General features: G+C 74.7%; 49 protein-coding genes and 4 pseudogenes (2 of these 53 running past the window's edge). 28 read left to right on the top strand and 25 right to left on the bottom strand.

Annotated features, from left to right (window positions below; genetic code table 11):
• Window positions 1-39, bottom strand: the start of a protein-coding gene (locus tag ACFY7H_RS11675; protein ID WP_388936681.1) for a trypsin-like serine peptidase. The gene continues 729 nt to the left of window position 1, outside the view; only the first 39 of its 768 coding nucleotides appear in the window; the start codon lies at window positions 37-39; its stop codon lies off the left edge, out of view.
• Between the two features lie 295 nt (window positions 40-334).
• Here ACFY7H_RS11675 and ACFY7H_RS11670 point away from each other — a divergent pair, with 295 nt between their 5' ends.
• Window positions 335-1624, top strand: a complete 1290-nt coding sequence (locus ACFY7H_RS11670) for an ATP-binding protein (RefSeq protein WP_388936679.1) — start codon at window positions 335-337, stop codon at window positions 1622-1624.
• A gap of 161 nt (window positions 1625-1785) precedes the next feature.
• Here ACFY7H_RS11670 and ACFY7H_RS11665 read toward each other — a convergent pair whose 3' ends face one another.
• The 5 genes from ACFY7H_RS11665 to ACFY7H_RS11645 form a co-directional block, all read right to left on the bottom strand.
• On the bottom strand, window positions 1786-2400 hold the full coding sequence (locus ACFY7H_RS11665; protein ID WP_388936676.1) for a hypothetical protein: 615 nt from the start codon (window positions 2398-2400) through the stop codon (window positions 1786-1788).
• A complete protein-coding gene (locus tag ACFY7H_RS11660) occupies window positions 2397-4019 on the bottom strand; it encodes a serine/threonine-protein kinase (protein ID WP_388936673.1) in 1623 nt (540 codons plus the stop codon). The genes ACFY7H_RS11665 and ACFY7H_RS11660 overlap by 4 nt, the downstream gene beginning before the upstream one ends.
• Window positions 4020-4164: 145 nt before the next feature.
• Window positions 4165-5421: a Tm-1-like ATP-binding domain-containing protein gene (locus tag ACFY7H_RS11655; protein ID WP_388936670.1), complete on the bottom strand. Its 1257-nt coding sequence runs from the start codon at window positions 5419-5421 to the stop codon at window positions 4165-4167.
• 48 nt (window positions 5422-5469) lie between these two features.
• Window positions 5470-5964 carry an NUDIX domain-containing protein gene (locus tag ACFY7H_RS11650; RefSeq protein WP_388936667.1) on the bottom strand — a complete coding sequence of 165 codons (495 nt, stop codon included), beginning with the start codon at window positions 5962-5964 and terminating at the stop codon, window positions 5470-5472.
• 57 nt (window positions 5965-6021) lie between these two features.
• Complete coding sequence (locus ACFY7H_RS11645; RefSeq protein WP_388936664.1) at window positions 6022-7065, bottom strand: cation diffusion facilitator family transporter; 1044 nt, start codon at window positions 7063-7065, stop codon at window positions 6022-6024.
• Window positions 7066-7225: 160 nt separating this feature from the next.
• On the opposite strand from ACFY7H_RS11645, the gene ACFY7H_RS11640 reads away from it, so the two are divergent.
• Genes ACFY7H_RS11640 through ACFY7H_RS11630 form a run of 3 tightly spaced genes read left to right on the top strand, consistent with a single transcriptional unit; the run spans window position 7226 to window position 11174 of the window.
• Entirely contained in the window at window positions 7226-9586 is a 2361-nt protein-coding gene (locus ACFY7H_RS11640) for an FHA domain-containing protein (RefSeq protein WP_388936661.1), read from the top strand.
• An 8-nt stretch (window positions 9587-9594) separates the two neighbouring features.
• Window positions 9595-10215: a hypothetical protein gene (locus ACFY7H_RS11635; RefSeq protein WP_388936657.1), complete on the top strand. Its 621-nt coding sequence runs from the start codon at window positions 9595-9597 to the stop codon at window positions 10213-10215.
• Window positions 10215-11174 carry a serine/threonine-protein kinase gene (locus ACFY7H_RS11630; protein ID WP_388936655.1) on the top strand — a complete coding sequence of 320 codons (960 nt, stop codon included), beginning with the start codon at window positions 10215-10217 and terminating at the stop codon, window positions 11172-11174. Before ACFY7H_RS11635 ends, ACFY7H_RS11630 begins: the two co-directional genes overlap by 1 nt.
• A gap of 26 nt (window positions 11175-11200) precedes the next feature.
• Here the strand turns inward: ACFY7H_RS11630 and ACFY7H_RS11625 are convergent, their stop codons facing one another.
• Window positions 11201-12463 (bottom strand): streptophobe family protein, encoded by a 1263-nt coding sequence (locus ACFY7H_RS11625; protein WP_388936652.1) that lies wholly within the window; start codon window positions 12461-12463, stop codon window positions 11201-11203.
• A gap of 370 nt (window positions 12464-12833) precedes the next feature.
• Here ACFY7H_RS11625 and ACFY7H_RS11620 point away from each other — a divergent pair, with 370 nt between their 5' ends.
• Window positions 12834-13928, top strand: a complete 1095-nt coding sequence (locus ACFY7H_RS11620) for a DUF6777 domain-containing protein (RefSeq protein ID WP_388936649.1) — start codon at window positions 12834-12836, stop codon at window positions 13926-13928.
• Window positions 13929-14048: 120 nt separating this feature from the next.
• On the top strand, window positions 14049-16133 hold the full coding sequence (locus tag ACFY7H_RS11615; RefSeq protein ID WP_388936646.1) for a SpoIIE family protein phosphatase: 2085 nt from the start codon (window positions 14049-14051) through the stop codon (window positions 16131-16133).
• Between the two features lie 3 nt (window positions 16134-16136).
• Here ACFY7H_RS11615 and ACFY7H_RS11610 read toward each other — a convergent pair whose 3' ends face one another.
• From ACFY7H_RS11610 to modA, 3 genes are all read right to left on the bottom strand, one after another.
• Entirely contained in the window at window positions 16137-16868 is a 732-nt protein-coding gene (locus ACFY7H_RS11610; RefSeq protein WP_388936643.1) for a DUF4328 domain-containing protein, read from the bottom strand.
• Between the two features lie 290 nt (window positions 16869-17158).
• Window positions 17159-19087: an ABC transporter permease gene (locus tag ACFY7H_RS11605; protein ID WP_388936641.1), complete on the bottom strand. Its 1929-nt coding sequence runs from the start codon at window positions 19085-19087 to the stop codon at window positions 17159-17161.
• Between the two features lie 139 nt (window positions 19088-19226).
• Complete coding sequence (gene modA, locus ACFY7H_RS11600; RefSeq protein WP_388936639.1) at window positions 19227-20048, bottom strand: molybdate ABC transporter substrate-binding protein; 822 nt, start codon at window positions 20046-20048, stop codon at window positions 19227-19229.
• Between the two features lie 178 nt (window positions 20049-20226).
• On the opposite strand from modA, the gene ACFY7H_RS11595 reads away from it, so the two are divergent.
• Window positions 20227-20637 (top strand): RNA-binding S4 domain-containing protein, encoded by a 411-nt coding sequence (locus ACFY7H_RS11595; protein ID WP_388936637.1) that lies wholly within the window; start codon window positions 20227-20229, stop codon window positions 20635-20637.
• A 69-nt stretch (window positions 20638-20706) separates the two neighbouring features.
• Here the strand turns inward: ACFY7H_RS11595 and ACFY7H_RS11590 are convergent, their stop codons facing one another.
• From ACFY7H_RS11590 to ACFY7H_RS11570, 5 genes are all read right to left on the bottom strand, one after another.
• The gene (locus tag ACFY7H_RS11590; protein ID WP_388936635.1) at window positions 20707-21114 is read right to left on the bottom strand and encodes a PTS-dependent dihydroxyacetone kinase phosphotransferase subunit DhaM; all 408 of its coding nucleotides are present in this window, start codon (window positions 21112-21114) and stop codon (window positions 20707-20709) included.
• Window positions 21111-21719 carry a dihydroxyacetone kinase subunit DhaL gene (gene dhaL, locus ACFY7H_RS11585; RefSeq protein WP_388936632.1) on the bottom strand — a complete coding sequence of 203 codons (609 nt, stop codon included), beginning with the start codon at window positions 21717-21719 and terminating at the stop codon, window positions 21111-21113. Before dhaL ends, ACFY7H_RS11590 begins: the two co-directional genes overlap by 4 nt.
• Window positions 21720-21759: 40 nt before the next feature.
• Window positions 21760-22767 (bottom strand): dihydroxyacetone kinase subunit DhaK, encoded by a 1008-nt coding sequence (gene dhaK, locus ACFY7H_RS11580; protein WP_388936630.1) that lies wholly within the window; start codon window positions 22765-22767, stop codon window positions 21760-21762.
• A 300-nt stretch (window positions 22768-23067) separates the two neighbouring features.
• The gene (locus tag ACFY7H_RS11575; RefSeq protein ID WP_388936627.1) at window positions 23068-23631 is read right to left on the bottom strand and encodes a dihydrofolate reductase family protein; all 564 of its coding nucleotides are present in this window, start codon (window positions 23629-23631) and stop codon (window positions 23068-23070) included.
• Between the two features lie 124 nt (window positions 23632-23755).
• Complete coding sequence (locus ACFY7H_RS11570) at window positions 23756-24220, bottom strand: MarR family winged helix-turn-helix transcriptional regulator (RefSeq protein WP_388936624.1); 465 nt, start codon at window positions 24218-24220, stop codon at window positions 23756-23758.
• Between the two features lie 111 nt (window positions 24221-24331).
• On the opposite strand from ACFY7H_RS11570, the gene ACFY7H_RS11565 reads away from it, so the two are divergent.
• Window positions 24332-24889: a DoxX family membrane protein gene (locus ACFY7H_RS11565; RefSeq protein WP_388936622.1), complete on the top strand. Its 558-nt coding sequence runs from the start codon at window positions 24332-24334 to the stop codon at window positions 24887-24889.
• Window positions 24890-24944: 55 nt separating this feature from the next.
• The gene (locus tag ACFY7H_RS11560) at window positions 24945-26738 is read left to right on the top strand and encodes a glycoside hydrolase family 15 protein (RefSeq protein WP_388936620.1); all 1794 of its coding nucleotides are present in this window, start codon (window positions 24945-24947) and stop codon (window positions 26736-26738) included.
• Window positions 26739-26910: 172 nt separating this feature from the next.
• On the opposite strand, the gene ACFY7H_RS11555 is transcribed toward ACFY7H_RS11560, so the two are convergent.
• Both ACFY7H_RS11555 and ACFY7H_RS11550 read right to left on the bottom strand, forming a co-directional pair.
• Window positions 26911-29121: a SpoIIE family protein phosphatase gene (locus ACFY7H_RS11555; RefSeq protein ID WP_388937485.1), complete on the bottom strand. Its 2211-nt coding sequence runs from the start codon at window positions 29119-29121 to the stop codon at window positions 26911-26913.
• Window positions 29122-29167: 46 nt separating this feature from the next.
• Window positions 29168-30511: pseudogene (locus ACFY7H_RS11550) on the bottom strand (MFS transporter); the annotation flags it as partial.
• On the opposite strand from ACFY7H_RS11550, the pseudogene ACFY7H_RS11545 reads away from it, so the two are divergent.
• Window positions 30451-30789: pseudogene (locus ACFY7H_RS11545) on the top strand (LysR substrate-binding domain-containing protein); the annotation flags it as partial. The pseudogenes ACFY7H_RS11550 and ACFY7H_RS11545 sit on opposite strands and share 61 nt — an antisense overlap.
• Before the next feature lie 102 nt (window positions 30790-30891).
• Window positions 30892-31608 carry a class I SAM-dependent methyltransferase gene (locus ACFY7H_RS11540; RefSeq protein ID WP_388936617.1) on the top strand — a complete coding sequence of 239 codons (717 nt, stop codon included), beginning with the start codon at window positions 30892-30894 and terminating at the stop codon, window positions 31606-31608.
• Between the two features lie 116 nt (window positions 31609-31724).
• On the opposite strand, the gene ACFY7H_RS11535 is transcribed toward ACFY7H_RS11540, so the two are convergent.
• Window positions 31725-32636, bottom strand: a complete 912-nt coding sequence (locus ACFY7H_RS11535) for an alpha/beta hydrolase fold domain-containing protein (RefSeq protein ID WP_388936615.1) — start codon at window positions 32634-32636, stop codon at window positions 31725-31727.
• A gap of 227 nt (window positions 32637-32863) precedes the next feature.
• Between ACFY7H_RS11535 and tdh the strand changes: the two genes are divergently transcribed.
• The 4 genes from tdh to cpt all read left to right on the top strand — a co-directional run bounded on the left by tdh (window position 32864) and on the right by cpt (window position 36897).
• Window positions 32864-33892 (top strand): L-threonine 3-dehydrogenase, encoded by a 1029-nt coding sequence (gene tdh / locus ACFY7H_RS11530; protein ID WP_388936612.1) that lies wholly within the window; start codon window positions 32864-32866, stop codon window positions 33890-33892.
• Window positions 33893-34175: 283 nt separating this feature from the next.
• Window positions 34176-35384 (top strand): glycine C-acetyltransferase, encoded by a 1209-nt coding sequence (locus tag ACFY7H_RS11525; RefSeq protein WP_388936610.1) that lies wholly within the window; start codon window positions 34176-34178, stop codon window positions 35382-35384.
• A gap of 12 nt (window positions 35385-35396) precedes the next feature.
• Window positions 35397-36311 carry a LysR substrate-binding domain-containing protein gene (locus ACFY7H_RS11520; protein ID WP_388936607.1) on the top strand — a complete coding sequence of 305 codons (915 nt, stop codon included), beginning with the start codon at window positions 35397-35399 and terminating at the stop codon, window positions 36309-36311.
• A gap of 19 nt (window positions 36312-36330) precedes the next feature.
• Window positions 36331-36897, top strand: a complete 567-nt coding sequence (gene cpt, locus ACFY7H_RS11515; RefSeq protein WP_388936604.1) for a chloramphenicol phosphotransferase CPT — start codon at window positions 36331-36333, stop codon at window positions 36895-36897.
• 142 nt (window positions 36898-37039) lie between these two features.
• Here the strand turns inward: cpt and ACFY7H_RS11510 are convergent, their stop codons facing one another.
• The gene (locus ACFY7H_RS11510; RefSeq protein ID WP_388936602.1) at window positions 37040-37915 is read right to left on the bottom strand and encodes a LysR family transcriptional regulator; all 876 of its coding nucleotides are present in this window, start codon (window positions 37913-37915) and stop codon (window positions 37040-37042) included.
• 70 nt (window positions 37916-37985) lie between these two features.
• On the opposite strand from ACFY7H_RS11510, the gene ACFY7H_RS11505 reads away from it, so the two are divergent.
• Complete coding sequence (locus ACFY7H_RS11505) at window positions 37986-38354, top strand: nuclear transport factor 2 family protein (RefSeq protein ID WP_388936599.1); 369 nt, start codon at window positions 37986-37988, stop codon at window positions 38352-38354.
• 29 nt (window positions 38355-38383) lie between these two features.
• Here ACFY7H_RS11505 and ACFY7H_RS11500 read toward each other — a convergent pair whose 3' ends face one another.
• On the bottom strand, window positions 38384-39172 hold the full coding sequence (locus ACFY7H_RS11500; protein WP_388936596.1) for a DeoR/GlpR family DNA-binding transcription regulator: 789 nt from the start codon (window positions 39170-39172) through the stop codon (window positions 38384-38386).
• Window positions 39173-39378: 206 nt separating this feature from the next.
• Here ACFY7H_RS11500 and ACFY7H_RS11495 point away from each other — a divergent pair, with 206 nt between their 5' ends.
• Together ACFY7H_RS11495 and ACFY7H_RS11490 are read left to right on the top strand one after the other, a co-directional pair.
• Complete coding sequence (locus ACFY7H_RS11495; protein WP_388936594.1) at window positions 39379-40281, top strand: SIS domain-containing protein; 903 nt, start codon at window positions 39379-39381, stop codon at window positions 40279-40281.
• Window positions 40278-41120, top strand: coding sequence for a class II fructose-bisphosphate aldolase (locus ACFY7H_RS11490; protein ID WP_388936592.1), 843 nt, complete (start codon window positions 40278-40280; stop codon window positions 41118-41120). The genes ACFY7H_RS11495 and ACFY7H_RS11490 overlap by 4 nt, the downstream gene beginning before the upstream one ends.
• A gap of 86 nt (window positions 41121-41206) precedes the next feature.
• On the opposite strand, the gene ACFY7H_RS11485 is transcribed toward ACFY7H_RS11490, so the two are convergent.
• Window positions 41207-41707: a hypothetical protein gene (locus tag ACFY7H_RS11485; RefSeq protein WP_388936590.1), complete on the bottom strand. Its 501-nt coding sequence runs from the start codon at window positions 41705-41707 to the stop codon at window positions 41207-41209.
• 128 nt (window positions 41708-41835) lie between these two features.
• Here ACFY7H_RS11485 and ACFY7H_RS11480 point away from each other — a divergent pair, with 128 nt between their 5' ends.
• Window positions 41836-43026 (top strand): acyl-CoA dehydrogenase family protein, encoded by a 1191-nt coding sequence (locus ACFY7H_RS11480; RefSeq protein WP_388936587.1) that lies wholly within the window; start codon window positions 41836-41838, stop codon window positions 43024-43026.
• 67 nt (window positions 43027-43093) lie between these two features.
• Here ACFY7H_RS11480 and ACFY7H_RS11475 read toward each other — a convergent pair whose 3' ends face one another.
• The gene (locus ACFY7H_RS11475) at window positions 43094-44425 is read right to left on the bottom strand and encodes a phosphatase PAP2 family protein (RefSeq protein ID WP_388936583.1); all 1332 of its coding nucleotides are present in this window, start codon (window positions 44423-44425) and stop codon (window positions 43094-43096) included.
• 205 nt (window positions 44426-44630) lie between these two features.
• Here ACFY7H_RS11475 and ACFY7H_RS11470 point away from each other — a divergent pair, with 205 nt between their 5' ends.
• Window positions 44631-45461 (top strand): DUF2182 domain-containing protein, encoded by an 831-nt coding sequence (locus tag ACFY7H_RS11470; RefSeq protein ID WP_388936580.1) that lies wholly within the window; start codon window positions 44631-44633, stop codon window positions 45459-45461.
• 138 nt (window positions 45462-45599) lie between these two features.
• Window positions 45600-46271 carry a DUF1326 domain-containing protein gene (locus tag ACFY7H_RS11465; protein ID WP_388937484.1) on the top strand — a complete coding sequence of 224 codons (672 nt, stop codon included), beginning with the start codon at window positions 45600-45602 and terminating at the stop codon, window positions 46269-46271.
• Window positions 46272-46273: 2 nt separating this feature from the next.
• Here the strand turns inward: ACFY7H_RS11465 and lysA are convergent.
• Both lysA and ACFY7H_RS11455 read right to left on the bottom strand, forming a co-directional pair.
• Window positions 46274-47603 (bottom strand): annotated as a pseudogene (lysA, locus tag ACFY7H_RS11460) (diaminopimelate decarboxylase); the annotation flags it as partial.
• 13 nt (window positions 47604-47616) lie between these two features.
• On the bottom strand, window positions 47617-48042 hold the full coding sequence (locus ACFY7H_RS11455; RefSeq protein WP_388936578.1) for an SAV_915 family protein: 426 nt from the start codon (window positions 48040-48042) through the stop codon (window positions 47617-47619).
• A gap of 674 nt (window positions 48043-48716) precedes the next feature.
• On the opposite strand from ACFY7H_RS11455, the gene ACFY7H_RS11450 reads away from it, so the two are divergent.
• From ACFY7H_RS11450 to ACFY7H_RS11420, 7 genes and pseudogenes are all read left to right on the top strand, one after another.
• The gene (locus tag ACFY7H_RS11450) at window positions 48717-49517 is read left to right on the top strand and encodes a class II aldolase/adducin family protein (protein ID WP_388936575.1); all 801 of its coding nucleotides are present in this window, start codon (window positions 48717-48719) and stop codon (window positions 49515-49517) included.
• 94 nt (window positions 49518-49611) lie between these two features.
• Entirely contained in the window at window positions 49612-50613 is a 1002-nt protein-coding gene (locus ACFY7H_RS11445) for an ABC transporter permease (RefSeq protein WP_388936572.1), read from the top strand.
• A gap of 52 nt (window positions 50614-50665) precedes the next feature.
• On the top strand, window positions 50666-52210 hold the full coding sequence (locus ACFY7H_RS11440; protein WP_388936570.1) for an FAD/NAD(P)-binding protein: 1545 nt from the start codon (window positions 50666-50668) through the stop codon (window positions 52208-52210).
• On the top strand, window positions 52207-52650 hold the full coding sequence (locus ACFY7H_RS11435; RefSeq protein WP_388936568.1) for a tyrosinase family oxidase copper chaperone: 444 nt from the start codon (window positions 52207-52209) through the stop codon (window positions 52648-52650). Before ACFY7H_RS11440 ends, ACFY7H_RS11435 begins: the two co-directional genes overlap by 4 nt.
• A 28-nt stretch (window positions 52651-52678) precedes the next feature.
• Window positions 52679-53545 carry a tyrosinase family protein gene (locus ACFY7H_RS11430; protein WP_388936565.1) on the top strand — a complete coding sequence of 289 codons (867 nt, stop codon included), beginning with the start codon at window positions 52679-52681 and terminating at the stop codon, window positions 53543-53545.
• 56 nt (window positions 53546-53601) lie between these two features.
• Complete coding sequence (locus ACFY7H_RS11425) at window positions 53602-54054, top strand: MoaF N-terminal domain-containing protein (protein WP_388936563.1); 453 nt, start codon at window positions 53602-53604, stop codon at window positions 54052-54054.
• A gap of 71 nt (window positions 54055-54125) precedes the next feature.
• Window positions 54126-55418: pseudogene (locus ACFY7H_RS11420) on the top strand (amino acid permease); the annotation flags it as partial.
• A gap of 168 nt (window positions 55419-55586) precedes the next feature.
• Here ACFY7H_RS11420 and ACFY7H_RS11415 read toward each other — a convergent pair.
• Window positions 55587-55599, bottom strand: the end of a protein-coding gene (locus tag ACFY7H_RS11415) for a LuxR C-terminal-related transcriptional regulator (protein WP_388937482.1). The gene runs 194 nt beyond the window's last position; the window shows 13 of its 207 coding nt (coding positions 195-207); its start codon lies beyond the right edge, outside the window — the gene reads right to left on this strand; the stop codon is at window positions 55587-55589.

Genomic DNA, 55599 nt, shown 5'->3' with positions numbered 1-55599 from the left:
GGGGCGGCCGGCCGGTCGTGGGAGGGTGCCGGGGATCATGGTCCGAGCCTCCCCGGCGAACCTGTGCTTGGGGCCCGGTGGCCGCTGTGAATCCCCTGTGAATCCGGGCCACCGCCCGCAGCCGTATTCGGGCGCTCTCGCCCGCCCCTCGTGCGGCACGCATGTCGGAAGCCCCGAAGGCGGCGGCGTCCCGGGCGGGCCGTTTCGGCGGAAGATCCAGTCTATGGACGCCGCGGCGGACTTCCGGCCCGGCTGTTGTGCACCGCGGTGCGTGAACGCCGGGCCCGCCCGCCCCTAGCCTCGCCGCAGGAGCACGAACGAGGGGCGGTACCCGGTGAACTGGCTCATCCACGACTACCGCGAGAGCGATCTCGCGGCGGTGGTCCATCTCATAGACACCACGGCCGAACTGGGCCAGGAGTCCGTGTTCTCGCTCGCCGAGTGCATCAGCGCGCTGACCGACCGGCAGCCCTGCGTCGTCGCCGTCCACCAGGGCGTCCCGATCGGCGCCGCCCTGGCCTGCGTGACCGGCGAACGCGCCTGGGTGATGCGGATCGCGATCGCCGCCGGATGGCGCGGCCGGGGCCTCGCCAGCGCCCTCCTCGTCGAACTGGAGCGGCGCCTGATCGCCGCCCGCGTCGGCCGGATCGCCTACGTGCTGCCCGAGGAGGACCTGCTCGGCGAGGGCCTTCTCAACGCCGGCTACACCCGGCAGCCCGCCGTCGCCTACTTCGAGAAGACCGAGCCGCTGCACGGACCCGCGGCAGGCCTCCTCGACGACCTCGGCGGCCGCTTCCTGCCCAACGACCTGTGGGCCAAGGTCGCCGGCATGGAGAAGGAGAAGGAACTCATCGAGCGGCGCGTGGTGCTCCCGCTCGCCGAGCCGGAGCGGGCCGCCGCCCACGGGGTGCGGCCGCCGCGCGCGATCACCCTCTTCGGGCCGCCCGGCACCGGCAAGACCACCTTCGCCCGGGCCATCGCCTCCCGGCTGGGCTGGCCCTTCGTGGAACTGCTGCCCTCACGCCTCGCCGACGAGGGCAACCTCGCCGCCGCGCTGCGCGTCGCGTTCGCCCGGATCGCCGAGCTGGAGCGGGTCCTCGTCTTCATCGACGAGGTCGAGGAGATCGCGCCCGTCCGCACCGAGCCGGCCCAGCCGGGCGGCATCCACGGGGTGACGAACGAGCTGCTCAAGCTGATCCCCGGCTTCCGGGAGGGCGACGAGCGGCTGCTCGTCTGCGCGACGAACTCCATCCGCTCCCTCGACCCGGCCTTCCTGCGGCCCGGCCGCTTCGACTACCTGATCCCGATCGGCACCCCGGACGCCGGGGCGCGCGCCGCGATCTGGTCGCGCTACACGGCCGGACGGGCCGACGTGGACGTGGCGGCGCTGGTGGCGGCGACCGAGCTGTTCACCCCCGCCGACATCGAGCACGCCGCGCGGATCGCCGCGCAGGTGTCCTTCGAGCGGGACCTGGAGGCGGTGGGCGCGCGCGGTGCGGCGGCCGCACGGTTCGGCGCGACGACGGAGGACTACCTGGCGGCGGTGGCACAGTCCAGGCCGACGGTCACCCCCGCGATCACCGGGGAGTTCCAGGCCGACATCACCGCGCACGCGCGCTTCTGAGGACCGTCCGGACGGGGCATCCGTCCGGACCGGGAGCCGTCCGGCGCCGTCCCGCCGACCGCTTCCCACCGACTCCGTCCCCCGGTTGCGGCGGGGGACGGGAACGCGTAACGGCCCGCGGCGGCTCCCCGGAGCCGCCGCGGGCCGTTACGCGTTCCCCGCTACCGGGGGCACCGGTAGGTGAACTCGGCCGCCGCCGTCCTCCGCTCGGGCGAGAGCAGCTGGAGTTCGGCGCGCGCCGGGTAGCCGCCGGTTCCCCGGAAGGTCCACAGGAGGTGCAAGGTGGCCTCCTCGCGCCCGCCGGGCACCCGCTCCGTGAGCTCCTCCGACCGGGTGCCGTCGCTGCGGACCCAGCGGTAGGTGAGGGTTCCCGGGCGCCCATTGGTGCGTACGACGGCCACCACATCGGCGGTCGCGTCGCACCCGGGCCCCCGCGGGTCGGTGGCCACCGACAGGTCCCGTACCTCGACGGCCGGCCCGAACCGCTGCCAGCCCAGGTAGCCGAGCACCGCGGCGAGCACCACGGCGGCCAGGGTGTACCGGCGCCAGCCGCCGCCCGGCCGCGCGGCCGGCCGGGGCGCGGGGGGCCCGGGGTGGACGGGGAACGGCGGGGCCATCGCCGCCGTCACCCCCGGCCCGAACCGCAGTACGGAACCCTCGACCCGGTCGGGCGCGGCGTCCGCCGGGGGCGGCGGACCGCTGAACCAGTGGCTGCCGAGCACGGTGGCGCTGTACTCGTCCTCGTCGGGGCCCAGCGGGGCGCGCGGATCGCTCATCGTGGCGGCTCCTGGGTGGGCTCCTGGGTCTGGCAGCGGGCCAGCAGCTGGGAAGCGGAGGCCGAGCCGTTCCCCGCGGCGGGCCGGGTCGTGACCCGCACGCCGCCGTAGCAGCCGTGGCCCCGGCTGAAGGTGTGGGCCTGGACCACCTGGGCGAGGGAGCCGGCCCGCACGACGACGGTGTCGGTGCCGTCGGGAACGGAGTACGAACCCGGCTTGCCGCCCAGGAACCACTCCAGTACGACGGTGACCGGCCCGCTGCCCTGGGCCGCCACCGAGACGGTGGCCTCGCCCCGGTAGACCCCGGGCTTGAGCGTGACGTCGACCTCGGTCACCCTCAGCGTGGGGGAGGGCGTCGGGGTCGGCCAGTGGGTCACCGTCGGCTTGGGCGTGGGGCTCGGCGACGGGCTCGCACTCACCGGGTGCGACGGGGTGGGCGTCGGCGTCGGGGTCGGCGTGACACCGGCCGACGGGGACGCCGACGGCCACGCCGACGGCGACGCCGGGGCCGGGACGGACGGCCCGGGCGCGGGCGACGCGGACCCGGGCGGGGCCGGGCTCGTCGTGGCGAAGTCGCTGAGCGCCGAGGCCGCGGGCGGGGTGCCGCCGATCGCGTCCGTCGTGAGCACCAGCAGCGCGCCCAGCACCAGGGCCAGGCCCGTCGCCAGCCAGCCCCCGCGCCCGGGAGCCCAGCCGGCCCGGCCGACCGTGGTCGTCGCCACCGCCGTGGTGCCCGCCGCCGCGCCGGCCGCGGACGGGAACAGCAGCGGCAGCAGGGCCGCCAGTGCGGCGAGCCTGCGCTGACCGCGCTCCTCCCACTGGGGGCCGTAGGCCGCCACCGCCACCGCCTCCAGCTCCGCGACGAACGCCTCGGCGTTCTCCGGGCGCTGCTCCGGCCGCTTGGCCAGCCCCCGGCGGATGAGCGGGCGTACCGGCTCGGGGGCCTCGGTCTCCGGCACCGGGGCCTCGATGTGCTGGACGGCGAGCTCCGCGAAGCTCGCCCCGTCATACGGTTTGCGGCCGGTCAGCAGCTCGAAGAAGGTCGCGGTGGCCGCGTACACGTCGGCCGTCGGCGAGGCCGGCCGCCCCTGCCACTGCTCCGGGGCCATGTAGGCGGGGGTGCCCGCCACCCCCGGGGTGGTGTCCCGGCCCGCCGCGATGCCGAAGTCCACCAGCTTGGAGGAGCCGTCGGGTGCGACCAGGACGTTCTCCGGCTTGTAGTCGCGGTGCACGACACCGGCCCGGTGGGCCGCGGCCAGCCCGAGCAGGGAGCCCTTCAGCACCACCAGCGCGGCCTCGGCGTCCGCCGGCCCCGACTCCCGCATCACCGCGCGCAGGGAGATCCCGTCGACCAGCTCCATCACGATCGCCGCGCCGCCCGGTGCCTCCACGTACTCGTACAGGCCCACCACGTACGGCGACACGAGCCCGCCCAGCAGCCGGGCCTCCGCGCGGAATTCCCGTACGAAGGCCGGGTCCTCGCGCATCCGCTCGCTGAGGTACTTCACCGCGACCGCGGTGCCCGTGGCGTCGTGGAGCGCGAGCACGACCCGGCCGCTGCCGCCCGCGCCGAGCTCCCGGACCTCGGTATAGCCGGGTACCGTCCACCCGTTGCCCATCCTGCGCCCCCGTCCGTGGCGTCGCCGGCCGCCCGCGGCGGCCGGCCGGTCGTCGAACCGGGCCGGCCGCCGCGGTCTGTTCCCTCCGGAGGACGGCTTTCCGCCACGGCCGGTTCCCCACCCCGCCGCGTGTCCCGGAGCGTGGTCAGGCCGCCGCCGCCACCGCCCCGATCATGGCGTGCAGCCGGTCGGCCGCCGCCCGCCCGAAGGACGGGTCGTTGATGTGGGTGTCGTAGTCGTAGAGCCGGGCCGCGCTGCCCCGCAGCCCCTCGCGCAGCGCCGAGAACAGCGCCAGGTCGGCGCCCGGGTCGTGGTACGGGCCGCCCGGCGCGCCGAGCGTGGACAGCCCGCGCAGCGGGAGGCACACCGCGGTCGGCCCGGTCGCCGCGCGGAGTTTGCCGGCCACCCTCCGCCCCAGCTCGGCGCATTCCGACTCGGTCGTACGGATCACCGTGATCGACGGGTTGTGGACGCGGACCCGGCGGTAGCGCACCCGCTCGGGCAGGGTCTCCATCGGCCCGAACTTCACCATGTCCAGCGCCCCCAGGCTCACCACCTGCGGCACCCCGGCCCGCCCCGCCGCGCTGAGCCGGTCGGGGCCGGCGCTCAGGATGCCCCCGCACAGGTCGTCGGCGAGTTCGCTCAGGGTCAGGTCCAGCACCCCCGCGAACACCCCCTGCCCGGCGAGCGTCTCCAGGGTGCGGCCGCCCGCGCCGCTGACGTGGAAGACCAGGACCTCGTACCCCAGCTGCTCCAGCCGTTCCCGGGCCGCGTCCACCCCGGTCGTGGTCACCCCCGCCATGCTCGCGGCCACCAGCGGCCGCGAGCCGGCGCCCAGCCGGGCCGGCCGGCTGCGGTCCAGCACGGAACGTGCGAAACCCTTCGCCATCCCGGCCATCGCCTCCGCCGCATTGGCCAGCACCGGTTCCGAGACGCTGTTGATCCCGGCGATGTCCACCACGCTGTACATCATGGTGATGTCCGCGGAACCCACGTAGGGGGACACGTCCCCGGACGCCATCGACGAGACCATCATCTTCGGCACGCCCAGCGGCAGCGCCCGCATCGCCCGCGTAGCGATGGAGGTGCCCCCGCTGCCCCCGATCGCGAGCACGCCGTGCAGGCGGCCCTCGGCGTGCAGGCGTAACAGGGTCGCCTCGGCGCCCCGGGCCATCGTGGTCACGGCCGCGCCCCGGTCGGCGGCCGTGCGCAGGTCCGGCAGTTCCGTGCCCGCCGCCCGCGCCACCTCTTCGCGCGGCACGTCCGCGGTCACACGGGGCTCACCCATGATCCCCGTGTCCACCAGCACCACTTCGACGCCGGCGCGCAGCAGCCTCTCGCGCAGCCAGCCGTACTCGACACCCTTGGTGTCCAGGGTTCCCACCAGCACGACGTTCGTCATAAGTGCAATGTCCACGGAGGTGGCGTTTGTTGGCAAGTAAAGGTCAGGTCAATCTGACAAGAGCACCATGAGACGGTCGAGAAAAGGAATTTGACTGACAATCAGTTTGGTGCGTGCGAGCGGGGGCGCGAACCAGGCCACCCGGTCCAGCTCGGGGAACTCCCGCTCGACGCCCGAGTGCGGCGGCCACTCCATGGTGAAGGTGCCCGGCACTGTCAGCGCGGGGTCGAGGTCCGCCTCCACGGCCCAGATGGTCACGAGCTTCCCGCTGCTGAGCCGCACGTCGCCCAGCGGCAGGTACTCCCCCTCCGGCGGGGGCAGCCCCAGCTCCTCGGTGAACTCCCGGCGGGCCGCGTCCCGGGGCGTCTCGTCCGGCCCGTACTCGCCCTTCGGGATCGCCCAGCCCCCGTCGTCCCGCCCGGCCCAGAGCGGACCGCCCATATGGCCGAGCAGCACCTCCACCCCGATGCCGGTGGTCCGGCGGAACAGCAGCAGGCCCGCGCTCCGCCGGTACCTCTTCGCATCCGTCACGGGGCCATACATGCCCCGCCGGAGCCCCGCTCAGTGCTCGGCCGCCGCCGGCGTGGCGCGGGCCGGCCGTCAGTGCGCGTGCGGCCCCTCGCGGTGCACCGGGCCGTGGGCGTCCGCGCAGTGCGGGTCCGCGCCGCCCGGTGCCTCGCCCACCCGGCCGACCGACAGCAGGGCGTCCTGCACGTGGTCCACCTGCAAGGTGGTGTGGGTGATCCCGTACTCCTTCGCCAGCAGCAGCTCCAGCTCCCGCCGTACCGCGTGGCAGTCGCCCGCCGGCTCCACCAGCACGTGCGCGGACAGGGCCGCCTGCCCGGAGGTGATCGTCCAGATGTGCAGGTCGTGCACCTCGGTGACGGGCGCGTGGTGCACCAGGCGGTCGCCGACCGCGTCCGGGTCCACATGCGCCGGTGCGGCCTCCAGGAAGATCCGGCCGGAATCGCGGACCAGCCCGTAGCCCGCCTTGACCATCAGCACCACCACGACCAGCGTGGCGATCGCGTCGGCCTGCACGAAGCCGGTCGTGAGCACGATCAGACCGGACACGGCCGTGCCGATGAAGGCGAACAGGTCGTTCAGGATGTGCTGGTAGGCGCCCTCCACCGCGAGCGAGGACCGGTTCGCCCGCGAGATGCACCAGGCCGCGCCGATGTTCACCACGATCCCCGCCAGCGCCGTCACCAGCACCAGCCCGCCCTCCACCGGAGGCGGATCCGTCAGCCGCCGCACCGCCTCGTACGCCAGCCAGACCGCCAGCAGCAGCAGGGTCAGCCCGTTGGCCTGCGCCGAGAGTATCTCCGCGCGCTTGAGGCCGTACGTGAAGCCGCCCCGCGCCGGGCGTGCCGCCAGTCGCATCGCGATCAGCGCGAGGACGATCGAGACGGCGTCCGTCAGCATGTGCGCGGCATCGGAGATCAGGGCCAGGGAGTGGGCCATCACGCCGATGACCACCTCCACGGCCATGAAGCCGCCGATCAGCCCGAGGGCGATCGCCAGCCAGCGGCGGTCCGCGTCCGCGCCCACACCGTGGCTGTGCCCGGCGTGCCCGTGGTCCGCGTGCCCGTGTCCGGTGTGGTCCGCCCCGGTGTCCTCGTGCGCGTGGTCGTGCCGACTCATGGCTTCCCCCGTCTGTTCGGTTCCGACGCGTGAAGTGAAGCGCACCGCGGCGAGATCGGCAAAGGCTGCAACGGGGACCGTTGTCATTCCCCATAAGAACCCTCTGACCTGCGGTGATGTCTCTTCTGCCGGTTGCGCCGGTTCATGGGAAAATCTGTTCATGGTCCAGCGGCCCGGTGCGGCGACCGCGCCCGAACTCGTCCTGGAAACCGCCACGGGCTCCACCCCCATCAGCCCGGGCCGGACCTACCACGTCGGCCGGGACCCCCTCTGCGAGATCTGCCTCGAGGACGCCCGCGTCTCCTGGCGCCACGCCGTCCTGCGCCCCGAGGGGGACCACTGGACCGTCGAGGACGAGGGCAGCACCAACGGCACCTGGGCAGACGGCCACCGTGTCCACGAGCGGGCCGTCGGCCCCGGCAGCGAACTGCGGTTCGGGAGCGCGCAGGACGGCCCGCGCGCCGTCCTCACCACCCGTACGCCGCCCCTTGCCGCCGCCTCGCGCCCCTCCCGCGTCGCCGATCCGGCCATGACCGGAACCTTCCGCAGCCCCACCAGCATCCGGCCCCTGCCCGCCCGGACCACCGTCCGCATCGGCCGCGGCCCGGGCAACGACCTCGTCATCGACGACCTCGTCGTCTCCCGCCGGCACGCCGAACTGCGCGCCCTCGCCGACGGCACCTACGAGATCGCCGACCTCGGCAGCCACAACGGCACCTACCTCAACGGCGCCCCCGTCGGACGCGCCCCCCTCACCGAGGGCGACATCGTCGGCATCGGCCACTCCGCCTTCTGCCTCGTCGGCGACCAACTCCAGGAGTACACCGACACCGGCGAGGTCTCCCTCGACGTCCAAGACCTCGCCGTCGCCGTCGACCACGGCCGCAAGACCCTCCTCGACCACGTCTCCTTCCCGGTCGGCGTCACCTCGCTGCTCGCCGTCGTCGGCCCCAGCGGCGCCGGGAAGTCCACCCTCCTCGGCGCCCTCACCGGACTGCGCCCCGCCGACCACGGCACCGTCCTCTACGACGGCCGCGACCTCTACCGCGACTACGCCGAACTGCGCTCCCGCATCGGGCTCGTCCCCCAGGACGACATCCTGCACGCCCAGCTCACCGTCCGCCGCGCCCTCGCCTACGCCGCCGAACTGCGCTTCCCGCAGGACACCGCCAAGGCCGAACGGCTCGCCCGGGTCGACGAGGTCATCGACGGGCTCGGCCTGGAGCAGCGCGCCGACCAGCCCATCCACAGCCTCTCCGGCGGCCAGCGCAAACGCGTCTCCGTCGCCCTGGAACTGCTCACCAAGCCCTCCCTGCTCTTCCTCGACGAACCCACCTCCGGCCTCGACCCCGGCATGGACCGCTCCGTCATGCACATGCTGCGCGGCCTCGCCGACGACGGCCGCACCGTCATCGTGGTCACCCACAGCGTCCTCAGCCTCGACGTCTGCGACCGGCTCCTCGTCCTCGCCCCCGGCGGCCGCGTCGCCTGGTACGGACCGCCCGGGGAAACCCTCGGCTTCTTCGGCTTCGACCAGTGGCCCGAGGCCTTCGAGGCCTTCGAGAACCAGCGCGACCGCGACTGGGCGGGCGAGTACGAGGCCTCGCCCCAGTACCGCGCGTACGTGGCGGGCGCCCTCCGCCGCCCTCCGTCCCCGGACACCGGGGCGCCCGGCCCGGCCGGCTTCGCCGCCCCTGCGCCGAAGGCGCAGAGCCGGCGCTCCCAGCTCTCCACCCTGATCCGCCGGTACGCCACCGCGCTCAGCGCCGACCGCACCTTCCTCGCCATCATGATCGCGCTGCCGTTCGTGATGGGCGCCATGGCCCGCGCCCTGGCCGGCAGCGCCCTCACCCGGGAGACCGCGATCAACGCCCTGCTCATCCTGTGCGTCGGCGGCGTCCTGACCGGAGCCGCCAACGCGGTCCGCGAACTCGTCAAGGAACGCGTCATCTACCAGCGTGAACGCGCCGTCGGACTGTCCAGATCCGCCTACCTGCTGTCGAAGGTGGCGGTACTCGGCGCGATCACCGTGGCCCAGGCCGTCGTCCTGACGCTCGTCGGCCTGTTCGGCGTGCGGCTCGGACCGCCCGGCGCCACCGGGGTCTTCCTGCCGAGGCTCGCCGAGATCACCCTCGCCGTCGCCCTGCTCTCCTTCACCGCCATGATGCTCGGCCTCCTGGTCTCCGCCCTGGTCAGGAAGGAAGAGGTCACCATGCCGCTGCTGGTCCTCCTCGCCATCGTGCAGGTGGTCTTCTGCGGGGCGCTCCTCCAGCTCGACGGTGTGCCGGTGATCGGCCAGCTGGCCTGGCTGGTGCCCTCCCGCTGGGCGCTCGGCGCGATGGCCGGCACCATCGACCTCGGCGGGATCGTTCCGGGCACCCTCACCGACGACCCGCTCTTCGCCCCCTCCGCCGGGGTCTGGCTGCTGGACGTCGGCATGCTGGCCGTCCTGTCCCTGCTCTTCGGACTCCTGGTCGCACGGCTGCTGAGGCGGCACGAACCCGCCGTGATGCGGAAGTAGGCCCGGCGATGACCGACTCCCCGGAGCCCGGCGCCGGCTTCCGCCCCACGCACGTGGTCCCGCAGGACGGGCTGCCCGCCTGGGAGGCCCCGGACGTCTCCCGGCCCACCACCGCCCTTGACCCCTTCCTCCCCGTCCGGCTGCTGTCCCGGCACGGCGAATGGGGGGAGATCGAGTGCGCCAACGGCTGGACCGCCTGGGTCGACGGACGGCTGCTCGTCGCCGTGCCCCGGCCACCGCCGACCGCCGGCCGCTCCCTGGAGCGGACCGAGGACCCCGGACCGCTCCTCACCCGCACGGCCGACGCCCTGGAACGCTACCGGCGGGCCCTGCGGGAGACCGCCCCCGGCGCCACCGCCGGCGAGGGCTTCCGGCAGGCCGTGGAGGGCCTGCGCGCCGGGATCGTGATCGACGGCGAGTCCGTATGGGTGTACGAGGAGACGGCGGGACGGTGGGTGTACGCCGACGGGAGCCGACTGACCACCTACGCGGTCGTCTCGGAACCGAGTGCCCCGCCCGCGCCGGGGCCGGCGCGGCGGGAGACGGACACCGGGGAACGTGCCGGCGTACGCGAGGAACCGCACGAGCCCACGCGCGTCGCGGACCGGCCCGACGGAGGAGGCCTCTGATGGGGGACACCGCCTCACCCGTGGGACGGGCCTCGGAACTGACCGGCAGGCGGTTCGCCGGGTACCTCGTCGAGGACGAGATCGGGCGCGGCGGGATGGCGGTCGTCTACCGCGCCCGGGACCTGCGCCTGGACCGGACGGTCGCGCTGAAGCTGCTGGCCCCCCAGCTGGCCCTGAACGACACCTTCCGGCAGCGGTTCGCCCACGAGTCGAAGGTCGCGGCCGCCATCGACCACCCGCACATCGTGCCCGTCTTCGAGGCGGGCGAGACCGACGGCCTCCTCTACATCGCCATGCGCTACGTCGCCGGACAGGACCTGCGGGCCCTGCTGGACCGCACGGGCCCGCTGCCCGTCGAGACGGCGGCCCGGATCGCCGGCCAGGTGGCCTCAGCGCTCGACGCCGCGCACGCCCACGACCTGGTGCACCGGGACGTGAAGCCCGGCAACGTCCTGATCGCCGAGGGCACCGACAGCGAACACCCCGAGCACGCCTACCTCACCGACTTCGGCCTCACGAAAAGGTCCCTGTCGCTCACCGGCTTCACCAGCGTCGGACAGTTCGTCGGGACCCTGGACTACGTGGCGCCCGAGCAGATCGCCGGGAAGCCGGTCGACGGGCGCTGCGACGTGTACAGCCTCGGCTGCGTCGTCCACGAGATGCTGACCGGCGGCCCGCCGTTCCGGCGGGAGGACGACATGGCCCTGCTCTGGGCCCACCAGTACGATCCGCCGCCCCCGGCCCGCGAGCGCCGCCCGGAGCTGCCGGCCGCGGTGGACGAGGTGCTGGCCAAGGCCCTCGCGAAGTCGCCCGGTGAACGGTGGGGGACCTGCCTGGAGTTCACCGGCGCGCTGCGCCGGGCGGGTGCCGCAGCGCCCCGGGCGCACGGGCCGGGCCCGGACGGGGCCCCGCCGCCCCCGCCGCCGCGATGGGCGCTGCCCGTGTTCCGGGGCAGGTAGGACGGGGTGCGGGGACGGTTCCCGGTTCAGGGGACCCGGCCCGGGTGGCGCAGGGGGCGGGCCAGGAGGGCGCCGAGGAAGCCGGCCACCGCGCCCCACAGCAGGGCGAGGCCGGTCGTCCGCCACAGCAGGGCGGTGAGCTCCACGCTGCCGCCGAGCCCGGAGACGTCCCCGAGCCCCAGCAGGGACAGCCCCAACCGGGCCCGCACCCCGGCCAGCAGACACACCGTCAGCGTGGCCAGCGCCAGGGCCACCGCAAGGTGCAGCGCGTGCTGCCAGGGGCGGACCTCGGCGGGGGAGCGTACGGCGGCCAGGACGCCCGTGCCGAGCAGCGCGACGGCGGCCACCGCGACCAGCCACCACGCCCGCGGGTCCCGCTGCGCGAGCGAGGCCACATCGACGGTGGCCCCCCCGGGGCCGCGCAGCAGCTGGTCCAGCAGCTGCGGCACCGGCAGGCCGAAGGGCCCCTCGGCCGCCCCCTGCCAGGCACCGCCGAAGCCCACGGTCAGGGCGAGCCAGGCCAGGTTCGGCAGGCCGAGCAGGAGCACGGCCAGGGTGCGGGCCGCGTGCCCCTGGGTGGCGGCCACCACCAGGCCGGTACCGATGCCGAGGACCACGTACGCCAGCAGCAGCACGGCCGTCGCGTGCGCGGCCGGACGCACCGCCGTGTGGAAGCGCAGCAGCCCGGCCGGGAGCGCAGTACGGCGGGAGACCAGCAGGGCGATCAGCAGCAGGCCCAGGAACCACAGCAGCCCGAAGAAGAGGGTGGGCCCGAGCGGGGCCCGGAACCCCGCCGTCGGCGCGGAGTCGAGGAGCTCGCCGAACTCCCCGAGCGGGGAGTCACCGGGGGACAGCCCGAAGGTCCGGCGGGCCGGCAGCGCGAACAGGGCCAGCAGCGCCAGCCACAGCACCGCCGTCCGGCCCGCCCGGGCCGGCAGCTCACGGGGCCCGGCCACCGCGCGGTGGCGCAGCGGCCGCAGGAAGAGATACCCGGTGGTGAGCGCACCGGCCAGGCTCACCGAGAGCGGGAGCACGGACAGGGTCGCCTCGGCACCGGCCAGGAACCCGGCGTCCCCGGACACCTCGACGGTACCCCCGGCCGCCAGCACCACGACCGCGGCGACCACCCGCGGGAACGCCCCGCCCGGCAGGTCTCCGGCACCGGCGCAGGCCAGCCCGGCGGCGGCCACCGCGGTCATCACGGCGAAGCCCGCCACGACGGCGACCAGGGCGTCCCGCCAGGCGCGCGCGGAAAGCCGCGCCGGGGTCCTCGCGGAGGTACGGCTCACCCTGCAACGGTGGCACCCCCGGCTTGCGGGCACCAGCCGGACGGCACACACAATGGGCGGCAACAGTGCTGGAAATCCATGTATGCCGGTTGTTTCCGTATTCCGCCCTCAGATCTGATTCCTGACGTACCGGGATTCCGCTGCCAGGGAAGAGGAGCCCGTGACCACGCAACCCTCCGGCGAGCGGCCGCCCCAGCCGCACCGGCCGCCGACACCGCCGTCACAGCCGTCACCGCCGCCGTCACCCGGGCGGCCCACCGGGCCGCCGTCCGGTCCGCTTTCGGGCGGCGGCGGGGAACCCCCGCCTCCACCGCCCGCCCCGCCCGGCGGGCCCGGTGGGGAGCCGCCCCGGGCCCCCTGGTGGCGGTCGGTGCCCGGGCTGGCGACGGTGGCCGTGGCGCTCGCCGCCGTGGTCACCCTGGTGGTGGTACTCACCCGGCCCGGCGGTGGCGGGGGCGGCACCCCGCAGCAGGCCGAGGCCGAGGTGTTCCTCCAGCCGGCCGCCGCGGCCGGCCGGGACCCCTTCACCGAGTCCACGGCGGCCGAACGGGCGACCCCGCCGCCGCAGCCCCCGCCGCAGGACACCGCCACGCCGACGGGCCCCTCGGGCACCCGCAGCGTCAGCGGCTCCGCGCCGGGCCTCTACGGCGGCACCAAGGACGTCGCCAGCTGCGACGTGGAGAAGCAGATCACCGCGCTGACCGCGGAGCCCGCCAAGAACGCCGCCTTCGCCTCGGCCCTCGGCATCCCGGTGACGGCCGTCCCCGGCCACCTGCGCGCGCTCACCCCCGTGCAGCTGCGGACCGACACCCGGGTCACCAACCACGGCTACCGCGACGGCCGCGCCACCCCCTACCAGGCCGTGCTCCAGGCCGGGACGGCCGTGCTCGTCGACGACCGCGGCGTGCCGAGGGTGCGCTGCGCCTGCGGGAACCCGCTGGGACCGCCCGTGGCGCTGAAGGCCGATCCCAAGCGCTTCGGCCGGCCCTGGGCCTCGTACCGGCCGGCCCAGGTGGTGGTCATCGCGCCGTCGGTGACGGTGGTGCGGACGTTCGTCATCTACGACCACCACGACCGCCGCTGGCTGGAACGGCACCGCGGCGCGGACCGGCGGCCGGACAGGCCCGTCCCGCCGCCGGTCGGGCCGCCCGTCGTGTCCCCGCCGGCCGTCTCCCCGCCCGTCGTGTCGCCCCCGCTCCCCGTCACGCCCCCGCTCCCCGTCGCGCCGTCGGAACCCGTCCCACCGTCGGAACCCCCCTCCCCGGCGACCACACCGCCGCCCTCCCCTTCGGAACCCGCGACCGAAGCGGGCACCCCGACGGCCACCGGCACGGACGCCGCCACCCGGTCCACCCCGCCTCCGGGCACCACCGACCGGACGACGGCCCCGCCGCCCGCCACCCCCTCCTCGCCCGGCGCGCTCCCGCCGGACGCGGACGCGGGGGCCGCCTCGCCCCCCGCCTGAGGCCCACCGGCAGAGCGTGCCGAGGGCGCCGCGCCGGGCGCCGCCAGGGACCCGCCGGGGCAGGGCTCCTGACGGCGCGCAACGGCTGCCGCGCGAGGGGAACAGTGAGACCCTGGCTGCATGGACCAGCGGGGACGGACCCCGGAGGTCGACTGGCCCGCGCGGCCCGACCTGAGCCTCGCGCTCAACCGGATGGGCACCTTCGACTGGGACCTCGACAGCGGGCGCATGCACCTGGACACCACCGCCCTCGAGGTCCTCGGTCTGCGCCCGGAACAGTTCGACGGGACCCCCGCCGGGCTGCGCCGCCGTGTCGTCCCGGACGACCGGGCACGGCTGGACGGCCGCGTGGAGCAGGCGCTGGGGGACGGCCGCAGCCACTACGGCGCCTACTTCCGCACCCTGGGCGAGGACGGCTCGACGGCCTGGACCCATGTCCAGGGCCACATCCTGCGGGACCCGCACGGCCGCGCGTACCGGGTCATCGGGGTCCTCCGCGACGCCGCCGAGGACCCCGGTGAGCCCGGGGCCGCGGGCGAGCGCGACGAGGGCCGGCGCCGGATGACCGGGGTCGTCGAGCGGACCACCGCGATCCTCGCGCACGCCCGCACCGTCAACGACGTGACCGACGTCCTCAAGGACCCCGAGGCCCTCGGACACCTCGGTGCCGTCAGCGTCATGCTCGGCGTCGTCGACGGCGGCCGGATCCACCTGGTCGCGGAGGGCCAGCTGGGCTCGTACGTACCCGAGATCGAGTACACGCGCATCGACGCCGACTTCCCGATGAGCGAGGCCGTACGGACCCTGCAGCCGGTCTTCCTCGCCTCGCGGGAGGAGTTCCAGCGCCGTTACCCTCTGCTGTGGCCGTACATCGAGCCGCTGGCGGTGCGTAGCGGGGTGTACCTGCCGCTCATCGCCCAGGGCCGGCCGGTCGGCGCGCTCGGACTGCTGTACACCCGCGACGGGGACTTCAACGCGGAGGAACGGAACCTGCTGGTGGCGCTCGGCAGCGGGATCGCACAGGGGCTCCAGCGGGCCATGCTCTTCGAGCAGGAGCACGACCTCGCCGAGGGGCTCCAGCGGGCCATGCTGCCCCGGGTGATTCCGCAGGTGCCGGGCGCGCAGATCGCGGTGCGGTACCGGGCCGCCCGGATCGGGCGGGACATCGGCGGCGACTGGTACGACGTGGTCCCCCTCGGCGAAGGACGCGTCGGGGTGGCGATCGGGGACGTCGAGGGCCACGACACGGACGCGGCCGCCGTCATGGGCCAGCTGCGGATCGTGCTCCGCGCCTACGTCCTGGAGGGCCACACCCCCGGCACGGCGATGGCGCGGGCCTCGGCCTTCCTGCGCGACCTGGCGACGGAGCGCTTCGCCACCTGCACCTACGCCGAACTCGACCTGAACTCCGGGATGCTGCACATCGTGCGGGCCGGTCACCTCGATCCGGTCGTGCGGCGCGGGGACGGCAGCTGCCACCGGATCCGGGTGGCCGGCGGGCTGCCCCTCGGCCTGCCCCCGCGGGAGCAGCGGGGCAGCGGTACCGGATACCCCGTCACCACCGTCGAACTGCACCCCGGGGACACCCTGCTGCTGTGCACGGACGGCCTCGTCGAACGGCCCGGCGACGACTCCGAGACCGGGATGCGGGAATTGCTGGAGGCGGCCGAGCACGGCCCGGCCGACGTCGAGGAACTCGCCGACGTGCTCTGCGACCTCGTCGGGGACGCGGGCGGCGGGGACGACATGGCCCTGCTCCTGCTGCGCCGGCGCGGCGACCCCGCCCCGCGCGGTGGCGGTCCGCTCCACCAGCGCCTGGTGCCCGGGGACCCGGACGGCCCGGCGATGGCCCGGCACCTGATCCGGGCGGCCGCGGCCGCCTGGGGCGCCCGGGAGCGGGCCGACGAGGTCGAGCTGGCCGCGGACGAGCTGATGGTCAACGCCCTCGTCCACACCGACGGGGGCGGGCAGGTCTCCTTGCGGCTGACGGCCGCGGGCCGGATCCGGATCGAGGTCGAGGACCACAGCAGCGCCATGCCCCGCCGCCGCGAGGCCGACGACTGGGCGGTGTCGGGCCGCGGCCTGCTGCTGGTCGAACGGCTCGCGGACGACTGGGGAGTGGAGCCCCGGGGCGCCGGGAAGTGCGTCTGGTGCGAGTTCGCGGTCCCCGCACCCGGCCGGGCCGACGGCCCCGCGGACGGCTGAGCGTCAGACGGCGGTGTACGGGCCCTGCGCCGACTTCACGTTCTGCAAAGCGGTCAGCTTCCGGACGAACAGCACCGCGAGGACGGCCGCGGCGACCACGGTCAGGTCGGCGACGGTGCCGAACGCGGAGACGTCGCGCAGCTTCTCCGGGGACTCGGCGCGGACGTAGAGCACGCGGAAGACCCGTTCGAGGACCAGCGACACGGCCCACACGGTCCACCAGGAGGTCACCGGAACCGTGGACACGTGGCGGTACGAGCCGTCCGGCGCGAGCTGGACGCTCGCCTCCCAGGTCTGCTTGGCCACCCGGTACGGCAGGAAGAGGTTGCCGACCGGGACGAACCAGGAGCCGATGGCCCAGCCGCCCGCCAGGGTGAAGCCGTCGGGACGGAAGAGCTGGCCGTTGACGCGGACCCGGTAGAACCAGATGACGAACACCACGGCCGTGACGGACAGGAACAGCCCCTGGAGGCCTTCCGCGAGACCGGTCAGCAGGTCCGACCGGTCGAGCGAGTCGTCCGGGACCGAGGAGGGGTTCGCGGCGACGTCCCGCATCAGCGACCACGCGTACAGATTGGCGGCGGCCGAGTAGAGGTGGACCACGCCCGCGACGCCGAGCAGCAGCGTCAGCGCGGTCGAGAGGCCCTGCGGGGAGCGCAGCCGCTGGACCGCCGGCGGCGCGGCGGGGTAGGGCTGCCCCGGGTACGGGTGTCCCGGGTACGGCTGTCCGGGCACCGGCTGGCCGGCGTAGGGGGGACCGGTCGGCGCGGGGGCGGCCGGGTACGGGGCCGCACCGTACGGCGGCTGGGGTACGGGACCCTGCGGCGGGGGCGATCCGGGCGCGCTGAAGGACATGGTGAAGGACCCCCCACGGGACGTGCGAAGAATGCGGTGACGAACGGCGGCGAACGGCGGCGAACGAGGTACCGGCGGCGGCCGGCGCTCCGGTCCGGGCAGCGTTGAACATATTGTCAGGGCCGCGTCCGCCGTCCAAACGGTTCTCCTCCGGCCCCTCCCCGGCACGGTCAGAGGGGAACCAGCGTGACCTCCGTGGCCTTCACGCTCGTCCAGACCCGCACGCCGTCCGCCACGCCGAGTTCGGCGGCCGCCTCCGGGGTGATCTCCGCGACCAGGTCGGGCGCCTCGCCCGAGGAGACCAGCACGCGCAGCCGGCTGCCCGCCGAGGTGACCTCCCGTACGGTGCCCGGCCACACGTTGCGGGGGCTGCCGCCCGGGCGCTCCCGGTGCAGCGACACCGCCTCCGGGGCGATGATCGCCAGGGCCTGCGATCCCTCCGGCAGCGGCTCCGCCACCACCAGCCGGCCGCCGTCCACCAGTGCGAGCCCCTCGGCGGAGGCGGTGCCGGGCCAGGCGTTGCGGCCCAGCATCCGGGCCACCCACGGCGAGCGGGGATGCCGGGTGACCTCGGCGGGGGGCGCGTCCTGGAGGGTGCGCCCGTCGGCCAGTACGAGGACCCGGTCGGCCAGCGACACCGCCTCGACGGGGTCGTGCGTGACGATCAGGCAGACCCCGCCGAAGCCCGCCAGGTGCCTGCGCAGGGTGTGCCGCACGTGGGCCCGGGTCGTCTGGTCGAGGGCGGCCAGCGGCTCGTCGAGCAGCAGCAGCCGGGGCCGGGCGGCCAACGCCCGGGCCAGGGCCACCCGCTGGGCCTGCCCGCCCGACAGCTGGGCGGGCCGGCGCCGGGCCAGGTGGCCCACGCCGAGCCGGTCCAGCCACAGCTGCGCCTCGCGGCGGGCCTCGGCGCGCCCCACCCCGCGGGCCCGCAGCCCGTACGCGGTGTTGGCCAGGGCGTTCAGGTGCGGGAACAGCGCGCCGTCCTGCGGAACCCAGGCCACCTGCCGCCGGTGCGGGGGCAGTGCGGTGACGTCGGTGTCCCCGAGCCGGAGCGCGGCGCGGGCGCGCGGGGTCAGGCCGAGCAGGGCGCGCAGCAGGGTGGTCTTGCCGGCGCCGTTCTCGCCCACCACGGCGATGGTGGTGCCGGGTCCGGCGTCGAGGGTGAGCTCGTTGAAGCCGGTCACTTCGGCGTGCAGGGCCCAGCGGCCGTCGTCGGCCGGGGCGGGGGCGGGCGGCTCCTCGGCGGCGGCGGGAGCGCCGGCCGGGGGCGCGGGTGCTTCCGGGCCGCCCCCGCGGGCCCGTGCGGTCACGGGCATGCCGTTCCAGCGGCCGCGCAGGGCGATGAGCACGCCCATGGCGATGGCGAGCAGCAGCAGCGACACCGAGGTGGCGGCCTCCGGCTGGTCCTGGAGCAGCAGGTAGACCTGGAGCGGCAGGGTCTGGGTCGTGCCCGGCAGGTTGCCGGCGAAGGTGATGGTCGCCCCGAACTCGCCGAGTGCGCGAGCCCAAGTGAGGGCGGCGCCCGCGATCAGGCCGGGCGCCACCATGGGCATGGTCACCGTGAAGAACACCCGGACCGGTGAGGCGCCGAGGGAGGCGGCGGTCTCCTCGTAGCTCTGCTTCAGCCCGCCCAGTGCTCCCTCCAGGCTGATCACCAGGAACGGCATGGCGACGAAGGTCGCCGCGACGACCGCGCCGGAGGTGTGGAAGGGGAGCGTGACGCCGAAGGTGTCCTCCAGCCACGGCCCGAGGAGTCCGCGCCGTCCGAAGCCGAGCAGCAGCGCGACACCGCCGACGGTCGGCGGGAGCACCATCGGCAGCAGTACCAGGGAGCGGGCGAAGGCCTTGCCCCGGAACTCGACCCGGGCCAGCAGCCAGGCGAGCGGTACGCCGAGGACCAGCGAGAGGCCGAGCGCCCAGAAGGACACCAGCAGCGAGAGCTTCAGGGCCGTCACCACACCGGGGTGCCCGAGGTGGCCGCCGAGTTCGCCCCACCGCGTGTGCGTGAGGATGCCGACGAGCGGCAGCAGCAGGAACGCGACGGCGAGCAGCGCGGGGAGCGCCAGCGTCACGGGGGGCCGGGTGCGGAGTCTGCTCATGGGGTGAGGGCGGTTCCTGGTCGGGGCCGGGGAGGGATCCTACGGAGCGTACGGGCGCGGGCGCCGGACACGCCGCAAGGGCTGCCCCCGGGCCGGGCAGCCCTCCGAGGGGCCTGGCGTTGCAGCCCTCCGAGGGGGCCTAGGCCTTCTGGAAGCCCGCGTCCTGGAGGATCTTCTGCGCCTCGGGGCCGCTCAGCCAGGCCACGAACGCGGCGGCGGCTCCGGCGTTGCGGGACTGCTTGAGGGCGGCGGCGGGGTAGGAGGCGACGGCGTTCTGGGCGTCTGGGATGTCCACGGTGACGACCTTGTCGCCGGACTTGGCGGAGTCCGTCTTGTAGACGAGACCGGCGTCGGCCTCGCCCAGCTCGACCTTGCTCAGGACGGCGCGGACGTTGGGTTCCTGGGAGACGGGCCTCACCTCGATCTTCTGGGCGTCGAGGATCTGCTTGCCGTAGCGCCCGACCGGGACCTCGGGTGCTGCCAGGACGACCTTGATCCTGGAGTCGCCGAGGTCCTTGAGCTCGTCGATCCCGAAGGGGTTGCCCTTGCCGGCGGCGATGACGAGACGGTTCTTCGCGATGACCGTGGCGTCGCCGGTCTCGGCCCGGAGGGCGTCCATGGTCCTGGTGTCGGCGGTGACCAGCACGTCGGCCGGGGCGCCCTGCTTGACCTGGGCGGCGAGTTCCTGCGAACCGGCGAAGGAGATGTTCACCCTGGTGCCCGGGCGGGACTTCTCGTAGGCCTCCTTCGCCGTCCTGAAGGCGTCGGTGAGGGAGGAGGCCGCGAGGACGGTGAGGTGCGCGCCCTTCGCCCCGGCCGGGGAGGAGGGGGAGCCGGCGTCCGCCTCGTGGCCCGCGCCGCCGCCGTTCCCGCAGGCGGACAGCGGGACGAGCAGCGCGGCGGTGAGCGCGGCGGCGACCGTGCGGCGGATGTGGGGAGTGGCGGAGACGTGGGGCTGCATGTGCGTCAAGGTAGGCCGATCGGAGCGGCATGTGCAATTAGTTTGGCCGCATCTCCATGGCAGATGCCGTGACGCTTGTGGTATCCGCTGAAACCGTTCGGCTCCCGGGCCGCCGGATCGCTAGAGTCGGGACACGGCGGACGTGGCAGGCACGGCCGACGCAGGGACGGAGGCTCCGTTGACCGGTACGAGGACCACGGACGCGGGGGCGGCCCCGCTGGAGACGGGAACCGCGCGGGTGGACGCCTGGATCTGGTCGGTGCGGCTCACCAAGACCCGCTCCGTCGCGGCGACCGCCTGCCGGGCGGGCCACGTGAAGGTCAACGGCGAGCGGGCGAAGCCGGCGCAGCAGGTCCGGGCGGGCGACGAGGTCCGGCTCTTCCACGCGGGCCGGGAGAGGATCGTCGTGGTCCGGCGCCCCGTGACGAAACGGGTCGGCCCCCCGGTCGCCGCCGAGTGCTACGTGGACAACAGCCCGCCGCCGCCGACCCCGGTGGAGGCGGCGGTGGTCGGCATCCGCGACCGCGGCACGGGCCGCCCCACGAAGCGGGACCGCCGGGAGATCGAAAGCCTCCGCGGCCGCCCGTAGCCCGCGGCCGGCTGCCGGCTCCCCGGGCGCGCCCCGGGGAGCCGGGGTGCGCCCCTCCGGCCGGGGGGTTCAGGCCTTGCGGTACGCGTAGGCTTCTTCGGCCGCGGCCGCCACCGCCTCCAGGGCGGCGCCCGCCGAGGCGGCCACCAGGGCCGCCACCGCGCCCTCCAGGAACGGGGCGTCCACCAGACGGGACCCCGGCGGCAGCTCCCCGTCCTCCAGGAGCGCCTTCACCGTCAGCACCGAGCTGCCCAGGTCCGCGAGGAGCGCGACCCCGGCCCCCCGGTCCACCGCCGCCGCGGCCCGCGCGATGCGCTCCGCGCTCGTGCCCAGCCCGCCGTCGGAGGTGCCGCCCGCCGGGGCCACCGGAGCCAGTGCCCCGCCCGCCGCGAGGCCCCGTGCCAGCTCCGCCACCGACTCCGCGACCCCGGCGCTGTGCGACACCAGCACGATCCCGACCAGCTCCCCGGCGCTCACGCGGCCCCCTCCGCCGCGTCGGCCAGCGCGCCCAGCAGCAGGGCGGCCGAGGTGGCTCCCGGATCCTGGTGCCCGACGCTGCGCTCCCCGAGGTAGCTGGCGCGGCCCTTGCGGGCCAGTATCGGAACGGTCGCCCGGGCCCCGCCCTCCGCCGCTTCCCCGGCGGCACGGTACGACGTACCCAACGCCGCGACCCCAGGGAGCAGAGCGTCCAGCATCGTCTTGTCGCCCGGCGCCGCCCCGCCCAGCCGGGCCACGGCGTCCACTCCGGCGTCCAGGGCGCCGCGCAGCTCCTCGTCGGTGACTTCGGCGGCCTCCCCGAGCTCCTTGCCCGTGCGCCGCAGCAGCGTCCCGTACAGGGGTCCCGACGCGCCGCCGACCGTGGAGATCAGGGTGCGTCCGGCCAGCTGGAGCAGTGCCCCGGGCGCGGCCGCCGGGTCGGCCCCGGCCAGCGCCGCCCGTACGGCCGTGAAACCCCGCAGCAGGTTCGCCCCGTGGTCGGCGTCCCCGATCGGGGAGTCGAGCTCGGTCAGCCGGTCCGCCTCCCGCTCCACCGCCGTCGCGGCGGTCTCCATCCAGCGCCGGAAGAACTCCGCGTCACGCATCCCGTCTCCTCCACCGTCGTCCCGTACGTGCGCCACGCGCTCAGCAGCCCCAGCGCAGGGCGGCCGTCCGCACCGGCGCGTCCCACAGGCGCAGCGTCTCGTCGTCCGCCCGGCACACGGTCACCGAACAGCCTGCCATGTCCAGGGAAGTGACGTAGTTTCCGACGAGGGCCCGCGCCACCGGCACGCCCCGCGCCGTCAGCACCGCCGCCACCTCCGCGTGGAACCCGTACAGCTCCAGCAGCGGGGTCGCGCCCATCCCGTTGACCAGGAGCAGTACCGGTCCGCCCGCCGTGGGGCCCGTCTCCGCGAGATCGTCCAGAACGGCCCCCACGGCCACCTCCGCGATCTCCCGCGAGGTCATCGTCGCGCGCCGCTCCCGGCCGGGTTCACCGTGGATCCCCACACCCAACTCCAGCTCCCCGTCCGGCAGGTCGAAGGTCGGGCTGCCCTTCGCGGGGGTGGTGCAGGCGCTGAGCGCCACCCCGAAACTGCGGGACGAGTCGTTGACCCGCCGGGCGAGGGCGGCGACCGCCTCCAGAGGCGCGCCCTCCTCGGCGGCCGCCCCCGCGATCTTCTCCACGAAGAGGGTGGCGCCCGTGCCGCGCCGCCCGGCCGTGTACAGGCTGTCGGTCACGGCGACGTCGTCGTTGACGAGCACGCGCTCCACCCGCATGCCGTCCTCCTCCGCCAGTTCGGCGGCCATCCGGAAGTTCAGCACGTCCCCGGTGTAGTTCTTGACGATGAACAGCACCCCCTGACCGGCCTCGACGGCGCTCGCCGCGTACAGCATCTGGTCGGGAACGGGCGAGGTGAAAACGGCGCCGGCGCAGGCCGCCGAGAGCATCCCGGGACCGACGAAGCCGGCGTGCAGGGGTTCGTGCCCGGACCCGCCCCCGGACACCAGCCCGACCCGTCCGCCGGCCCGCGCGTCGCGCCGTACGACGACCTGGCGCTGCACGTCGACGTCGAGTTCGGGGTGCGCGGCGGCCATTCCGCGCAGCGCGTCGGAGACCACGGTGTCGGCGGAGTTGATGAGCATCTTCACGGAAACCTCCCGGTGTGGTGGAGTCCTGTCCTGTGACCCGCTGCCGACGGTAGGCCAGAGCACCCTGCGGGATCTCGGAAACCGCGCCGCGGTGCCGGGCGGGCGGCCTTCGACGACGGGCATGGCGTGAACCGGTCGGCCGCCGTCGGCGGACTGATCTACCGCGCGCGTGACAGATTGGAAGCAGTGCGCGGTAGTCCGACCGGCCACTGCGAGGGCATCCGAGGCGGCACCTTCGGAACGGGCGTCAGCGCGCGATCCCCCGTGGAGCCGGCGGCGGTCGCGTCGTGTGACGGGCGCTCAGCGCCTCGTCTCGTACCTGGTCAGGATCACGCCGCAGGGCAGCGTCCGCGTCTCCACCAGGTTCAGGTTCACCCAGCTGTCCAGCGCGGTGAAGAACGGCGTGCCGCCGCCCACCAGGACCGGCGCGGTGGCCAGCACGTACTCGTCGATCAGCCCGGCCCGCATGGCCGCCCCGGCGAGCGTCGCGCCGCCGATGTCCATCGGGCCGCCGTCCTCGGCCTTGAGCCGGGTGATCTCGGCGACCGCGTCGCCGGTGACCAGGCGGGTGTTCCAGTCGACCTCGTCGATCGTCGAGGAGAACACCACCTTCGGCATGTCCCGCCAGCGGCGCGCGAACTCGGTCTCCGCCGGGGTGGCGGTGGGCTGCCGGTCGCCGGTCGGCCAGTAGGAACTCATCGTCTGCCACAGCTTGCGCCCGTACAGCGTCAGGTCGGTCGCCCGCAACTGGTCGGACCAGAACCGGAACAGCTCGTCGCTCGGCGCGCTCCAGCCGATGTCGTCACCCGGGGCGGCGATGTAGCCGTCCAGGCTCAGGTTCATGCCGTAGATCAGTTTCCGCACGGCGCCAGCCTTCCACGAGCCGGCCGCGGGCTGACGGACCGGCGCGGCGCGGAAGGCTCATCGGTGCGTGATCCGAGCTCGCATGCGGGAGGGCGCTCCGCGCACCCCGGAGCCGGGCCGGGCGTCAGGCGCCCTGTTCGCGCAGGCGGCGGCTGACCTCTCCGAGCCCGTCGGCCAGGGCGTCCAGCTGCTCGGGGGTGAGGACGTCGACGAGGACCTCGCGCACGGTGGTGACATGGCCGGGGGCCGCCTCCTCCAGGCGGGCGCGGCCGGCGTCGGTGAGGACGGCGAAGATCCCGCGCACGTCGGAGGGGCAGCTGCGGCGGCGGACCAGGCCGGCCTTCTCCATCTGCCCGACCTGGTAGGTCAGGCCGCTCTTGGAGTTGATCAGCCCGTTCGCGAGCTCCGTCATGCGCAGCTCCTGGCCGGGTGCCGCCGCGAGCCGCACGAGGATCTCGTACTGGGGGTGGGAGAGCCCCGAGTCGTCCTTGAGCTGCTGGTCGAGACGCCGGTTCACCAGTGCCGAGGCGGCCAGGAAGCCCCTCCAGGCCCGCATCTCGCGTTCGTCCAGCCATCTCGTGTCAGCCATGGCGCCAGGGTACACGAGTTGTTCGAATTTGAATCAGTGGCTAGGCTCGGGTCCGCCGGTTCGAATTTGAACTAATTCCCCTCGGGCCGCGAACGACCGGAAGGACCCCCCATGACCAGCGCCTCCGCCACCCTGACGAAGACCCCGGCGGCCGCCCCCGCCGCGCCCGCGGCCGACACCTCCGCCCACGACGCCGGGCTGCTCCTGCTGCGCGTCGTGCTCGGCCTCGCCGTCGCCGCCCACGGAACCCAGAAGCTCTTCGGCTGGTTCGGCGGCGGCGGCATCGGCGGCACCGGCCGGTTCTTCACCGCCGTCGGCTACCCGGCGGGCGACGCCATGGCCGTCGTCGCCGGCCTGACCGAGACCCTCGGCGGTCTCGGACTCGCCCTCGGCCTGCTGACCCCCCTCGCCGGAGCGGCCGTCACCGGCACGATGATCAACGCCCTCGCCGTCCACGGCGCCGGCGCCTTCTTCGCCCCGAAGGGCATGGAGTACGAGCTCCTGCTCGCCGCCGCCGCGGCCGCCCTCACCCTCGCCGGCCCCGGCCGCCACGCCGTCGACCGCCTCCTGCCGGTGCCCGCGCTGCGCACCCACCGGCTGGCCCTCGGCGCCCGGGCGCTCGCCCTCGGCGTGGTCCTCGCCGTCGTCGCCGTGCTCATCCGTCACTGAAACACCCTTGCGGGCGGACTGATTGACCCCCCGCGTTTGCGGGAAAAGCGGATGAATGACACAACCCATCGAAGACTACGCACTCATCGGCGACCTGATGACCTGCGCACTGGTCGGCCGTGACGGGTCCATCGACTGGCTGTGCCTGCCCCACTTCGACTCCGCCGCCTGCTTCGCGGCCCTCCTCGGCGACAAGGAGAACGGCCACTGGCGCATCGCCCCGGCCGGCGCCGAGGAGGGCGAACGGTGCACGCGGCGGGCGTACATCGACGGCTCTCTGGTCCTCGAGTCCTACTGGGAGACCGACGAAGGCACCGTCAAGGTCGTCGACTTCATGCCGCAGCGCGACAGCGCGCCCGACGTCATGCGGATCGTCGAGGGGGTGTCCGGCCGGGTCACCGTCCGCAGCACCCTGCGGCTGCGCTTCGACTACGGCCACGTCGTGCCGTGGGTCCGGCGCAGCGAGGGCGACCGCGTCGCGATCGCCGGACCCGACTCGGCGTGGTTCCGCAGCGAGCCGCCCGTGCGGACCTGGGGCGAGGACCGCAGCACCCGCTCGGAATGCACCGTCGGCCCGGGGGAGAAGGTGGCCTTCGTGCTGACCTGGCACCCCTCGCACGAGCCGCGGCCCGAGACCGTCGACCCGTACGGGGCACTGGAGCACAGCCTGTCCGACTGGCGCGAGTGGGCCGCCCAGTGCCGCTACGAGGGGCCCTACCGGGAGGCCGTGACCCGCTCCCTGATCACCCTCAAGGCCCTCACGTTCGCCCCCACCGGCGGGATCGCCGCCGCCGCCACCACCTCACTGCCCGAGGAGATCGGCGGGGTCCGAAACTGGGACTACCGCTACTGCTGGCTGCGCGACGCCACCCTGACCCTGGGGGCCCTCCTGGCCACCGGTTTCCTCGACGAGGCCCGTGCCTGGCGGTCCTGGCTCCTGCGCGCCATCGCGGGCGACGCCGCCGACCTCCAGATCATGTACGGCATCTCCGGCGAGCGCCGCATCCCCGAGACCGAACTGCCCTGGCTGCGCGGCTACGAGGGCTCCGCGCCGGTCCGGGTCGGCAACGCCGCCGTGAACCAGCTCCAGCTGGACGTGTACGGAGAGGTCCTGGACGCCCTCCACCTGGCCCGCGCCTCCGGGCTGGCCTCGGAACGGCACGCCTGGAAGATCCAGCTGTACTTCCTCGACTTCCTGGAACGCAACTGGCGCCGGCCGGACGAGGGGCTGTGGGAGGTGCGCGGGCCGCGCCGCCACTTCACACACTCCAAGGTGATGGCCTGGGTCGCCGCCGACCGGGCCGTGCGGACCCTGGAGGGCGCCCCCCACCTGCCGGGCGACATCGAGCGCTGGCGGACCATGCGGGACGAGGTGCACCGCGACGTCTGCGAGAAGGGCTACGACCCCGAGCGGGGCACCTTCACCCAGTACTACGGTTCCCGCGAGCTGGACGCGGCCACACTGCTCATCCCCCGCGTCGGCTTCCTCCCGCCCGACGACCCCCGGGTGACCGGCACCATCGACGCGGTGTGGGCGGAACTGGGCAGCGGCGGCCTGGTCCGCCGCTACAGCACCGAAGGACTTCCGGTCGACGGCCTCCCGGGGGACGAGGGCGCCTTCCTGGCCTGCTCGTTCTGGATGGCCGACGCCCTGCACATGACCGGCCGGACCAAGGAGGCCCGCGAGCTCTTCGAGAGGCTGCTGGCGGTACGCAACGACGTGGGCCTGCTGGCCGAGGAGTACGACCCCCGCGCCGGCCGCCAGCTCGGCAACTTCCCGCAGGCGTTCAGCCACGTCGGCCTGGTGAACACCGCGATCACCCTGTCCGCCGGTGGATCCGCCGGCTGAACCCCGCCCGCGCCACCGGGGCCACCGGGGCCGCCGCGGATCGCGGCGGCCCCGGTGGCCGTACTCCGGGCGGGTGGGCCGGCCGCGCCTGTGGGTCTGGGCCGCATGCGCCCGCATCGTTCGGCGGGCTGAGCGGCGGGCGGGCCGATGCGCCCACCGCGGTGGGCCCCGCTCAGGCAGCTCCGGCGGGCGGCTCCGGCGCGGCGCCCGCACCTGGGAGCGGGGCCGGATCGCGGGAGGCGAGGAGGAGGGCGATGTCGTCCGGGCGGTCGGCGGTGCGGGCCGCCTCGGCGACCAGCCGGTCGGCCGTCTCCGTCAGCGGGGACGGCCGGGCCGTGGCCAGCGCCGCCCGCAGCCGCTCCACGCCGTCGTCGATGTCCGCGCCCGGCGTCTCCACCAGCCCGTCGGTGTACAGGGCAAGCACCGCGCCCGGCGCCAGTTCCAGCTCCGTCACCGGGTACCGCGCCCCGGGGTCGACGCCGAGCACCACCCCGCCCGCCAGGTCCAGCACCTCGGCCCGGCCGTCGGCGTGCCGCAGCAGCGGCTGCGGGTGCCCGGCACGGACGGCCAGGGCGTGGCCGGAGCCCGGGTCGAGCAGGACGTAGCAGCAGCTGGCGAACTGCCCCGGGTCCAGGTCCATCAGCAGCTGGTTGGTACCCCGCACCACCTGCTCCGGGTCATTGCCGCTGAGCGCGAAGGCCCGTACGGCGCTGCGCAGTTGGCCCATGGTGGCGGCGGCCGCCACCCCGTGGCCCTGGACGTCGCCGATGACCAGCGCCAGCCGGCCTTCGGCCGCCTCGATGACGTCGTACCAGTCGCCGCCGACCTCCATGCCGTCCGTCCCGGCCAGGTACCGGCCCACCGTGGTCACCTGGCCCCGCACCGGCAGCCGGTGCGGCAGCAGCGCCGCCTGGAGCCCCCGGGCCAGCGCCGCCTCGCTGTCGTAGCGCCGCGCCCGCTCCAGGGCCTGCGCGATCAGGCCCGCCAGCGCCGTGAGGACCGTACGTTCCTCCGGGCTGAAGCCGCGGCGCTGGTCGAAGCCCAGGATGCAGGAGCCGACCGGGCGGCCGGAGGCGATCAGCGGCAGGAAGGCCCGGGCCCCGATCTCGGCGTCCAGCGGGATCCCCGGATAGGCCTCCGCCAGGCGCTCCATCGACTCGAAGAACAGCGGCCGGCCCGAGGTCAGGGTCTCCACGCCGGGGAGCCGTTCGTGGAGCGAGACCCCGTCGAACCGGTTCAGGAACCCCTTGGGGAAACCGGTCTCCCAGGCGAGGTACAGGTGCCGTTCGTCGAGCACGTAGATCGCCAGCTGCCGGCCGCCGAACGCGGGCAGCAGCTCCTCGGTGACCACGGCCGACACCTGGCGCGCGGTGACCGCCTCGGTCAGCGCGATGGCCAGGGCCACCGGCCGGTAGAGGGAGGAGGCCCGGTCCGCCGGCGAACCGAGCCCGGCGCCGGGGCGGGTCACCGACCCGGGGGCGTAGGCGGGAGGGTCGGCGGCCTCCAGGGTGACCGTCACCCCCGACGGCCCCGGATACAGGCCCACGGACAGCCACTCCGCGTCCGGCCCGGGGGCAGGGCCGGTGCCGGTGCCGGCGCCAGGACCGGAGGTGCCGGTGCCGGGACGGGCGTCGCCGTCCGGCGGAGGGCCCCGCCGGGCCGTGAAGCGCACGGGCTCGCCCGAGATGAAAACCCCCCGCACGTGGTCCTCGTAGGCGGGGTGGCCGAGCCAGGGCAGCGCCTCCCACAGCAGGCGTCCCCGCAGCCGGGGCGCGTCCCGCCCGAGCAGCTCCCCGGCGGCGGTGTTGGCGAAGGCGATGCCGCCCTGCCGGTCCACGGACAGGACCGCCGTCTCCAGCCGGTCCAGGGCCTCCCGCGCCTCGTCCGCGGCGGCGGGTACGGGTACGCACAGCGGGTCGCCGTCCCAGCGGACCGCTTCCCCGGCGGCGTCCAGCGCGGCCAGTTCCTTCGCCAGCCCGGCGGCGGCCTCCCGCAGCCGCTCCCGGGCGCCGGCCCCCGGCTCCTCGCCGGGCGTCGCGGGCCGCAGCACCAGCAGCACCCCGAACCGCTCCCCACCGGCGGTGACCGGCTCGTAGAACGACCCGAACGGGAACGGCAGCCCGGCCATCAGCTGCGGGAAGCGCCGCATCGCGGCCTCCGCGTCCGGCAGGTGCACGGACTGCCCGGTGCGGTACGCCTCGGCGACCGGGTACGGCCGGTTCACCTGCATCCGCCACCAGGGCCGGAACAACCGCACGGGCAGCCCGGTGACCACGGCCATCCGCAGCAGCCCGTCCGTGTCCGAGCGCAGGTAGACACTGCCCGCGTACCCGCCGACGGCCCGCATCCCGCCGGCCGCCGCCCGTGCGAGCGCCCGGCCCATGGCGACGGAGGAGGGGCCGCCGCCGTCCGCTCTCGCCGTCACACAGTCAGGATGCGCCCTCGCCCCCGGCGGCTGCACCCGCGCGGCCCGGGCGCCCCCTGTCCGCGCCCCGGTATCCCCGTACCACCACCGCCGCGGCGACGACCAGTCCGGCGGCCACCGTCCGCAGCCCCACCCCCATGGCGTCGGTGAAGGCGGCCGCCTGCGCGGGATCCGCCGGGTCCCCGTGGAACCGCGAGGCCAGCACCGTCCCGACCACCGCCACGCCCAGCGCCGCGCCGATCTCCCGCGCGGCGGTGTTCAGCCCCGAGCCCAGCCCCGCCTGGTGCGCCGGCAGCTCCGAGACCACCGTCAGCGTCAGCGGGGGCGCGCACAGCCCGGTACCCACCGACAGCACCAGCAGGTAGCCCGCGTACGCGGCGTACGGGGTGCCCGCGCCGGCGGTCGACACCAGCAGCAGCCCGCCCGCGATCAGCAGCATCCCCGCCCCCACCGGCAGCCGAGGCCCCGTCCGCTCCGCGAGCCGCGCGCCGAACCGGGGCACCACCGCCATGCCGACGGTGAGCGGGACGATCGCCAGCCCTGCCAGGGCCGGCGAGAAGCCCTTGGCGTACTGGAGGTACTGGGCGTTGACGAAGAACAGGGCGAAGAGCCCGAAGAAGGCGGCGCCGATGCCCAGCGTCCCCGCGCGCAGCCCGCGCGAGGCGAAGACCCGCGGGTCCAGCAGGGGGCGGGCGGAGCGCAGCGCGTGCGCGGCGAAGGCGGCCAGCAGTATCGCCCCGCCCCCGAAGGAGCCCAGCACGCGGGCCGAGGACCAGCCGTACGAGGGGCCCTCGATGATGCCGTGGACCACCGCGAACAGCGCCCCCGCCAGGAGCAGGGCGCCGAGCGGGTCGACGGCCGCGTCCGCGCGCGAAGGGGTACGCGGCACCGTGCGGGCCACGGCGAGGGCGAGCAGCGCGCCCAGCGGGACGACGGCCCAGAACAGGGCCCGCCAGGTCAGGAACTCCCCGGCCAGACCGCCCGCCACGTTGCCCGCCAGGCCCCCGAGGCCGGCGGACAGCGTCCAGGTGGCGAGTACCCGCCCGCGCCGCTCGGGCGGGCTCAGCTGGACCAGTACGGACATGGTGGCGGGCATGATCAGCGCCGCTCCGGCCCCGCACAGCCCGCGTCCGGCGACCAGCGTGGCCGGGGCGGCGGCGAGCGCGCTGAGGGCACCGCCCGCAGCGAACAGGCCGAGGCCGGCCAGCAGGGCGCCCTTGCGGCCGTGGCGGTCGCCGAGCGCCCCGGCCGGGATCAGCAGCGCTGCGAAGACGATCACGTACGCGTCGACCGCCCACAGCAGCTGGGGAGCACCTGACCGTCTCGCGGCGCGGCAGGCTGGAGGGACCGGTGGACGCCGCCCTGGCCGAACGGGGGCTGTCCCGTCGGGTGGTGGGCGGCGTCGGCTCCTTCCCGGCCTCCCTCTTCGTGCTGCGGGACACCGACCTGATCGGCCTGATCGCCTCCCGCAGCGTCCCCCAGGCCGAGGCCCTCGGCCTCGTCACCTTCGAAGTCCCCCTGGAGCTCCCGCCGCTGCCCGTGGGGCTCGCCTGGCACCCCCGCCACGACGCCGACCCGGCGCACGTCTGGCTGCGCGCCTGCGCCCGCGAGCTGCTGCCCGGCTGACGGGGCGCTTCCGGGGCGGCGATGCGCCGAACGCCTCCCCCGAAGGGGGGACGCGACACCGCGCACGCCGTCAGCGGCGCCCCCTCCGGGGAGGCATCCGGCATGCGACCCCCGTACGACGACACGCACCCGGCACCCCGCGCCGCCTTCACGGCGGCCGACGCCTTCACCCTCCGCACCGCCCTCGACGCCCTCGGCGGGGTCCGCGACCTCGACACCCTCGACGTGGCCTGCGGGCACGGCGGCACCGCCGCCCTGCTGGCGAGCGGCGGCGCCCGGCGCACGGTCGGCGTGGACAGCTGCCCGGACCGGGTCCGCCGGGCCCGGGCGTCCGCACCCCCCTCCGCCGCCGTCGAGTACGTGGTCGCGGACGCCGCCGACATGCCGCAGCTCGGCCCCTTCGACCTCGCCACCGCCGTCTACCTGTTCAGCCACGCCCCCGACCGGGCCGCCCTGCACGCCATGTTCCGCGGCATCCGGGCCAATCTGCGCCCCGGCGGACGGCTGCTGACGCTCGTGCGCAACCCCGGCGCGTACCCGCGCGTGGACTGGTCCCCTTACGGGATGCGCATCCTCGACCGGGTGCCGGACGGGGACGCCCCACTGCTTAAGGCCCAGTTCCTGACGGAACCCCCGCAGCACTTCGAGTACCGCGAATGGGCGCACGCCGACTTCGCCGAAGCCGCCGTCGACGCGGGCTTCAGCACCGTCGGCTGGCAGCCCTCCCGCACCCCGCCCGCCGACGCCGCGCGCGACGAGGCGTACTGGACGGCGTACCGCGCCTGGCCGGTCAGCTCGCTCATGACGTGCACCGCCTGACCACCCGCGGCGCGCACCGCCCGGCCGCGGGCGGCGTCCCGGGCGGTGCGGCTCCGGTTGGTCCGGGTCCTGTCGTCACAGCGGCGCGGGCCAGGCGGGACTTTGACGACAGGGCCTCAGCCGCCGTCCGCGGTCTCCCCGATCAGCTCGACGATCCTGTCCCGGGCCGCCCGCCCCTCCGGGACCGGCAGCAGCGGGTACCCGTGCGGCAGGCCCGGCTCCTCGTGCCACTCCACCCGGACCCCGGCCGCCCCGGCCCGCCGCCGCAGCTCGTGGCTGTCGGTGGCCAGCACGTCCCGGGTGCTCGTGAACACCGTCAGAGGCGCCAGCCCTTCGAAGGAGCCGTACAGCGGGCTCACCCGGGGGTCGTCCACAGCGAGGGTCCCCGCGTACAGCCGTCCCGCCTCGGCCAGACCGGCCCTCGCCAGCACCGGATCGGCCGCCTCCACCGTCTCCTGGCCGGGGTGGCTCATGCTCAGGTCCAGCCAGGGCGAGATCAGCACGATCCGCGACGGCTGCGCACCGGTGCGCTCCCGAAGCCGCTGCGCGGCGGCCAGCGCCAGCCCGGCCCCGGCACAGTCCCCGATCAGCACCGTCCCGCCCGCGCCGCCGCTCTCGATCAGGCCGCTCAGCAGATCGGCGGCCACGGGGACGTTCCGGTCGGCGGTCCCGCGCGGGGCGAGCACGTACGCCGGTACGACCACCCGGGCGCGGGCCCGCGTCACCAGGCTCCGGATCAGCGACCAGTGCGGCCCGACCAGCTCACCGATGTACGCGCCGCCGTGCACGTACAGCACCTGGGCCACGGGCTCCTCCCCGCGCGGCGAGGCGTCGTACACCGGCCAGGCCCCGACGAAGGTCCGCGACAGTTCCGCCACCCGTCCCAGCGAGCGCGGGGGCAGATGCGAAGCGGGCCTGCGGGCCGCCTGTGCCACGGCCGCCCGCACCGCCTCGGCGGTCGTGAACCGTTTGCGCCGCCGCATCGCGACCAGTGCGGCCGAAAGCGCCCTGCTGCGCAGACTCGGCACGCCCCTCACCTCCCCTTTTCCCCGGTGAGGGACCATAGCGCGGCTTCCGCCCCCCGGTCCCCTCCCCGTCACGGGAGGAGCATAGGCGTGAAGCTGCGCTGTCGACCCGCTTAAGAAAGTCTCGATGGACTGATCACCGAGCCGATCGGCAGATTGGTCCCCGTCACTCACGCCCCCCGCGCACCAGCGGGAGCGGCGCTCCCTTCCGCATGCCTGGAGCCACCGCCATGAAGGCACTCGTCAAGCACAAGGCCGAGCCCGGGCTGTGGCTCATGGACGTCCCCGAGCCCGAGTACGGCCCCGGCGACGTGCTGATCAAGGTGCTGCGCACCGGCATCTGCGGAACCGACCTGCACATCCGTGCCTGGGACGGCTGGGCGCAGGGCGCGGTGAAGACCCCGCTGGTCCTCGGCCACGAGTTCGTCGGCGAGGTCGCGGCGGTCGGCGCGGACGTCCGCGACATCGAGACCGGCGCCCTGGTCAGCGGCGAGGGCCACCTGGTGTGCGGCAAGTGCCGCAACTGCCTGGCCGGCCGCCGCCACCTGTGCCGCTCCACGATCGGGCTCGGCGTCGGACGCGACGGGGCCTTCGCGGAGTACGTGGTGCTGCCCGCGCAGAACGTGTGGGTGCACCGGACCGCCGTGGACCTCGACGTGGCGGCCATCTTCGACCCCTTCGGCAACGCGGTGCACACCGCGCTGTCCTTCCCGCTGGTCGGCGAGGACGTGCTGATCACCGGCGCGGGCCCGATCGGCATCATGGCGGCCGCCGTGGCCCGGCACGCCGGCGCGCGCAACGTGGTCATCACCGACGTCAGCCCCGAGCGCCTGGACATCGCGCGCAAGGCGGGCGCCACGCTCGCGGTGAACGTCGCCGAGTCCTCCATCGCCGAGGCGCAGACCCGGCTGGGGCTGCGCGAGGGCTTCGACGTCGGCCTGGAGATGTCCGGCCGCGCCGAGGCGATGCGCGACATGATCGACAACATGACGCACGGGGGCAAGATCGCGATGCTCGGCCTCCCGGCCCAGGAGTTCCCGGTGGACTGGGCGAAGGTCGTCACCTCGATGATCACCATCAAGGGGATCTACGGCCGCGAGATGTTCGAGACCTGGTACGCGATGACCGTCCTGCTGGAGGGCGGGCTCGACCTGTCCCCGGTCATCACCGGCCGCTACTCGCACCGCGACTTCCAGGCCGCCTTCGACGAGGCCGCGACCGCCCGCAGCGGCAAGATCATCCTGGACTGGACGGTCTAGGGCGACACGGCCCTGGTCCACGGCGGTGGCTCCGACCGGGCCCCCGACCGGGCCCCCGACCGGGCCGGCGCCCGGCCGCCGCCGCAGGACCGGTGCTCCGGGCCAGGGCCCACGAGCGGCACCCCGGCCGCACGGGCGACCGCCGCAGCCGGGACCACCGCGACCACCGCACGAGACCACTCCCTCCGGGCCGGGCCCCGCCAACCCTCCCCCCCTCCGCGGGGCCCGGCCCCCTCCTCCCCGTCCGCCGGACGGCGATCCGCACAAGGAGAATCCGAAGCCCATGTTCGAGTCCGTACGCGAAGACCTCCGCACCACCCTCGACGAGATCCGCGCCGCGGGCCTGCACAAGCCCGAGCGCGTCATCGGCACCCCGCAGAACGCCGCCGTCGCCGTCACCGCGGGCGGCGCCCCCGGCGAGGTGCTGAACTTCTGCGCCAACAACTACCTCGGGCTGGCCGACCACCCCGACGTGGTCGCCGCCGCGAAGGACGCACTCGACCGCTGGGGCTACGGCATGGCCTCCGTCCGCTTCATCTGCGGCACCCAGGAGGTGCACAAGGAGCTGGAGGCCCGCCTGTCGGCCTTCCTCGGCCAGGAGGACACGATCCTCTACTCCTCCTGCTTCGACGCCAACGGCGGCGTCTTCGAGACCCTGCTCGGCGCCGAGGACGCGGTGATCTCCGACGCCCTCAACCACGCCTCCATCATCGACGGCATCCGGCTGTCCAAGGCCCGCCGCTTCCGCTACGCCAACCGCGACATGGCCGAGCTGGAGGCGCGCCTGAAGGAGGCCACCGAGGGCGGCGCCCGCCGCAAGCTCATCGTCACCGACGGCGTCTTCTCCATGGACGGCTACGTCGCCCCGCTGACCGAGATCTGCGACCTCGCCGACCGCTACGACGCCATGGTCATGGTCGACGACTCGCACGCCGTCGGCTTCGTCGGCCCCGGCGGCCGCGGCACCCCGGAGCTGCACGGGGTGATGGACCGCGTCGACATCATCACCGGCACCCTCGGCAAGGCCCTCGGCGGCGCTTCCGGCGGCTACGTCGCCGCACGCGCCGAGATCGTCGAACTGCTGCGCCAGCGCTCGCGCCCGTACCTCTTCTCCAACTCCCTCGCCCCGGTGATCGCCGCCGCCTCCCTGAAGGTCCTCGACCTGCTGGAGTCCGCCGACGACCTGCGCGAGCGGCTCACGGCCAACACGAAGCTGTTCCGCACGAAGATGACCGAGGCCGGCTTCGAGATCCTGCCCGGCGACCACGCCATCGCCCCCGTCATGATCGGCGACGCCGCCGAGGCGGGCCGGATGGCGGAGCTCCTGCTGGAGCGCGGCGTGTACGTGATCGGATTCTCCTACCCGGTCGTTCCCCTCGGCGCGGCCCGTATCCGCGTCCAGCTCTCGGCCGCCCATTCGACGGCCGACGTGGAGCGCGCGGTGGCCGCCTTCGTGGACGCCCGCGCGACGCTTTCCGCTGCTCAGGGCTGACATCATGGGGGTGTGATCGACCCCCGCCGGCTGCGCATCCTGCGGGCCGTGGCGGACCACCGTACGGTGACCGCCGCGGCCGCAGCCCTGTACCTCACCCCCTCCGCCGTCTCCCAGCAGCTCGCCGCGCTGGAGCAGGAGACCGGCCACGCGCTGCTGACCCGCAGCGGCCGGGGCGTACGGCTCACGGCGGCCGGGGAGATCCTGCTGGGCCACGCGCACGAGGTGCTGGCCCAGCTGGAGCGCGCCGAGGCGGAACTCGCCGCCTACGCGGGCGGTACCGCCGGCGAGGTCACGGTGGCGGCCTTCGCCACCGGCATCGCCGAGGTACTGGCCCCCGCCATCGCCCGCCTCGCCCTGGAGCACCCGGGCATCCGGCTCCGGGTCCGCGACGCGGAGGGCGACCAGAGCCTGCCGCTGCTGCTCGCCGGGGAAGCCGACCTGGCGCTGGCGGTGGAGTACCGGGGCGCGCCGGGCGCCGACGACGGCCGGCTGTCGGTGCTGCCGCTGTACGCGGAACCCTTCGACGCGGTGCTGCCGGCCGGGCATCCGCTCGCCGCTCTGCCCGCCGTGGCGCTGGCGGACCTCTCCGACGCGGACTGGGTCGGCCAGTACCCGGGGAACCCGTGCCACGACGTGACCCTGCTGGCGTGCGAACTGGCGGGGTTCCAGCCGCGCTTCGTGCACTCGTCGGACGACTTCCGGGCGGTGACCGCCCTGGTCGGAGCGGGCGCGGGGGTGGCGCTGGTGCCGCGTTCGGCGCTGCGCGGCATGGACCTGCGGGAGGTCCGCGTACGCCCCGTCGAGGGCCCGGCCGCCACCCGCCGGGTCTTCGCCGCCACCCGTCGCGGGGCCGAGACCCACCCGCTGATCGCCCCGGTCCTGGCGGCCCTGACCCACGAGGCCCAGCGGGTCCCGGCGCACTGAGTGGCCGTACGGTGGGTCCATGACGACTCAGATGATCATTCTCAACGGCACGTCCAGCTCCGGGAAGTCGGGGATCGTACGCTGCCTCCAGGCCGAACTGCCAGACCAGTGGCTGGCGTTCGGCTGCGATTCCTTCGTCGACGCCCTGCCCGCGAGGATGCGGGACGCGGACGGGGGGATCGTCTTCGGCGAGGACGGCGCGGTGAGCGTCGGGGCGGACTTCCGGGCGCTGGAGGAGGCCTGGACGGAGGGCATCGCGACGATGGCGCGGGCCGGCGCCAGGATCGTCGTGGACGACGTCTTCCTCGGCGGAGCGCAGTCACAGGAGCGCTGGCGGCGGGCCCTGGGCGGGCTGGACGTCCTGTGGGTCGCGGTCAGGTGCGACCCCGAGGTCGCCGCGGGCCGGGAGACCGCACGCGGCGACCGCACCCCGGGCATGGCGGCGTCCCAGGCGGCCGTGGTCCACGAGGGGGTCTCCTACGACCTGGAGGTCGACACCACGCACACCGAGTCCCTCACCTGCGCCCGCACCATCGCCGCCCACCTCGCCCGGCCCGCGATGCCCTGGGTCCTGTCGTCGAAGTAGCGCCGGTCAGGTCCGCGGCGGCCGGTGCCGTGCATCGCGAGGCGGAGGGGCGCCCGAGTACTGGACGTACTCGGGCGCCCCGACAACGCGGCGAGGTGCGGTGCCGGCCGCCGCGGGCCGGGCGGGGCTTTGACGACAGGGCCTAAGCGGCTCGCAGTGCGGCGAGGAGTCCGGCGCGCAGCAGTCGTACGGACGGGGAGTGCTGGTCGCGGCCGGCGATGAGGCCGAGCCGGGCGTGTGTGGCGGCGTCGGCGAGGGGGACGGCCCGGAGGCCGGAGCCCTGGGCGGAGGAGGTGCTGAGGACGGCGACGCCCGCGCCGCGTTCGGCGAGGCGGAGCAGGGTGAGCGGGGAGCTGGCCTCGATGTCCACGCGCGGGTCCAGGCCGAGCCGGCGGCAGGAGTCCTCGTAGGCGGCACGGATGCCGGTGCCCCGGGAGAGGCAGAGGACCTTCTCGCCCCGCAGGCCGGCCAGTCGGGGTTCCGCCCGGTCGAGGGGGTGCCCGGCCGGCACGCATGCGGCGATCGGCTCGTCGATGACGACGTGCGACTCCAGGCCGGGGGAGACCTCGCCCGCGTAGGCGATCAGGGCGAGGTCGAGGGCGCCGGAGAGGACCTGGGACTGGAGGTCGTCGGAGTGGCCCTCGTGCAGGCTGAGTTCGATGCCTGGGTGGGTGCGGCCGAGGTCCGCGACGGTGTCCAGGAAGGGCGGGATCGAGCAGCCCATGATCATGCCGAGCCGGACGCGGCCGCGCACGGCGTCGGCGAACTCGGCCGCGGTGTGCTGGATGGCGTCGAGGGTGGCGAGGGCGTTCTTCGCGAGGGGGAGCACGGCCTCGCCCGCGGGGGTGAGGCGGACCCGGCGTCCGGAGCGGTCGAGCAGGGGCTGTCCCAACTCGCGCTCCAGTTTCGCCACTTGGGTGCTGATGCCGGATTGGCTGACGTGCAGGCGATGGGCGGCGCCGGTGAACGTGCCCTCGTCCACCACGGCGGCGAAGTAGCGCAGCTGATGCATCTCCATATCCCGGGATGATAGATCCCATCATCATCATCTGTTGGACTGATGCCGCGGTGCTCGGGAGGATGGGGGCATGACGACAACGAAGAGCGCACGACAGCTTGCCGAGGCCTACTTCACCGCCTGGGAGGCGGGCGATTTCGAGACCGTGCGGGGGCTGGTGGCCGAGGACGTCGACTTCGTCGGGCCGCTGGGGACGGCCTCGGGGGTGGAGGAGGCGCTGGCCGGGCTGAAGGGGATCGGCCAGGTGCTGGAGAAGATCGACGTGAAGGCGCGGGTGGCGGAAGGCGATGAGGTGATCACCTGGTTCGAGCTGCACACCACCGTGGCGCCGCCGGCGCCGACGGCGAACTGGATGCACGTGGAGGACGGCAGGATCGCGCGGATCCGGGTCGCCTTCGACCCGCGCGCGATGCTGGCGGGGTTCGAGGGGCGGGGCTGAGCGGAGGGGGCGGTACGCCCGGCGCGGCGTCAGACGCGTACGACCTCCACGCCCGCCTCCCGGAAGGGCCGGGCGGCGGCGTCCGTCAGGGCGGTGTCCGTCACCAGGACGTCCACGGCGGAGGTGGCGCAGATCCGGGCGAAGGCGCGGACGCCCAGCTTCGTGGAGTCCGCCGCCACGACCAGGCGGCGGGCCCGTTCGCACAGCAGGGCGTTGACCGCGGCCTCGTCCTCGTGGCGGGTGGCCGCGCCGTCGGCCGCGTCGAAGGCGTCGACGCCGACCACGGCCGTGTCGACGGTCAGCTGACCGAGCGTCTGCTGGGCCAGTGGTCCGGTCAGTTCGTACGACTGCGGGCGGGCCACCCCGCCCGTCAGGACGATCTTGAACTGGGGTCGGACCGTCAGCTCGCCCGCGATGTTGAGCGCGTTGGTGACCACGGTGAGCGCGGGGGAGCCGCCGACGGGCGCGGCGAGGTCGGCGCGGGCCGCCAAGGCGCGGGCGACCTCCGTCGTCGTGGTGCCGCCCGTCAGCCCGATCACCTCGCCCGGCGCGATCAGGGCCGCTACCGCCTCGCTGATCCGGCGCTTCTCGGCGGCCCGGCGCGAGGTGCGGTACCGCAGGGGGAGTTCGTAGGAGACCCCGTGCGGCACCGCCCCGCCGCGCGTGCGGACGAGCAGCTGCTGCTCCGCGAGCTGATCGAGGTCCCGGCGGATGGTCGCCGCCGACACGCCGAGCGCCTCGGCGGCCGGTTCCACCTCCAGCCCGTGGCGTTCCACCAACAGGTCCAGCAGTCTCCGCCAGCGTTCCTCGCGGGTCATGGCGCCCCTCCCGTGTCGTCCCCCGGGCCTCCGCCGGCCCGCCGTCGAGATTAACCCAGCGGATCACCGGGGGAGATGCTTGAAGTTGCGCGAAACGGCCCGATACCTTGCAGGAACACGCAACACAGCCAGGACACGCAGGAGCACGCAGGGAAGTCCGGCCGGTCCGCGTTCCGGCCGACGCATCCGACCCGCAAGGAGCCCGCATGAGTCACGTCGCGTACGAGCTGGCCACGCAGCCCGACAGCTGGGAACGGGCCGCCGAACTGGCCCCGGCCCACCGGGCGGTGCTGCCCGGGCCCGGCGAGCGCACCGCGGTCGTCGGCTGCGGGACCTCGTACTACATGGCCCAGGCCGCCGCCGCCCTGCGCGAGGAGGCCGGGCACGGGGAGACCGACGCCTTCCCGGCCTCGGAGTTCCCCCGCCACCGCCGCTACGACCGGGTCGTCGCCCTCACCCGGTCGGGGACCACCACCGAGGTGCTGGACCTCCTCGCCGGGCTGCGGGAGTCCGGGACCCCGACCACCGCCGTCATCGGGGACCCGGACACCCCGGTCGTGACCCTCGCGGACGACCTCGTCGTACTGGACTTCGCCGACGAACGGTCCGTCGTCCAGACCCGCTTCGCCACCACCGCCCTCACCCTGCTGCGCGCCCACGTCGGCGCCCACACCCCCGCCGTGATCGCCGACGCGCGCACCGCCCTGGAACTGCCCCTGCCCAACGGCCTCGAAGCGCGCGGCCAGTTCACCTTCCTCGGACGCGGCTGGAGCGTGGGCCTGGCCCACGAGGCCGCCCTGAAGATGCGCGAGGCATCGCTGTCGTGGGCCGAGGCCTATCCCGCGATGGAATACCGGCACGGGCCCGTCAGCGTCACCGGCCCCGGCTCCGTCACCTGGTCACTGGGCGACACCCCCGAGGGGATCGCCGAGCAGGTCCTGGGCACCGGCGCGCAATGGGTGGACGGGGAACTCGACCCGCTCGCCGAGCTGGTGCGGGCACAGCGCCTCGCCGTCGCCGTCGCCGCGCACCGGGGGCTCGACCCCGACGCCCCGCGCAACCTCACCCGCTCGGTGATCCTCACCGCGGGCGAGGAGGCGGTCCGATGAGCCTCGCCGCCGCAGGGGCCCTCGTCGCCGGGGCGGCAGCGGCCGGCGGCGCCGTCGCCGCCTTCAACATCATCACCCTGGAACACGCCGAAGCCGTGGTCGAGGGCGCCGAACGGACCGGCCTGCCCGTCATCCTGCAGCTCAGCGAGAACGCCGTGAAGTTCCGCGGCGGAGCCCTGCTGCCCATCGCCCGGGCCGCCGCCGCCTGCGCGGAGGCCGCCCGGGTGCCCGTCGGCCTCCACCTCGACCACGTCAAGAGCCCCGACCTGCTGCGGCGGGCCGCGGACGCCGGCTTCGGGTCCGTGATGTACGACGCCGCGCACCTGCCTTACGCCGAGAACCTGGAGTCGACCCGGTCCGCCGCCGACTGGGCCCACGCCAACGGGCTGTGGATCGAGGCGGAGCTCGGCGAGGTCGGCGGCAAGAACGGGGCCGCGCCGCTCGATCCGCACGCGCCGGGGGCCCGTACCGACCCGGACGAGGCCCGGCGGTTCGTCGCCGACTCCGGGGTCGACGCCCTGGCCGTGGCCATCGGCAGCAGCCACGCCATGACCAGCCGCACCGCCTCCCTCGACCACGCCCTGCTGGCGCGGCTCGCCAAGACCCTTGACGTGCCGTTGGTGCTGCACGGCTCCTCCGGCCTGCCCGACGCGGAACTCGCGGCCGCCGTCGCCGGCGGGATCCGCAAGGTCAACATCGGCACCGCCCTCAACCTGGCCATGACCGAGGCCATCCGCACCCACCTCACCCCGGCCGACCCCCGCCCGTACCTCACCGCCGCCCGCACGGCGATGGCGGCGACGGCCGAGGCGATGATCGGGGCGCTGGGCCGGCCCTGACACCGCCGCCGGAGCCGCGCAGCCGCGCGGGAGCCGCGTGTCCGCGCGGGGGAGCGGTGCGTCCGCGCGGGGCGCGGGCCTCGTCGTCAGCCGTCGAGCGCCGCCAGCAGCGCCCGCGCGAACCCGCCCAGCGCCTCCGGCTCGGCCACGGGTATCCCGCCCAGTTCCGCGAAGCACCAGCCGAAGGGATTGGCGTACCGGGGCGAGCCGTTCGGGTCCGTGCCGGCCCGGTCCCGGTCCAGGTCGAAGGTGGCCTCCAGCGCCAGGTAGAGCTCGGGGCCGTAGCCGACCGTCGCCCGCACCTCGGTGTAGCCGTCGTCGTAGAGCCGGAAGTCGGGCTCCCCGCCGTCGGTCTCCAGGACGTCCAGGATCCCCAGCGCGAGGTCGCGTACGTCCTGCTCCCGCGCGGTGCCGGCCAGCAGGGGCACCTGGGCGACCGGTGTGCCCACTTCGAAGATCCACGTTCCGTCGGCGATCCGCCGCCGGAGCCGCAGGGGAACCGGGGTGTCTCCCGTGTGGTGGTGGGTGAGCCCCGGGCACTCCACCACGATCTCGCTGCCGGCCACGACCGTCTCCGCGTCTCTCATGGGGCGTGACCCTACCGGCGCGTGTGGACGCGGGGCCCGCCCCGGCCCTTCCCAATTCCTGTAACGGGTTCTACTCTGACCGCCGCCACCGCAGCGACCGGCGCGACCGCGAGACTCCCGGAGGGGCCGTGCACCTCGAATACACGCCTGAGCAGCAGCAGTTGCGCACCGAGCTGCGCGCCTACTTCGCCGAGTTCGTGCCGGAGGACGTCCACGCCCGCTACGAGGACCCCGCGGCGCAGAAGCGCTTCTACCGGGAGACCATCCGCCGCCTCGGCGCGGACGGCTGGCTCGGCGTCGGCTGGCCGAAGGAGTACGGCGGCCGAGGGATGTCGGCCATGGAGCAGTTCATCTTCTTCGACGAGGCCGCGCAGGCCGTCGTCCCGCTGCCGCTGATGGCCCTGAACACGGTCGGCCCGACCCTCATGCGCTTCGGCACCGACGAGCAGAAGGCGTACTTCCTCCCCCGGATCCTCTCGGGGGAGATCGACTTCGCCATCGGCTACAGCGAGCCCGACGCCGGCACCGACCTGGCGGCCCTCAAGTGCAAGGCCGTCCGCGAGGGCGACGAGGAGAGCGGGACCTACGTGGTCAACGGCCAGAAGATCTGGACCACCAACGGCGACACCGCCGACTGGGTCTGGCTCGCCGTCCGCACCGATCCGGACGCCCCCGCGCACAAGGGCATCACCATGCTGCTCGTGCCGACCTCCGACCCCGGCTACTCCTGCACCCTGATCAACACCCTCGCCTCGCACGACACGACCGCCAGCTACTACGAGGACATCCGCGTGCCCGCGAGCCGCCGCGTCGGGCAGGAGAACAAGGGCTGGCGCCTGATCACCAACCAGCTCAACCACGAGCGGGTCACCCTCGCCGCCCACGGCACCATGGCCGTCCGAGCCCTGCACGACGTCCAGCGCTGGGCCGCCGCGACGAAGCTCGCCGACGGGCGCCGCGTGATCGACCTGTGCTGGGTGCGCGGCCGTCTCGCCCGCACACACGCCCGTCTCGACGCGATGAAGCTGCTCAACTGGCAGATGGTGGGCGCCGTCGAGTCGGGAACCCTCACCCCGCAGGACGCCTCCGCGGTCAAGGTGTACGGCTCGGAGGCGCGCAGGGACGCGTACGCCTGGCTCATGGAGGTCGTCGGCGCGGCGGGCTCCCTCAAGGACGGCTCCGCGGGCGCGGTCCTGCACGGCGAACTGGAACGGGGCTACCGCAGCGCCGTGATCTTCACCTTCGGCGGCGGCAACAACGAGATCCAGCGCGAGATCATCTCCTGGATCGGCCTGGGCATGCCGAGGGTCCGCCGCTGACCGCCCGCGCGCACCGCCCCGGCCGGGGGCGGTCCCCCGGCCGGGGCGGTGCGGCGGTGCGGGCGGGTCAGACCAGTTCGGGCTGGGGTTCGTGCGAGCGGGGGGCCGGCAGGGGCGCCGCCGCGGGCCGGCGGTCCCAGAGCCGGGTGGTCCGTACGTAGCCGTAGACGACCGCACCCGACGCCAGGAGCACCAGCGGACCGAACACCCACGGATGCCCGGCCATCTCCGTCGACAGGTAGCGGTACGACACCAGCAGCGCGGTGAAGACCGCGGTGCCGGAGCCGACCAGCAGGGTCGCCCGCCGGTCCCAGCCGCGGGCGAGTGCCCGCAGCGCCGCCTCGATCGTGAGGGTGAAGACCACGCCCGAGACGATGTCCGCTCCGTAGTGGTAGCCGAAGCCCAGCGTCGCGCCGAGCGTGGCGATCAGCCAGAAGGTGCCGAGGAACCGCAGGGCCCACGGACCCTTGCGGGAGTGGATGAAGATCGCGGTGGCCCACGCCGTGTGCAGGCTGGGCATGCAGTTGCGCGGGGTGATCTCGTCGAAGAGCATCGGCCTCGGGGTCCCGAGGCTGGGCGCCGTGTGCGGCCACAGGTTGGCCACCGCCCACTGGCCGCCGTCGGCGCCGTAGGCGAGGATCGGCCCGACCACCGGGAAGACCATGTAGATGCCCGGCCCGAGCAGGCCGACCACCAGGAACGTGCGCACCAGGTGGTGGGCCGGGAAGCGGCGCTGCACCGCCACGTGGCGCAGCTGGTACAGGGCGACCAGGACCGCGCCGACCGCGAGCTGGATGTAGACCCAGTCGAGCACGTGGTGGCCGACCGAGCCGGTGGCCTCCACGATCCGGCCGGCCACCCACGACGGGTTGCCGAGCGCGTGATCGGCGGCCGCCACGTACTGGTCCAGCACCATCGGGCGGGTCTTCGAGGTGATCAGCAGCCAGGCGTAGCCGGTCTTCCGGCCGGTGACCAGCAGCAGCGCCAGTCCGGCGCCCTTCAGCAGCAGGGCGCGCTCGGGGCCGGTGCGGCGCGTGACGGCGAAGACGGCACAGCCCAGGGTCACCCACAGGGCGCCGCTGCCGGCCATGTTCTCGGCGCCGAGCGCCCACCGTACGAGCCAGAGGACCAGGTCGATGCCGACCGCGGCGCCGAGCGCGATGAACCGCTGCCGCCAGGTGAGCACGACCATCATCAAGGCCATGCTCGCGTACAGCACGGTCCCCGACCTCGGGGCGAAGACCACTTCTCGCGCCTGGTCGGTGATCGGACCCGCCACGCCGTAATGGCGCGAGGCTATTTCCAGGGCGACGAGGAATCCGAGGCCCGTCACGCTCACCGCGGCCCACAGAACGACCCGTGGCCGACGCCAAGCCCCGGACTCGATTCCGCCGCCCATGCGCGCAAGCGTGCGCGATACCGCAGATATCATTTTCAGCCGATGTTCATATTTCAACCTGTTGATTGTTGGCTCGAACATGTTAGCGGAGTGATGTGGCTCCGCTCATGGGGTCGGCCGGGCCGCACCAGGGATCGCCGGACCACCGGTTCTGTGCTGAGCTGGGAGGGTCCTCGGGCAACCGCGCGCCCCCGGGAGGCGCACCATGACGCACGTCCGTCCCGGCGCACCCGCGCCGAACCGGCCCGGAGTCCTGCTGCCGGGGCGCGAGCTGGCGGTGGGCTGGACGCTGATGGTGCTGATCGCCGTACTCGCCTGGGCGGCCACGGTCGGCCAGGCCCGGGGGATGGGGACCGGGCCCGGCAGCAGGGGCATGGCGCTGCCGCTCTTCCTCGCGCTGTGGGTGGTCATGATGGCGGCGATGATGCTGCCCTCGGTGGCGCCCGTGGCCCTCACCTGGGTGCGCGGCATCGGCCGCCGCTCGGCGGGCCCCGCCCGCGCACTGCGCACCGCCGAGTTCGTGAGCGGCTACCTGCTGGCCTGGACCGGTTTCGGGCTGCTGGTGTACGGGGCGCTGACCGTGACCGGGCGCCTGGTGGAGGCCGCTCCCGGGGCGGCGCGGTGGATCGGCGCGGGCGCCTTCCTCCTCGCGGGGCTCCAGCAGTTCGGCCCGCTGAAGCGGGTCTGCCTGCGGCACTGCCGCAACCCGATGTTCCAGCTCGCCCGGTACGCGCGCTACCGGCGATGGGCCAAGGACCTGCGGGTCGGCGCGCACCACGGCCTGTACTGCGTCGGCTGCTGCTGGGGCCTGATGATCGTCATGATCCCGCTCGGGGTGATGAACGTGGCCGCTATGGCGGCCGTCGCCGCGGTGATCTTCCTGGAGAAGCTCTGGCGGCAGGGCCCGTGGCTGGCCTGGGCCGTGGGCCTCGTCTTCCTCGTGCTGGCGGCCCTCGCCCCCTTCCAGGACTGGCTGCTGCCGGGACTGGACCCGGGCCCGCCGATGGGGGAGATGGAGATGCGCCGGATGGGGTGACCGCTTCCGCCGGGGCGGCGGCAGGAGGAGAATCGAGCTGATGATCCGTGCCGCCGAACGCGGGCGGCGGTGTCCGCCCGGCACATGGCGGGCCCTCCGCGACGCCCGCCCGGTGCGGGGTCACGTGGAGGCGATGAGATGTCCGAGACCACAGCGACCGTCCCGGCCTGGCACGCGGCCGGGGACTGGTTCGACACGTGCAGGTGTGATGTTCCGTGCCCCTGCTCCTTCGCGCAGCGGCCCAGCTACGGCGAATGCGACGGAGTCCTCGCCTGGCACATACGCGAGGGCAACTACGGTGACGTGACGCTCGACGGCCTGAACGTCCTGATGCTCGGTTCCTTCGTCGGGAACGTGTGGGCGGAGCACAGTGACACGTACGCGGCGATCTTCCTCGACGAGCGCGCCGACGAGGCCCAGCGCCAGGCACTGCAGATGATCTTCGGGGGCCGGGCGGGCAGCTGGCCGGCCGAGATGGTGGCCATGATGGACGCCGAGATGCGCGGCCTGGACTTCGCCCCCGTCCACATCGAGGTCGACGAGGACCTCGGCGGCTGGAGGGCCACCGTCCCCGGCCGGGTCGAGGCCGGCGCGGTGGCCCTCACGGGTCCCACGACCCCGGAGGGCGCGCGGGTCCAGTCGACGAACCTGCCGGGCTCGGAGACCGGGCCGGGGCAGGTCGCCACCTGGGGCCGCTCGACCACGGACCGGGCCGACGCCTTCGGATTCCACTGGAGCAGGGAGGGCCAGTCCAGCAAGCACATCACCTTCGACTGGACCGGACCCGACGGCACGGGCGCGGGACGCTGATCCCCGATGTCGCGGCTGCGGAAGTCGTCCAGGGTCTCGCGCCTGACGAGGAGCCGCGCCACGTCCCCGCGCACCGCGACCACCGGCGGCCGGCCGACCATGTTGTCCCCGGAGGCCATGGACAGCTGGTAGGCCCCGGCCACCGGTACGGCGAGCAGGTCGCCGGGGTGGACGTCGTCGGGCAGGGGAACCCCGGCGGCGAGGACGTCACCGGCCTCGCAGTGCCGGCCGACCACGGTGGCCGTGCCGGGGCCGGCCGTGGAGGCGCGGGCGGCCAGCCGGGGCGCGTACCGCACCCCGTACAGGGCGGGCCGCGGGTTGTCGCTCATCCCGCCGTCCACGGCCACGAACACGTCGCCCCGGGTGCGTTTCACCGCGAGCACCCGGTACAGGGCGACCCCGGCCGGACCCACGACGGCCCGCCCCGGCTCGATCGCGAGCCGGGGCACGGGCAGAGCGGCGGCGGCGCAGGCCCGGGCGAGGCCGGTGCGCAGCCCGCGCGCCAGCGGGGCCACGTCCAGGGCCGGTTCCCCGGGGCGGTACGCGATGCCGTGCCCGCCGCCCAGGTCCAGCTCGGGCAGGGCGGCCCCGTGGGCGTCGCGGACCTCGGCCATCAGCTCCACCATGCGGCGCAGCGCCACCAGGCAGGGGCCGACGGCGGTGATCTGGGAACCGATGTGGCAGTGCAGCCCGGTGAGTTCCAGCTGCGGCTGGGCCAGGATCCGGTCGACGGCCCGCCGGGCGCTGCCGTCGGCGGCGGACAGCCCGAACTTCTGGTCCTCCGTACCGGTACGGATCTTCGCGTGGCCGCCGGCGCGGACACCCGGCACCACCCGCACCAGGACCCTCTGGCGGCCCCGGGGTCCCACGGCGGCGGCGATGCGGGCTATCTCGGAGGGGCTGTCGATGACGATCCCCCCCCACGCCGAGCCGCAGCGCGGCCCCGATGTCCCGGGGCGACTTGGCGTTGCCGTGCAGCACGATCCGCTCGGCGGGGAACCCCGAGGTCACGGCGAGTTCCAGTTCCCCGGCGAAGCACACGTCGAGGCCGAGGCCCTCCTCCCGGACCCAGCGCACCATCGCGCGGGAGAGGAAGGCCTTGGCGGCGTACAGGACGGCGGCTCCGGGGAAGGCGTCGCGGTAGGCGCGGCAGCGTGCGCGCACCTCGCCCTCGTCCAGTACGTACGCCGGGGTCCCGAACCGTTCGGCGACGTCCGCCAGCGGCACCCCGCCGACGGCCAGGCCGCCGCGGGCGAGCACGGTCGTGGAGGCGGGCCAGACGGACAGGTCACCAGCGCCCGCCGACACCTCGGGGACGGCTGCGATGGTCATGGCGCCCTCCCCTTCAGGCGGTCCGCGCGGCGGAACCCGACGCCCGGGGCGCGGGCACCGAGGGCGCCGGCGAGGACGCGGGCGCCGGCGGAGCGGGCACAGCGGCCGCCGCCGCGGGCGCCGCCGCGGGCGCGGCGGACGGCGCCGGGGTGACCCCCGGAGCGGTCAGGACCGGGTCGACGGTGAGCGGCGTCACCCCGAGCGGCTCGGCCAGCGCGCGCAGCGCCGCCTCCGAGAGCCGGATCCAGGGGTGCCCGGCCCCCAGCACGGCGGCGAGCCGGTCCGGCCCGGTGAAGCCGACGGCGGTACGGGCGCCCAGCGGGGTGCGGAACAGGCGTACCACCACCTCCGCGCCTCCCGGCCGGACCGGTACGTACAGGGGTCCGGCCGGGACGCGTTCCTCCGGCTCGGGATCGTCCTCGTACGAGTACACACACATGAGGTCTTCTCCTGGAGGAACCACGAGCGGCGGACGGGGCCCCGGGCAGCGGGGAGGCGTCCCGGGGCACGCCACCGAGGCTAGGCCGTCTCTTCCGGATCTTGCTCCCCCAGCTACCGCTGGGAGGTGCCCCCAGACCCGCGACGCCTGGCACGGCACCTCGCCGCGTTGTGTCGGCACAGCCGAGTACGTCCAGTACGCGCGCTGTGCCTCCGCCTTGCGGGGCACCGCACCAGACGCCGCGGGCTTGACCGGCAAGACCCGGAAGAGACGGCCTGGGCCCGCATCCGGCCTCGTGCGTCCATCCCCTGACGGGTCGTTGACGCCGCCCGGTCCCATCCTGACGGCCCGTTGACACCGCCCGCGCCGGTCCCGCCGGAGCGCGACGGCCCCGCCGGGCATGATCTGTGCCGCTATGCCCGTAATCAGGCCCGCTGCGCAAACGTGAAACGCACGCTTATGAAGCCGTGCGGAGCCTTTGGAGGCCGAAAAACCACCCCGGCGTGGGACAGGATTCAGGTGCAGGAGCTGATGCCCTCCCGAGCCGCCACACCCCAGCTGACCAGGGGTTTAGGCGCACCTTCCCCGACCCGTCGCCAGGCTTCGCCCTGCCCCGGCGCGGCCGGGGGAGCAGGGGCCGGCAGGCCCGAAACCGACCATCCAGGAGACAAGACGTGTCCACCACCGCACACGAAGCCTTCCTCGCCGACACCCACACCGGTCTGCCGATCCCCGCGGACCCGGTGTTCGCCTCCGCCGAGGAGGAGCGCCGCCACCGCAAGCGGCGACTGGCCGCCGCCATGCGACTGTTCGGCAAGGCGGGCTACGCCGAAGGGATATCCGGCCACATCTCGGTCCGCGACCCCGAGGACCTCGACACCTTCTGGGTCAACCCCTTCGGCGTCTCCTTCAGCCGCGTCCGCGTCGCCGACCTGATCCGCGTCGACTCCTCGGGCCGCGTCGTCGACGGCACCGGCAAGGTCAACCCCAGCGCCTTCACCATCCACTCGAAGATCCACGAGCGGCCCGGGGCCGACGCCATCGCGCACGGCCACACCGTCCACGCCCGCGCCCTCGGCGCCCTCGAACGGCTGCTGGAGCCCTACGACCAGGAGTCCGCGGCCTTCTACCAGGACCAGGTCCTCTACGGCGACTACGACGGCCCCGCCATCCGGATCGAACACGGCCAGGACATCGCCGACCGCCTCGGCGCCAAGCGCGCCATGCTGCTCCGCCACCACGGCCTGATCACCGTGGGCGGCTCCCTGGAGGAGGCCGTCCACTGGTTCTTCACCTACGAGAGCTGCGCCCAGGTGCAGTTGCTGGCCCTCGCCGCGGGCCGCCCCGTCCCGATGTCCCACGAGCAGGCCCTGCTGGCCCGGGACGGCTTCGGTGACGAGCAGCTCGGCCGCTACAGCTTCCAGATCATGTGGGACGAGATCACGGCGGAACAGCCCGACCTGCTCGACGAGTAGCCGCCGGCGCCCCGGCGCCCCGGCCCGCCCGCCTGCCCGGCCGGTCCCGCCCGGCCGCCCGCCTGCCTGCCGCACCAGATCCCAGGAAGCAATCATGAGTTCGACCGCCTCACCACGCGCGGAAGCGCGCACCATCCTCGTCATCGTCGCGATCGTGCAGTTCGTCATCGGCGGCTGGTTCTCGTGGTCGGCGTCCCACGCCGCCCCCCGGGACCTGCCCGTCCTGGTCGTCTCCGCACCGGGCGCCCCCCAGAGCGCGGAGCAGCTCGCCGACCGGCTGCGCGAGGCCGCTCCCGGCGCCTACGACGTCGGGACCGCCGCCGGTGTCGAGGAGGCCGACGCCGCCCTGCGCGACCGCAAGGCGTACGGGGCCCTGCTGCCCACCGCCGGCGGACTCGAACTGCGCCTGGCCTCCGCCGCCTCGCCCACCGTCGCCCAGACCCTGACCGGGCAGGCGCAGGAACTCGCCGGCGGCCCCGTACGCGTCACCGACGTGGTGCCCGCGGACCCCGACGACCCGCACGGCGCGGGCCTTTCCATGGGCTTCCTGCCCCTGCTGATCACCGCCGTCATCGCCGCCCTGCTCTTCGTCCTCAAGGTGCGCGCCGCCGGCGCCAAGTTCCTCGGCGTCATCGGCTTCGCCCTCGCCTCCGGACTCCTCAGCTCCCTGATGCTGACCCACCTCAGCGGGGTGGCGCCGGGCGGCTACTTCGTCAACGCCGGGATCGTGGCCCTGCTGGAGCTGGCCATGGTCTCCCTGATCACCGGGCTCGGCTCGCTGATCGGCCCGCCCGGCATAGCCGTCGGCGCCGTCCTGATGTTCGTCGTCGGCAACCCGCTCTCCGGACTGGCCTCGGCCCCGGAGATGCTGCCCCAGCCGCTGGGCTCGATCGGCCAGTTCTTCCCGGCGGGGGCCGCCGCGACCCTGCTGCGCACCGCGGGCCCCTTCGACGGCGCCGGTGCCGGCGGCCCGGTCCTGGTGCTCGTCGTCTGGGCGCTGATCGGCCTCGGCCTGCTCTACGCGAGCTCCCGCCGCCGCCCCGCCGCCGCCCCCACGGCCGCCGCCGCCGAGCCGCAGCCCGCCCCCGCGCACTGACGGCGCCCCCGCGGGCGCCCCTCCCGCCGACTCCTCTCCACGAAGGGTGACCATGACCATCGACACGAACGACCGCCCGCCGACGCGCATCGGCCTGGTCGGCGGAGGGGCCGCGGCCGTCTGCCTGCTGGACCGGCTCTCCCGCACCCAGGGCCGCGGCCGGGGCTCGATCACCGTCTTCGAACCCTCGGGCGCCCTGTGGCGCGGCCGCGCCTACCAGCACGACGCCGACACGGTCCTCGCCAACATCATCCCGGCGGAGATGAGCGCCCGCACCGGAGACCCCGACGACTTCCTGAACTGGCTGCGCGCCTCCGGACTCCCGTACGGGCAGGGCGATTACGCCGCGGACGGTTATTTCCCGCCCCGCCGGGTGTTCGGCAGCTACCTGGAACGCACCGCCGAGAACGCCGTCGGCGAGCTCTCCCTCGGCGGCTGGCCCACCGGCATCGTCCGCGACGCGGTCGTCGCCGCCCGCGAGGTTGGGGAGGAGGTGGTGCTGACCACCCGGGACGGCCGCACCCACGCGTTCGACTACGTGGTCTGCGCGGTCGGCGCCGGCCGGCCCGCCGACCACTACGGACTCGACGGCAGCCCGGGCTACTTCGGCGACCCCTACCCGCTGCGCACCACGGTCGCCGCGATACCCGCGACCGCCGACGTCACCGTCCTCGGCACCGGCCTCGCGGCCGTGGACACCGTCGTCTCCCTCGCCGCCCGCGGCCACCGGGGCCGGATCACCATGGCCTCCCGCAACGGCGCCCTGCCCGCCGTGCGGCAGCGCCCCGTCTTCCCCGAGATCCGGCACTTCACCCCCGCCGCCCTGCACGCCCGCGCCGCCGCGAACCACGACGGCCGGCTCGCACTGGACGACGTACTGGAACTCCTGGAACGGGAACTGGCCGCACACGGCGCCGACCCCTCCGCGGTGGTCGCCGAACTGTCCTCCCTGGGCACCGAAGCCCCCCTGGAGCGGCTGCGCCGCCAGTACGAGCGCATCGACGAGGCCGACACCGGCATGCGGGTCATGCAGCACGCCGTCCCCGAGAGCGGCCCCGACGCCTGGACGCTGCTGCGCACCGCCGACCAGGAATTCATCCGGGAGCACCACTACCGGGCCGTGATGAGCCTGTGCTGCCCGATGCCCCCGGCCAACGCCCGCAAGCTGCTGGAGCTCGACGAGGCGGGCGGCCTGCGCGTCGTGCGCGGCCTGTGGAACGTCAAGCCCCTGGCCGGAGACGGCTTCCACATCGGGGCCGACGGAGGGGAGTACGAGAGCGACGTCGTCGTCAACGCCGTCAGCGCGCCCTCCCACCGGGTCCCGGCGCAGGCCCGCCCGTTCGTCGACTCGCTCGTCGAGGACGGCATCGGCGAGTACCACCCGCACGGCGGCCTGCACATCGAACCGTCCACCAGCCGGGCCGTCGGCGCCGGCCGGCCCCACCGGCGGATGCACGCGATCGGCGACATGGGCGCCGGGACCCTCTTCTTCACCTCCGGCATGCCCTCCGTCCTCGAACGGGCCGACGACATCGTCCGGGCGGTCCTCGAGGACATCACCGCACCGGCCACCGCACTCCAGGAGCAGCGCGCATGAACACCATCACCCGCAGGGACATGATGCGGGCCGCCCTGACCACGGCCGCCGTCGTCGGCACCAGCGCCGCCGTCGCGCCGATCGTCCTGGCCGACCCCGCCCCCGCACCGGCCGGCGCACCCGCCGGGGCCGGCACCGCCGCCGCGCCGGCCCCCCTCCCCGGCAGCTTCGACGAGGTGTACCGGGGCCGGCGCATCCAGGGCGGACCGGCGCCCGTGCGCTACGCCTCCGCCCGGAACGCCGGCGCCCCGGCCCCGGGCCCCGGCATCGAGGTCAGCATCGACGGCCGTCCGCTGCACGTCATGCGCCGCGCCGACGGCAGCTACCTGAGCCTGGTCAACCACTACCAGTCCTTCCCCACCCCGCTGGAGGTGGCGCGGGCGGCGGTGGACGAGATCGGCACCGCGCAGCTCTCGACGGCCCGGCTGCACCACCACTGACGTCCGACAGAGCGAGGAACAAGCACACGTGTACACGCGCAAGAACCAGAAGGACCTGGACGCCGACGAGCGGGCGAGGTTCGTGGCGGCCCTCCTGGAGGTGAAACGACGCGGCGTCTACGACGAGTTCGTCCGGCTGCACGGCCAGTACTTCGTCTCCGACGGCGAGGGCGGGCAGCGGGTGGGGCACATGTCCCCCTCCTTCTTCCCCTGGCACCGCCAGTACCTGCTGGAGTTCGAACGCGCCCTCCAGCAGGTCGACCCGAAGGTGACCCTGCCCTACTGGGACTGGACCACCGACCAGTCGCCCACCTCGGGCCTGTGGGCCGACGACTTCCTCGGCGGCAACGGCCGCCCCGGCGACCGCCGGGTCATGACCGGCCCGTTCGCCTTCGACCGGGGCGACTGGCCGGTGAACGTGGGCGTCACCGAGGAGAAGTACCTGATGCGCGACTTCGGCCGCCCCGCCGACCCGGTCGCACTGCCCACGCCCGCCGAACTCGCCCGGGCCGTCGACGACCCGGTGTACGACTCCGCGCCCTGGGACTCCACCGCCACCACGGCGGGCTTCCGCAACAAGCTGGAGGGCTGGACCGTGGGGGAGAAGGAGGGCTGGCACAACCACAACCGGGTCCACCTGTGGGTCGGCGGCCAGATGACCGGCGGGACCTCGCCCAACGACCCCGTCTTCTGGCTCCACCACACGTTCATCGACCTCGTCTGGGCCCGCTGGCAGCGCGAGCATCCCGGATCCGGCTACGAGCCGCGCCGGCCCCTGCCCGCCACCGACCCCCAGCACGGCCGGGTCATCAGCCTCGACGAGCCCATGTCCCCGTGGCGGGTGCGGCCCTCCGAGCTGCTCGACCACACCCGCTTCTACCAGTACGCGCAGTGACGCGCCCCGCGCGCCCGCTGCCCGCACCCCGTCACCACCACAGAGAAGGAACCGTCATGCGCCTGCGCACCACCGTCCCGGCCCTCGCCGCCACCGCCCTGATCGCCCTCGCCGCGGCCCCGTCCGCCCAGGCGGCGGCCCCGGCTCCGGCCGCCGCTGCCACCGCACGGCCGGCCGCCGCCGTCCCCGCCTTCGCGGGCCACACGTACGTCCTCACCCTCGACAACGGCGCCGTCCTGCGGAACTCCTACTCCGCCGACGGCACGACCCTCGACTGGACCGCCCTGGAAGGCCCGATGGCCGGCCGCAGCGGCCAGGAGCGGCTCTCCGTCCGCCAGGTGGGCGAGGGCCTCTACTTCGTCAACTGGGTCGAGGCCTCCGGCATGACCGTCAGCCACGTCATGGACCTCGGCCACTCCACCGTCAGCGTCTACTGGACGTACGCCACCCCCGACGGCGGCCGCGCCGGCGAGCTGCACACCGCGACGCTCGAGCGCGTCTCTTCTTGACCGACACCGTGACGCGGGGCCGGCGCCACGGACGCCGGCCCCGTCCACGTCCGTACCCGGGGGAACCGCACATGTCCGCTCCACTCACCCAGACACCCCGGCCGCCCGCGGCCCGGGCCCCGGCCGACGGGGAGCTCGCCGGCGCCCTGCGCCCACGCCACCTGACCATGCTGGCCCTCGGCGGGGTCATCGGCGCCGGGCTGTTCGTCGGCTCCGGAACCGGCCTGCGGGTCGCGGGCCCGGCCATCATCCTGTCGTACGCGCTCGCCGCCGCCCTGGCCCTGCTGGTCATGAGGATGCTCGGCGAGATGGCCGCGGCCATGCCGGCCAGCGGCTCGTTCTCCGTCTACGCCGACCGTGCCCTGGGCCGGTGGGCCGGCTTCACCGCGGGCTGGCTGTACTGGGCCGTGACCGTCATCGCGATCGCCATCGAGCTGATCGCCGCCGCGACCATCCTGCACCAGTGGGTCCCGGCCGTACCGCAGTGGGCGATCGCCCTCGCGGCCCTGGCCGTCTTCACCCAGTCCAACATGCTCTCGGTCTCCTCCTTCGGGGAGGCCGAATTCTGGTTCGCGGGCATCAAGGTGGCCGCCATCATCGCCTTCCTCGCCCTCGGCGTGGCCGCCCTGTGCGGCGCCGTGCCCGGGGTCGAGTCGCCCGGCATGACCAATCTGACCGGCCGCGGCGGCTTCCTGCCGCAGGGCTGGGACAGCGTCGTCGCGGGCCTGCTGACCGTGGTGTTCGCCTTCGGCGGCATGGAGGTCATCACCATGGCCGCCGCCGAGTCCGGCGACCCCGCCCGCTCCGTCACCAAGGCGGTCGGCAGCGCCATCTGGCGGATCAGCCTCTTCTACCTCGGCTCGATCGCCGTGATCGTCACCCTGCTGCCGTGGGACGCGGCCACGCCCGGCCGCAGCCCCTACGTCGCGGTCCTCGACCGGCTCGGCATCCCGGGCGCGGGGCGGCTGATCGAGGTCGTCGTGCTCATCGCCCTGCTGTCCGCGATGAACGCCAACCTGTACGGCGCCTCGCGCATGGCGCACTCGCTCGCCGCCCGGGGCGAGGCCCCGCGCGTCCTGCTGCGCACCTCCGCCCGGGGCGCGCCCCGGGCGGCCGTCGCGGCGTCGGCGGCCTTCGGCTTCGTGGCGATCGCCCTCGACCACCGCTGGCCGGAACGGATCCTGCCGTTCCTGGCGAAGGCCATGGGCGGCTCCATGCTTTACATGTGGCTGACCGTGGCCGCCGCCCACCTGGTGCTGCGCCGCCGGCTGGAGCGGGACTCCCCGCACCTGCTGGTGGTGCGGATGCGCGGCTTCCCGTACCTGTCCTGGCTCGCGGCGGCCGGCATCGTGGCCGTGCTCGTGCTGATGGCCCTCGACCCCGGGGCGCGCGGCCAGTTGGGCTGGTCGACGCTGCTGGTCCTGGTGCTGCTGGCGGCAGCGGGCGTACGGGCGCTGCGCGCGCCGCGCTCGGAACTGAGCGGACCCGGCCGGGGTGTCCCGGCCGGGCCTCAGGTGCTCGACGGGTGGGGATCAGGCCGGCAGC

Origin of the sequence: Streptomyces sp. NPDC012794 (genome assembly GCF_042901085.1) — a bacterium.
Taxonomy (GTDB): Bacteria; Actinomycetota; Actinomycetes; order Streptomycetales; family Streptomycetaceae; genus Streptomyces.
The sequence above is the reverse complement of the archived record's forward strand: the minus strand, read 5'-3'. Positions and strand labels throughout refer to the sequence as shown.

Excerpts from the sequence above, each read along its gene's own strand:
- ACFY7H_RS11605 (WP_388936641.1), bottom strand. The coding sequence starts at position 19,087 with ATGAGCAGACTCCGCACCCGGCCCCCCGTGACGCTGGCGCTCCCCGCG.
- ACFY7H_RS11645 (WP_388936664.1), bottom strand. The coding sequence starts at position 7,065 with ATGAGTCGGCACGACCACGCGCACGAGGACACCGGGGCGGACCACACC.
- ACFY7H_RS11440 (WP_388936570.1), top strand. The coding sequence starts at position 50,666 with ATGACCATCGACACGAACGACCGCCCGCCGACGCGCATCGGCCTGGTC.
- ACFY7H_RS11490 (WP_388936592.1), top strand. The coding sequence starts at position 40,278 with ATGAGCCTCGCCGCCGCAGGGGCCCTCGTCGCCGGGGCGGCAGCGGCC.
- ACFY7H_RS11455 (WP_388936578.1), bottom strand. The coding sequence starts at position 48,042 with ATGTGTGTGTACTCGTACGAGGACGATCCCGAGCCGGAGGAACGCGTC.
- dhaL (WP_388936632.1), bottom strand. The coding sequence starts at position 21,719 with ATGCGTGACGCGGAGTTCTTCCGGCGCTGGATGGAGACCGCCGCGACG.
- ACFY7H_RS11465 (WP_388937484.1), top strand. The coding sequence starts at position 45,600 with ATGTCCGAGACCACAGCGACCGTCCCGGCCTGGCACGCGGCCGGGGAC.
- ACFY7H_RS11555 (WP_388937485.1), bottom strand. The coding sequence starts at position 29,121 with ATGGGCCGGGCGCTCGCACGGGCGGCGGCCGGCGGGATGCGGGCCGTC.
- ACFY7H_RS11565 (WP_388936622.1), top strand. The coding sequence starts at position 24,332 with ATGACCAGCGCCTCCGCCACCCTGACGAAGACCCCGGCGGCCGCCCCC.
- tdh (WP_388936612.1), top strand. The coding sequence starts at position 32,864 with ATGAAGGCACTCGTCAAGCACAAGGCCGAGCCCGGGCTGTGGCTCATG.
- ACFY7H_RS11500 (WP_388936596.1), bottom strand. The coding sequence starts at position 39,172 with ATGACCCGCGAGGAACGCTGGCGGAGACTGCTGGACCTGTTGGTGGAA.
- ACFY7H_RS11655 (WP_388936670.1), bottom strand. The coding sequence starts at position 5,421 with ATGACGAACGTCGTGCTGGTGGGAACCCTGGACACCAAGGGTGTCGAG.
- ACFY7H_RS11635 (WP_388936657.1), top strand. The coding sequence starts at position 9,595 with ATGACCGACTCCCCGGAGCCCGGCGCCGGCTTCCGCCCCACGCACGTG.
- ACFY7H_RS11485 (WP_388936590.1), bottom strand. The coding sequence starts at position 41,707 with ATGAGAGACGCGGAGACGGTCGTGGCCGGCAGCGAGATCGTGGTGGAG.
- ACFY7H_RS11470 (WP_388936580.1), top strand. The coding sequence starts at position 44,631 with ATGACGCACGTCCGTCCCGGCGCACCCGCGCCGAACCGGCCCGGAGTC.
- ACFY7H_RS11665 (WP_388936676.1), bottom strand. The coding sequence starts at position 2,400 with ATGAGCGATCCGCGCGCCCCGCTGGGCCCCGACGAGGACGAGTACAGC.
- ACFY7H_RS11525 (WP_388936610.1), top strand. The coding sequence starts at position 34,176 with ATGTTCGAGTCCGTACGCGAAGACCTCCGCACCACCCTCGACGAGATC.
- ACFY7H_RS11540 (WP_388936617.1), top strand. The coding sequence starts at position 30,892 with ATGCGACCCCCGTACGACGACACGCACCCGGCACCCCGCGCCGCCTTC.
- cpt (WP_388936604.1), top strand. The coding sequence starts at position 36,331 with ATGACGACTCAGATGATCATTCTCAACGGCACGTCCAGCTCCGGGAAG.
- ACFY7H_RS11425 (WP_388936563.1), top strand. The coding sequence starts at position 53,602 with ATGCGCCTGCGCACCACCGTCCCGGCCCTCGCCGCCACCGCCCTGATC.
- ACFY7H_RS11560 (WP_388936620.1), top strand. The coding sequence starts at position 24,945 with ATGACACAACCCATCGAAGACTACGCACTCATCGGCGACCTGATGACC.
- ACFY7H_RS11510 (WP_388936602.1), bottom strand. The coding sequence starts at position 37,915 with ATGGAGATGCATCAGCTGCGCTACTTCGCCGCCGTGGTGGACGAGGGC.
- modA (WP_388936639.1), bottom strand. The coding sequence starts at position 20,048 with ATGCAGCCCCACGTCTCCGCCACTCCCCACATCCGCCGCACGGTCGCC.
- ACFY7H_RS11435 (WP_388936568.1), top strand. The coding sequence starts at position 52,207 with ATGAACACCATCACCCGCAGGGACATGATGCGGGCCGCCCTGACCACG.
- ACFY7H_RS11570 (WP_388936624.1), bottom strand. The coding sequence starts at position 24,220 with ATGGCTGACACGAGATGGCTGGACGAACGCGAGATGCGGGCCTGGAGG.
- ACFY7H_RS11650 (WP_388936667.1), bottom strand. The coding sequence starts at position 5,964 with ATGTATGGCCCCGTGACGGATGCGAAGAGGTACCGGCGGAGCGCGGGC.
- ACFY7H_RS11630 (WP_388936655.1), top strand. The coding sequence starts at position 10,215 with ATGGGGGACACCGCCTCACCCGTGGGACGGGCCTCGGAACTGACCGGC.
- ACFY7H_RS11445 (WP_388936572.1), top strand. The coding sequence starts at position 49,612 with ATGAGTTCGACCGCCTCACCACGCGCGGAAGCGCGCACCATCCTCGTC.
- ACFY7H_RS11495 (WP_388936594.1), top strand. The coding sequence starts at position 39,379 with ATGAGTCACGTCGCGTACGAGCTGGCCACGCAGCCCGACAGCTGGGAA.
- ACFY7H_RS11615 (WP_388936646.1), top strand. The coding sequence starts at position 14,049 with ATGGACCAGCGGGGACGGACCCCGGAGGTCGACTGGCCCGCGCGGCCC.
- ACFY7H_RS11660 (WP_388936673.1), bottom strand. The coding sequence starts at position 4,019 with ATGGGCAACGGGTGGACGGTACCCGGCTATACCGAGGTCCGGGAGCTC.
- ACFY7H_RS11475 (WP_388936583.1), bottom strand. The coding sequence starts at position 44,425 with ATGGGCGGCGGAATCGAGTCCGGGGCTTGGCGTCGGCCACGGGTCGTT.
- ACFY7H_RS11505 (WP_388936599.1), top strand. The coding sequence starts at position 37,986 with ATGACGACAACGAAGAGCGCACGACAGCTTGCCGAGGCCTACTTCACC.
- ACFY7H_RS11640 (WP_388936661.1), top strand. The coding sequence starts at position 7,226 with ATGGTCCAGCGGCCCGGTGCGGCGACCGCGCCCGAACTCGTCCTGGAA.